At 60.4% G+C, this 55,396-nt stretch carries 56 protein-coding genes and 1 pseudogene (2 of these 57 only partly in view); 28 read left to right on the forward strand and 29 right to left on the reverse strand.

The window, feature by feature from the left end:
- Together lipA and QZR30_RS17030 are read left to right on the forward strand one after the other, a co-directional pair.
- A protein-coding gene (lipA, locus tag QZR30_RS17025; RefSeq protein ID WP_057444888.1) for a lipoyl synthase crosses the window boundary here: on the forward strand, positions 1 to 409 show its 3' end. The gene continues 593 nt to the left of window position 1, outside the view; the window shows 409 of its 1,002 coding nt (coding positions 594-1,002); the start codon falls outside the window, past its left edge; it ends in the stop codon at positions 407 to 409.
- Between the two features lie 150 nt (positions 410 to 559).
- On the forward strand, positions 560 to 1,480 hold the full coding sequence (locus tag QZR30_RS17030) for a S66 peptidase family protein (protein WP_046069684.1): 921 nt from the start codon (positions 560 to 562) through the stop codon (positions 1,478 to 1,480).
- 114 nt (positions 1,481 to 1,594) lie between these two features.
- Here QZR30_RS17030 and QZR30_RS17035 read toward each other — a convergent pair whose 3' ends face one another.
- The 5 genes from QZR30_RS17035 to leuS all read right to left on the reverse strand — a co-directional run bounded on the left by QZR30_RS17035 (position 1,595) and on the right by leuS (position 7,732).
- Positions 1,595 to 2,920, reverse strand: coding sequence for a lytic murein transglycosylase (locus QZR30_RS17035; RefSeq protein ID WP_046069683.1), 1,326 nt, complete (start codon positions 2,918 to 2,920; stop codon positions 1,595 to 1,597).
- A 62-nt stretch (positions 2,921 to 2,982) separates the two neighbouring features.
- A complete protein-coding gene (gene arfA, locus QZR30_RS17040) occupies positions 2,983 to 3,147 on the reverse strand; it encodes an alternative ribosome rescue factor ArfA (protein WP_003176285.1) in 165 nt (54 codons plus the stop codon).
- A 206-nt stretch (positions 3,148 to 3,353) separates the two neighbouring features.
- Positions 3,354 to 4,391, reverse strand: coding sequence for a DNA polymerase III subunit delta (gene holA, locus QZR30_RS17045; RefSeq protein WP_046069681.1), 1,038 nt, complete (start codon positions 4,389 to 4,391; stop codon positions 3,354 to 3,356).
- A gap of 39 nt (positions 4,392 to 4,430) precedes the next feature.
- Complete coding sequence (locus tag QZR30_RS17050) at positions 4,431 to 5,036, reverse strand: LPS-assembly lipoprotein LptE (RefSeq protein ID WP_046069680.1); 606 nt, start codon at positions 5,034 to 5,036, stop codon at positions 4,431 to 4,433.
- Positions 5,037 to 5,125: 89 nt separating this feature from the next.
- Entirely contained in the window at positions 5,126 to 7,732 is a 2,607-nt protein-coding gene (gene leuS / locus QZR30_RS17055; RefSeq protein WP_311903722.1) for a leucine--tRNA ligase, read from the reverse strand.
- 261 nt (positions 7,733 to 7,993) lie between these two features.
- Here leuS and QZR30_RS17060 point away from each other — a divergent pair, with 261 nt between their 5' ends.
- Both QZR30_RS17060 and QZR30_RS17065 read left to right on the forward strand, forming a co-directional pair.
- Positions 7,994 to 8,311, forward strand: a complete 318-nt coding sequence (locus QZR30_RS17060) for a hypothetical protein (protein ID WP_311903723.1) — start codon at positions 7,994 to 7,996, stop codon at positions 8,309 to 8,311.
- Between the two features lie 97 nt (positions 8,312 to 8,408).
- Positions 8,409 to 9,170: a YdcF family protein gene (locus tag QZR30_RS17065; protein WP_311903724.1), complete on the forward strand. Its 762-nt coding sequence runs from the start codon at positions 8,409 to 8,411 to the stop codon at positions 9,168 to 9,170.
- Positions 9,171 to 9,306: 136 nt separating this feature from the next.
- Here the strand turns inward: QZR30_RS17065 and lnt are convergent, their stop codons facing one another.
- The 5 genes from lnt to miaB form a co-directional block, all read right to left on the reverse strand.
- Complete coding sequence (gene lnt / locus QZR30_RS17070) at positions 9,307 to 10,830, reverse strand: apolipoprotein N-acyltransferase (RefSeq protein WP_046069676.1); 1,524 nt, start codon at positions 10,828 to 10,830, stop codon at positions 9,307 to 9,309.
- An 8-nt stretch (positions 10,831 to 10,838) separates the two neighbouring features.
- Positions 10,839 to 11,678, reverse strand: coding sequence for an HlyC/CorC family transporter (locus tag QZR30_RS17075; protein ID WP_005791724.1), 840 nt, complete (start codon positions 11,676 to 11,678; stop codon positions 10,839 to 10,841).
- Positions 11,679 to 11,720: 42 nt separating this feature from the next.
- Complete coding sequence (ybeY, locus tag QZR30_RS17080; RefSeq protein WP_056846383.1) at positions 11,721 to 12,179, reverse strand: rRNA maturation RNase YbeY; 459 nt, start codon at positions 12,177 to 12,179, stop codon at positions 11,721 to 11,723.
- Positions 12,172 to 13,176, reverse strand: a complete 1,005-nt coding sequence (locus QZR30_RS17085) for a PhoH family protein (RefSeq protein WP_046069674.1) — start codon at positions 13,174 to 13,176, stop codon at positions 12,172 to 12,174. The genes ybeY and QZR30_RS17085 overlap by 8 nt, the downstream gene beginning before the upstream one ends.
- Before the next feature lie 127 nt (positions 13,177 to 13,303).
- Positions 13,304 to 14,629: a tRNA (N6-isopentenyl adenosine(37)-C2)-methylthiotransferase MiaB gene (gene miaB, locus QZR30_RS17090; RefSeq protein WP_311903725.1), complete on the reverse strand. Its 1,326-nt coding sequence runs from the start codon at positions 14,627 to 14,629 to the stop codon at positions 13,304 to 13,306.
- A gap of 130 nt (positions 14,630 to 14,759) precedes the next feature.
- Between miaB and QZR30_RS17095 the strand changes: the two genes are divergently transcribed.
- Complete coding sequence (locus tag QZR30_RS17095; protein WP_003194436.1) at positions 14,760 to 15,086, forward strand: DUF1820 family protein; 327 nt, start codon at positions 14,760 to 14,762, stop codon at positions 15,084 to 15,086.
- Positions 15,087 to 15,127: 41 nt separating this feature from the next.
- On the opposite strand, the gene QZR30_RS17100 is transcribed toward QZR30_RS17095, so the two are convergent.
- The 4 genes from QZR30_RS17100 to QZR30_RS17115 all read right to left on the reverse strand — a co-directional run bounded on the left by QZR30_RS17100 (position 15,128) and on the right by QZR30_RS17115 (position 18,663).
- Positions 15,128 to 15,682, reverse strand: a complete 555-nt coding sequence (locus QZR30_RS17100) for a tetratricopeptide repeat protein (protein WP_046069672.1) — start codon at positions 15,680 to 15,682, stop codon at positions 15,128 to 15,130.
- 226 nt (positions 15,683 to 15,908) lie between these two features.
- On the reverse strand, positions 15,909 to 17,192 hold the full coding sequence (gene hemL / locus QZR30_RS17105) for a glutamate-1-semialdehyde 2,1-aminomutase (RefSeq protein WP_311903726.1): 1,284 nt from the start codon (positions 17,190 to 17,192) through the stop codon (positions 15,909 to 15,911).
- Positions 17,193 to 17,203: 11 nt separating this feature from the next.
- Positions 17,204 to 17,833 (reverse strand): thiamine phosphate synthase, encoded by a 630-nt coding sequence (gene thiE, locus QZR30_RS17110; protein WP_124413120.1) that lies wholly within the window; start codon positions 17,831 to 17,833, stop codon positions 17,204 to 17,206.
- 32 nt (positions 17,834 to 17,865) lie between these two features.
- Positions 17,866 to 18,663 (reverse strand): hydroxymethylpyrimidine/phosphomethylpyrimidine kinase, encoded by a 798-nt coding sequence (locus tag QZR30_RS17115; RefSeq protein ID WP_046069670.1) that lies wholly within the window; start codon positions 18,661 to 18,663, stop codon positions 17,866 to 17,868.
- Positions 18,664 to 18,938: 275 nt separating this feature from the next.
- Here QZR30_RS17115 and QZR30_RS17120 point away from each other — a divergent pair, with 275 nt between their 5' ends.
- The 4 genes from QZR30_RS17120 (at position 18,939) to QZR30_RS17135 (ending at position 25,518) form a co-directional block, all read left to right on the forward strand.
- Positions 18,939 to 21,338, forward strand: coding sequence for a hybrid sensor histidine kinase/response regulator (locus tag QZR30_RS17120; RefSeq protein ID WP_311903727.1), 2,400 nt, complete (start codon positions 18,939 to 18,941; stop codon positions 21,336 to 21,338).
- A gap of 124 nt (positions 21,339 to 21,462) precedes the next feature.
- Entirely contained in the window at positions 21,463 to 23,115 is a 1,653-nt protein-coding gene (locus tag QZR30_RS17125) for an acyl-CoA dehydrogenase family protein (protein ID WP_311903728.1), read from the forward strand.
- 222 nt (positions 23,116 to 23,337) lie between these two features.
- Complete coding sequence (amn, locus tag QZR30_RS17130) at positions 23,338 to 24,810, forward strand: AMP nucleosidase (protein ID WP_162252751.1); 1,473 nt, start codon at positions 23,338 to 23,340, stop codon at positions 24,808 to 24,810.
- Positions 24,811 to 24,882: 72 nt separating this feature from the next.
- Positions 24,883 to 25,518, forward strand: coding sequence for a pseudouridine synthase (locus QZR30_RS17135; protein WP_046069667.1), 636 nt, complete (start codon positions 24,883 to 24,885; stop codon positions 25,516 to 25,518).
- Here QZR30_RS17135 and QZR30_RS17140 read toward each other — a convergent pair.
- Both QZR30_RS17140 and QZR30_RS17145 read right to left on the reverse strand, forming a co-directional pair.
- Positions 25,513 to 25,722, reverse strand: coding sequence for a DUF2788 domain-containing protein (locus tag QZR30_RS17140; RefSeq protein WP_025999909.1), 210 nt, complete (start codon positions 25,720 to 25,722; stop codon positions 25,513 to 25,515). The genes QZR30_RS17135 and QZR30_RS17140 overlap by 6 nt on opposite strands.
- A gap of 261 nt (positions 25,723 to 25,983) precedes the next feature.
- On the reverse strand, positions 25,984 to 26,463 hold the full coding sequence (locus tag QZR30_RS17145; protein ID WP_003194418.1) for an Lrp/AsnC family transcriptional regulator: 480 nt from the start codon (positions 26,461 to 26,463) through the stop codon (positions 25,984 to 25,986).
- Positions 26,464 to 26,880: 417 nt separating this feature from the next.
- On the opposite strand from QZR30_RS17145, the gene QZR30_RS17150 reads away from it, so the two are divergent.
- The gene (locus QZR30_RS17150; RefSeq protein ID WP_059397670.1) at positions 26,881 to 27,840 is read left to right on the forward strand and encodes a DUF6515 family protein; all 960 of its coding nucleotides are present in this window, start codon (positions 26,881 to 26,883) and stop codon (positions 27,838 to 27,840) included.
- Here QZR30_RS17150 and QZR30_RS17155 read toward each other — a convergent pair.
- The gene (locus QZR30_RS17155; protein WP_046069665.1) at positions 27,837 to 28,730 is read right to left on the reverse strand and encodes a cation diffusion facilitator family transporter; all 894 of its coding nucleotides are present in this window, start codon (positions 28,728 to 28,730) and stop codon (positions 27,837 to 27,839) included. The genes QZR30_RS17150 and QZR30_RS17155 overlap by 4 nt on opposite strands.
- Positions 28,731 to 28,739: 9 nt before the next feature.
- On the reverse strand, positions 28,740 to 29,159 hold the full coding sequence (locus tag QZR30_RS17160; protein WP_056845804.1) for a hypothetical protein: 420 nt from the start codon (positions 29,157 to 29,159) through the stop codon (positions 28,740 to 28,742).
- Between the two features lie 148 nt (positions 29,160 to 29,307).
- On the opposite strand from QZR30_RS17160, the gene hrpB reads away from it, so the two are divergent.
- Together hrpB and QZR30_RS17170 are read left to right on the forward strand one after the other, a co-directional pair.
- Entirely contained in the window at positions 29,308 to 31,830 is a 2,523-nt protein-coding gene (gene hrpB / locus QZR30_RS17165) for an ATP-dependent helicase HrpB (RefSeq protein WP_311903729.1), read from the forward strand.
- A gap of 95 nt (positions 31,831 to 31,925) precedes the next feature.
- A complete protein-coding gene (locus tag QZR30_RS17170) occupies positions 31,926 to 32,981 on the forward strand; it encodes a GNAT family N-acetyltransferase (protein ID WP_108240733.1) in 1,056 nt (351 codons plus the stop codon).
- Positions 32,982 to 32,990: 9 nt separating this feature from the next.
- On the opposite strand, the gene QZR30_RS17175 is transcribed toward QZR30_RS17170, so the two are convergent.
- A complete protein-coding gene (locus QZR30_RS17175) occupies positions 32,991 to 34,079 on the reverse strand; it encodes an endonuclease/exonuclease/phosphatase family protein (protein WP_046069641.1) in 1,089 nt (362 codons plus the stop codon).
- Between the two features lie 41 nt (positions 34,080 to 34,120).
- Positions 34,121 to 34,780 (reverse strand): YciC family protein, encoded by a 660-nt coding sequence (locus tag QZR30_RS17180; protein ID WP_005791669.1) that lies wholly within the window; start codon positions 34,778 to 34,780, stop codon positions 34,121 to 34,123.
- A 182-nt stretch (positions 34,781 to 34,962) separates the two neighbouring features.
- On the opposite strand from QZR30_RS17180, the gene QZR30_RS17185 reads away from it, so the two are divergent.
- The 3 genes from QZR30_RS17185 (at position 34,963) to QZR30_RS17195 (ending at position 36,941) form a co-directional block, all read left to right on the forward strand.
- Positions 34,963 to 35,691 (forward strand): DUF2076 domain-containing protein, encoded by a 729-nt coding sequence (locus QZR30_RS17185; protein ID WP_311903730.1) that lies wholly within the window; start codon positions 34,963 to 34,965, stop codon positions 35,689 to 35,691.
- Positions 35,692 to 35,827: 136 nt separating this feature from the next.
- Positions 35,828 to 36,304, forward strand: a complete 477-nt coding sequence (locus QZR30_RS17190) for a LabA-like NYN domain-containing protein (RefSeq protein WP_057024475.1) — start codon at positions 35,828 to 35,830, stop codon at positions 36,302 to 36,304.
- 25 nt (positions 36,305 to 36,329) lie between these two features.
- On the forward strand, positions 36,330 to 36,941 hold the full coding sequence (locus tag QZR30_RS17195; RefSeq protein WP_043050666.1) for a 3'-5' exonuclease: 612 nt from the start codon (positions 36,330 to 36,332) through the stop codon (positions 36,939 to 36,941).
- 139 nt (positions 36,942 to 37,080) lie between these two features.
- Here QZR30_RS17195 and QZR30_RS17200 read toward each other — a convergent pair whose 3' ends face one another.
- Positions 37,081 to 37,392, reverse strand: a complete 312-nt coding sequence (locus QZR30_RS17200; RefSeq protein ID WP_059397675.1) for a DUF6124 family protein — start codon at positions 37,390 to 37,392, stop codon at positions 37,081 to 37,083.
- Positions 37,393 to 37,866: 474 nt separating this feature from the next.
- Here QZR30_RS17200 and QZR30_RS17205 point away from each other — a divergent pair, with 474 nt between their 5' ends.
- Positions 37,867 to 38,118 carry a hypothetical protein gene (locus tag QZR30_RS17205; protein ID WP_046069638.1) on the forward strand — a complete coding sequence of 84 codons (252 nt, stop codon included), beginning with the start codon at positions 37,867 to 37,869 and terminating at the stop codon, positions 38,116 to 38,118.
- Between the two features lie 107 nt (positions 38,119 to 38,225).
- On the opposite strand, the gene QZR30_RS17215 is transcribed toward QZR30_RS17205, so the two are convergent.
- Entirely contained in the window at positions 38,226 to 38,687 is a 462-nt protein-coding gene (locus QZR30_RS17215; protein WP_005791661.1) for an Lrp/AsnC family transcriptional regulator, read from the reverse strand.
- 160 nt (positions 38,688 to 38,847) lie between these two features.
- Here QZR30_RS17215 and yedA point away from each other — a divergent pair, with 160 nt between their 5' ends.
- From yedA to QZR30_RS17235, 4 genes are all read left to right on the forward strand, one after another.
- Complete coding sequence (yedA, locus tag QZR30_RS17220) at positions 38,848 to 39,744, forward strand: drug/metabolite exporter YedA (RefSeq protein WP_046069637.1); 897 nt, start codon at positions 38,848 to 38,850, stop codon at positions 39,742 to 39,744.
- A gap of 48 nt (positions 39,745 to 39,792) precedes the next feature.
- Positions 39,793 to 41,127 carry a DEAD/DEAH box helicase gene (locus tag QZR30_RS17225; protein WP_046069636.1) on the forward strand — a complete coding sequence of 445 codons (1,335 nt, stop codon included), beginning with the start codon at positions 39,793 to 39,795 and terminating at the stop codon, positions 41,125 to 41,127.
- A 176-nt stretch (positions 41,128 to 41,303) separates the two neighbouring features.
- Complete coding sequence (locus tag QZR30_RS17230; RefSeq protein ID WP_046069635.1) at positions 41,304 to 41,804, forward strand: hypothetical protein; 501 nt, start codon at positions 41,304 to 41,306, stop codon at positions 41,802 to 41,804.
- A gap of 144 nt (positions 41,805 to 41,948) precedes the next feature.
- Entirely contained in the window at positions 41,949 to 42,221 is a 273-nt protein-coding gene (locus tag QZR30_RS17235; RefSeq protein ID WP_311903731.1) for a hypothetical protein, read from the forward strand.
- 85 nt (positions 42,222 to 42,306) lie between these two features.
- Here QZR30_RS17235 and QZR30_RS17240 read toward each other — a convergent pair.
- A pseudogene (locus QZR30_RS17240) lies at positions 42,307 to 42,455 on the reverse strand (NAD(P)/FAD-dependent oxidoreductase); the annotation flags it as partial.
- A gap of 157 nt (positions 42,456 to 42,612) precedes the next feature.
- Between QZR30_RS17240 and QZR30_RS17245 the strand changes: the two are divergent.
- The gene (locus QZR30_RS17245; RefSeq protein WP_046069633.1) at positions 42,613 to 43,125 is read left to right on the forward strand and encodes a hypothetical protein; all 513 of its coding nucleotides are present in this window, start codon (positions 42,613 to 42,615) and stop codon (positions 43,123 to 43,125) included.
- Positions 43,126 to 43,161: 36 nt separating this feature from the next.
- Entirely contained in the window at positions 43,162 to 43,431 is a 270-nt protein-coding gene (locus QZR30_RS17250) for a hypothetical protein (RefSeq protein ID WP_046069632.1), read from the forward strand.
- Between the two features lie 44 nt (positions 43,432 to 43,475).
- Here QZR30_RS17250 and QZR30_RS17255 read toward each other — a convergent pair whose 3' ends face one another.
- Together QZR30_RS17255 and QZR30_RS17260 are read right to left on the reverse strand one after the other, a co-directional pair.
- On the reverse strand, positions 43,476 to 44,723 hold the full coding sequence (locus tag QZR30_RS17255) for a TIGR03862 family flavoprotein (RefSeq protein WP_046069631.1): 1,248 nt from the start codon (positions 44,721 to 44,723) through the stop codon (positions 43,476 to 43,478).
- Between the two features lie 170 nt (positions 44,724 to 44,893).
- Positions 44,894 to 45,814: a histone deacetylase family protein gene (locus QZR30_RS17260; protein ID WP_046069630.1), complete on the reverse strand. Its 921-nt coding sequence runs from the start codon at positions 45,812 to 45,814 to the stop codon at positions 44,894 to 44,896.
- Between the two features lie 76 nt (positions 45,815 to 45,890).
- Between QZR30_RS17260 and QZR30_RS17265 the strand changes: the two genes are divergently transcribed.
- From QZR30_RS17265 to QZR30_RS17275, 3 genes are read left to right on the forward strand one after another with little or no spacing between them, the layout of a single operon-like run.
- A complete protein-coding gene (locus QZR30_RS17265; RefSeq protein ID WP_046069629.1) occupies positions 45,891 to 46,460 on the forward strand; it encodes a GNAT family N-acetyltransferase in 570 nt (189 codons plus the stop codon).
- 38 nt (positions 46,461 to 46,498) lie between these two features.
- On the forward strand, positions 46,499 to 47,368 hold the full coding sequence (gene tesB / locus QZR30_RS17270; protein ID WP_046069628.1) for an acyl-CoA thioesterase II: 870 nt from the start codon (positions 46,499 to 46,501) through the stop codon (positions 47,366 to 47,368).
- The gene (locus tag QZR30_RS17275) at positions 47,365 to 47,964 is read left to right on the forward strand and encodes an HAD family hydrolase (protein WP_046069627.1); all 600 of its coding nucleotides are present in this window, start codon (positions 47,365 to 47,367) and stop codon (positions 47,962 to 47,964) included. Before tesB ends, QZR30_RS17275 begins: the two co-directional genes overlap by 4 nt.
- Positions 47,965 to 47,990: 26 nt before the next feature.
- Here the strand turns inward: QZR30_RS17275 and QZR30_RS17280 are convergent, their stop codons facing one another.
- Genes QZR30_RS17280 through QZR30_RS17290 form a run of 3 tightly spaced genes read right to left on the reverse strand, consistent with a single transcriptional unit; the run spans position 47,991 to position 50,321 of the window.
- Positions 47,991 to 48,977 (reverse strand): alpha/beta hydrolase, encoded by a 987-nt coding sequence (locus QZR30_RS17280; protein ID WP_311903732.1) that lies wholly within the window; start codon positions 48,975 to 48,977, stop codon positions 47,991 to 47,993.
- A complete protein-coding gene (gene ypfJ, locus QZR30_RS17285) occupies positions 48,978 to 49,865 on the reverse strand; it encodes a KPN_02809 family neutral zinc metallopeptidase (protein WP_034117778.1) in 888 nt (295 codons plus the stop codon). It abuts the gene before it with no gap.
- Between the two features lie 45 nt (positions 49,866 to 49,910).
- A complete protein-coding gene (locus QZR30_RS17290; protein WP_046069625.1) occupies positions 49,911 to 50,321 on the reverse strand; it encodes a membrane lipoprotein lipid attachment site-containing protein in 411 nt (136 codons plus the stop codon).
- 185 nt (positions 50,322 to 50,506) lie between these two features.
- Here QZR30_RS17290 and QZR30_RS17295 point away from each other — a divergent pair, with 185 nt between their 5' ends.
- The gene (locus QZR30_RS17295; protein WP_046069624.1) at positions 50,507 to 51,385 is read left to right on the forward strand and encodes a DMT family transporter; all 879 of its coding nucleotides are present in this window, start codon (positions 50,507 to 50,509) and stop codon (positions 51,383 to 51,385) included.
- On the opposite strand, the gene QZR30_RS17300 is transcribed toward QZR30_RS17295, so the two are convergent.
- Positions 51,386 to 52,720 (reverse strand): MFS transporter, encoded by a 1,335-nt coding sequence (locus QZR30_RS17300; protein ID WP_046069623.1) that lies wholly within the window; start codon positions 52,718 to 52,720, stop codon positions 51,386 to 51,388.
- Positions 52,721 to 52,944: 224 nt separating this feature from the next.
- Between QZR30_RS17300 and quiC the strand changes: the two genes are divergently transcribed.
- Positions 52,945 to 54,846: a 3-dehydroshikimate dehydratase QuiC gene (quiC, locus tag QZR30_RS17305; RefSeq protein WP_311903734.1), complete on the forward strand. Its 1,902-nt coding sequence runs from the start codon at positions 52,945 to 52,947 to the stop codon at positions 54,844 to 54,846.
- 77 nt (positions 54,847 to 54,923) lie between these two features.
- A protein-coding gene (locus tag QZR30_RS17310) for a TetR/AcrR family transcriptional regulator (RefSeq protein ID WP_046069621.1) crosses the window boundary here: on the forward strand, positions 54,924 to 55,396 show its 5' portion. The gene runs 193 nt beyond the window's last position; 473 of the gene's 666 nt are visible here — the first part of the coding sequence; its start codon is at positions 54,924 to 54,926; its stop codon lies off the right edge, out of view.

Genomic DNA, 55,396 nt, shown 5'->3' on the forward strand with positions numbered 1-55,396 from the left:
TGTGTTCAACCACAACCTGGAAACCGTGCCGCGCCTGTACAAGGCTGCGCGTCCGGGTTCGGACTACCAGTGGTCGCTGACCCTGCTGCAGAAATTCAAGCAGATGATGCCGCACATTCCGACCAAGTCCGGCTTGATGCTCGGCCTGGGCGAAACCGACGAAGAAGTCATCGAAGTCATGAAGCGCATGCGCGAGCATGACATCGACATGCTGACCCTTGGCCAGTACCTGCAACCGTCCCGCAGCCACTTGCCAGTGCAGCGTTTCGTGCACCCGGACACCTTCGCCTGGTTCGCCGAGGAAGGTTACAAGATGGGCTTCAAGAACGTGGCGTCCGGCCCGTTGGTGCGTTCTTCGTACCATGCCGATGAGCAGGCCAAGCTGGTCAAGGCGAGCCTGGTTTCCTGATAGAGGCCTTTGCAACACCGCAAGTCCAATGTGGGAGGGGGCTTGCCCCCGATAGCGGTGTATCAGTTCTTCATGAATTGACTGTCACACCGCCATCGGGGGCAAGCCCCCTCCCACATTTCGTTCCGCGTTGACTAGGGAGAGTTGTATATGACGCCAGCCGTTCCAGCCCTTCGTTCTGAAGGCACCATCGCCCTGATCGCCCCCGCCGGCCCTGCTGCACTGGACGTTGAAAAAGCCGGGCAATGGATGCGTGCCCGTGGCTACGACCTGCGCATTTATCCCGGTGTATACGAACGCGACGGCTACCTGGCCGGCAGCGATGCAGTGCGCCTGCGCGACCTGCACGCCGCCTTCGCCAACCCCGACATCGATGCCATCCTTTGCCTGCGCGGCGGCTACGGCACGCCGCGCTTGCTCGACGCGCTGGACTTCGACCTGCTGCGCGCCAACCCCAAGCCATTCGTGGGCTACAGCGATATCACCGCCTTGCACCTGGCAATCAACCGTTATGCCGGTTTTGTAACGTTCCACGGGCCGATGCTCAATGCCGACCTGCTTGGCGGCAAGCAACAACCCACCGAATCCTCATTGCTCAGCCTGCTGCGTGGTCAACTGGGCGCCGGCAGCGTGCTTGCGCATCCTGCGGCCTATCCATTGACCACGATCGAACCAGGCATTGCCTGTGGGCGCTTGCTGGGCGGTAATCTGTCGATGATTGCCGCAATAATGGGCACGCCGTATGAGATAGACGCCGAAGGCATCATCCTGTTTATCGAGGACGTCAACGAGCCGCTTTATCGTATCGACCGCCTGCTGATTCACCTGCGCCTGGCGGGCAAGCTGGCTCAGGTTGCCGGTGTGCTGGTAGGGGACGTGGCGGGTGTGGATAACGTCGCGCTGGAGCGGTTGCTCAAGCAGACCTTCGAACCGCTGTGCATTCCGGTGCTGGCAGGCTGGCGCAGTGGTCATTGCGACCCGAACCTGACGTTGCCGATGGGCGCTTTGGTGCGCCTGGATGCGGGGGAGCAGCAGTTGGTGCTGGAGCAGGGCGTAGTGTTCAACCACTAAGTTTTTTACAGTCTGCTAAACCGCAATCGGGGGCAAGCCCCCCCACATTTTTGGAATGCACTCCAAGTGTGGGAGGGGGCTTGCCCCCGATTACGGTAGTCGCCATAAGTCAATCTACCGGCCTTGCAGGGATTCCAGCAACTTCACCGTCGGATACCCATCCGCCGGCCAGCCCAATGCCTGCTGCGCCGCACGAATCGCCTTGCGCGTATTGGCGCCGATAATCCCGTCCGGGTTGCCCGCGTCATAACCCTTGGCGCTGAGGGCCGTCTGCAGATCCATACGCTGGGAACGACTCAGCGGCAGTTCATCCTTTGGCCAACTGCCACGAATCACACCGCCGCCGCCAAATCGCTCCGACAACAGGCCAACCGCCAGCGCATAGGATGACGAATTGTTGTACTTGAGGATCGCGCGGAAGTTATCCAGTACCAGGAATGCCGGGCCGCGGTAGCCGGCCGGCAGCAGCAACGCGGCGGACAACTGATCGACATTGGCCGGCAGGCTCACGCCTGGCGGCAGTTGGATCCCCAGTTGCAGCCATTGCGCAACAGTTTTGCGTATGCCCCCATCGGCCAGGCTGTAGTCGAAGCCCGACGGCAGTGGCTGCACCTCAACCCCCCAAGGCTGGCCTTTCTGCCAGCCGGAGCTTTGCAGGTAATGCGCAGTGGAGGCGAGGGCGTCGGACGGGCTGTTCCAGATATCACGGCGACCGTCACCGTCGAAGTCCACGGCGTGGGTGTTATAGGTGGTCGGGATAAACTGGGTTTGGCCCATTGCACCGGCCCACGAGCCTTTCATCTGGTCGGCCTGAATATCGCCATGCTGGATGATCTGCAGTGCTGCCAGCAGTTGCGCCTGGGCAAAGGCAGGGCGACGGCCTTCGTAGGCCAGAGTGGCGAGGGAGCGGATCACCGAGTTGTTGCCCTGGAACGCGCCGAAGTTGCTCTCCATGCCCCACACCGAGACCAGCGCCTGGCGGTCGACACCATAGCGCTGCTCAATGCTTTGCAGGATATCGGCGTACTTGACCAACAGCGCCTGGCCATTACGCACGCGCACCGGTGACAGGGCGCCGTCGAGGTATTCCCACACTGGGCGGGAAAACTCCGGCTGGCTGCGATCGGCGCGGATCACCGCCATATCGGGCGTGACGCCGGCAAAGGCGTTATCGAAAACGTCGGCTGTGATCCCGGCCTGCAGGGCTTGCGCACGAAAGCCCGCCTGCCATTCGGCGAAGGTCTGGGTCGGTTGGATGTCGAGGTTGTCCACTGCCAGCGGGGCAACCACGGCTGGCGCGATGGCCGGTGCGGTCTGGAGCTTGGGCAGGGGTTGCGCATCCGCGGCGGTAGGTTTTTCCGCGCAGGCGACGAGCAGAATGAGGCTGGAGGCAGCGATCAATTGGCGAAGGTGCCAACGACGAGAAAGACTAGAGGGCATGCACAGGTCCAGGGGGTTACAAATCAGGTATAGACCTTATCATGCCAGAGGGGCGCTTGCCTTCAGGCAGCCAGAAAGTAAGAAGCCTCCCAGCTATTAGACTGGAAGGCTTCGCGGCGGTAGCTGCCTTTGCCCTTGCCGGCGCGTTCCTGGCGGCTGCGGAACAAGGGCTGGGCGATGATGGATTTGGCCTTGTTGGGGCCATGCTTGGATGGCTTTTTGCTCATGATGGTTCTCTCGCTAGGGTGTGGAATGGAGCGGTGCAAATCATCTGCCGAAGTTGCCCGGCTGTAAAGCCTGACGACATGTAGGAAAGGTACGCGGTCAAATGTGGGAGGGGGCTTGCTCCCGATCGCGGTGTGTCAGCCACTGAAAATGTCGACTGATGCACTGCAATCGGGAGCAAGCCCCCTCCCACAATTGGATCGGTGGGTTATTCAGCGGGCAGGGTGAGGCGCTGGCCGGCCATCAACAGCGACAAACGGCTCAGGCTCATCCACGGTGAGCCGGTGGCCTGGCCCTTGATCTGGGCGTCGATGCGCTGGGCTTCCAGCAACAGTTGTGCCCAGCGTTGCGCCGAGTGCCGTTGCAGGGCTTTGCTCATCAGCGGTTTGCGCTTGTCCCACACCGGAGGCCTGGCCTGGCTGAAACATTTGTCCAGGGGGGTGCCCTGGCTGTATTGCAGGGCGATGTTCGCCAGTACCCGTAACTCCCGAGCCAGGGCCCAGAGAATCACGGGCGGTTCCACCCCTTCGCCACGCAGGCCTTCGAGCATACGCAGGGCGTGGGCGGGCTCGCCGTTGAGAATCGCATCCACCAGGCCGAACACATCGAAGCGAGCGCTATCGGCGACCGCGCCTTGTACGGTTTCGACAGTGATCTGCCCATCTTCGGCCATCAGCTTGAGCTTTTCGATCTCCTGGGCGGCGGCAAGCAGGTTGCCCTCGACCCGGGCGGCGATCAACTCCACGGCATCTTGTGTCGCCGCCAGACCCGACTGTGACAGGCGCTGACGAATCCACTGCGGCAACTGGTTGCTGTCCACTGGCCAGATCTGGACGAACTGGGTTTGCGGACCTTCTACCAGCGCCTTGCCCCACTTGGTCTTCTGGGCGCTGCCGTCAAGCTTGGGCAGGCTGACCAGCAAGATCGTGTCTTCGGCAGGGCGCGAGCAGTATTCCATCAATGCCGCCGCGCCTTTGTCGCCCGGCTTGCCCGAAGGCAGGCGCAGTTCCAGCAGGCGTTTTTCGGCAAACAACGACATGCTGGCGCCGGCCTGCAGCAATGTACCCCAGTCGAAACTGGCGTCGGCGCTGAAGACCTGGCGTTCGTCGAAGCCTTGCTGACGTGCGGCGGCGCGGATCGCGTCGGCCGCTTCCTGGCACAGCAGCGGGTCATCGCCGCTGACGATATAGACAGGCGCGAGTCCACCTTGCAGGTGCTTGGCGAGTTGGGCAGGGGCAAGTTTCATAGGCGGGTCGAACGGGGCGCCAGGGGCGCCCCGCCTGGCTTACTCGACTGGGACTTCAACAGGCGATTGTTTCGGCGTGTTGTCTTCATACTCTTGCGCGGCTTTCAGGGCATCGGCATCAGCCTTGGCCTTGTTGTCGGCGGTTTGCTGCAGGGCGGCGAGCTTTTCCGGGGTCAGCATTTGCAGGCGCGTCATCATGCGCTGGATCAGCTCGCGACGCATTTCCTTGCGCACCTGGAGGGTCTCGGAGTCTGAACCCACCAGGTTGTTGCCGTCGTGGCTGACAACCTTCTGCACCTGGATCTTGTCACCCATCAGCGGCAAGTTATCGCGGCCTTGTACTTCGAAGTAGAGCGCAGTGTTCAACTCGACGTCGGATGCACGGCCGGCACTGGCGTAGCTGATATTGCGCTGGGTTTCTTTTTCATCCGTCAGGATCAGTTTGTAGGTCGCGCCGTTGTACACGTGCACACCGCTGTTTTCCAGGGTCTGGCGCAGCTGGGTCACGGTGTCGCCATAGGCGTTGCGGGCGCTGACGTCGAGTTCCTTGAGCGACAGCTCATTGGTACCGGTGCCACGCAGCTGGAAGCCGCAAGCGCTCAATAGCACGGCAAGGCCCATAACCAGCAGATTGCGTTTGATCATTTTGTTGCTCCCCTTGAAACCATGTGGGCCGTATCGAGGCCCTAAAGGTTTAGTTCGGCGCAGGGCCCAAGCCCCGCGCCCGATCCGATTTAGCTGGCGACGATGTTGACCAGTTTACCGGGCACCACGATCACTTTGCGGATCGTCAGGCCTTCGGTAAAGCGCAGCACGTTTTCGTTGATGCGTGCGGCGGCTTCCACGTCCTCACGACTGGCGCTGGCCGGCATGTCGATCTGGCCGCGCAGTTTACCGTTGACCTGGATGACCAGTTGCAACGTGTCCTGTACCAGGGCGCTGTCATCCTGCACTGGCCAGGCGGCATCGATTACGGCGCCGCTGTGGCCCAGACGGCTCCACAGTTCATGGCTGATGTGCGGCGTGATCGGCGCGAGCAACAGAGTAACTGTTTCCAGACCTTCCTGGATCAGCGCGCGGTCAAGTTCTGTAGCCTGCGGGGCTTTTTCCAGCACGTTCATCAGCGTCATCACCTGGGCGATGGCGGTGTTGAACTTGTGGTTCTGCCCTACGTCCTGGCTGGCCTGGCGGATGGCCAGGTGCGTGCTGCGACGAATGGCTTTCTGCTCGTCGTTCAAGGCTGCGACGTCCAGCTTGCCCGGCAAGCCCTGGCTGACATGGGCGTGGGCCAGGCGCCAGACGCGCTTGAGGAAACGGTGCGAACCTTCGACGCCGGAGTCGGACCATTCGGCGCTCATGTCAGGCGGCGAGGCGAACATCATGAACAGGCGGCAGGTATCGGCGCCGAACTGATCGATCATCGACTGCGGGTCTACGCCGTTGTTCTTGGACTTGGCCATCTTCTCGGTGCCACCGATTTCCACCGGCAAACCGTCGGATTTCAGTTTGGCGCTGATTACCTTGGCCTTGCTGTCACGCTCGAGTTCGACATCCGCCGGGTTGAACCAGGTATAGGCACCATTGGCTTCACGGCGGTAGTACGTCTCGGCGATCACCATGCCTTGGGTCAGCAGGTTCTTGAACGGCTCATTGGAGCTCACCAAGCCTTCGTCGCGCATCAGCTTGTGGAAGAAGCGCGCATAGAGCAGGTGGAGAATGGCGTGTTCGATGCCGCCGATGTACTGGTCCACTGGCAACCAATGGTCGGCTGCGGATTTTTCCACCAGGCCGCCTTCATAGTGCGGCGAGGCGTAGCGGGCGTAATACCACGAGGACTCCACGAAGGTGTCCATGGTGTCGGTTTCACGCTTGGCCGGTGCACCGCATTTCGGGCAGCTGCACTCGTAGAATTCGGGCATGCGCGCCAGGGGCGAGCCAGCGCCATCGGGCACCACGTCTTCCGGCAGGACAACGGGCAGTTGATCTTCCGGCACCGGCACGTCACCGCAGCTTTCGCAGTGGATGATCGGGATCGGGCAGCCCCAGTAGCGTTGGCGGCTGATGCCCCAGTCACGCAGGCGGAACTGGGTGCGCGAGGCGCCGAGATTCTTCTTGATCAGCGCGACTTCGATGGCGTCGAAGGCGCCTTGGAAATCCAGGCCGTCGAACTCGCCGGAATTGATCAGGGTGCCGTGCTCGCCATAGGCGTCCTGCCACGGGGCAGGGTTGGTGTCACCGGAGCTGGTGCGTACTACCGACTTGATCGGCAGGTTGTACTTGGTGGCGAATTCGAAATCGCGCTCATCGTGGGCCGGCACCGCCATGACGGCGCCGTCGCCGTAGTGCATCAGCACGTAGTTGGCGACCCAGACCGGCAGTTTGTCGCCCGTCAGCGGGTGCTCGACGAACAATCCGGTCGGCAGGCCTTTTTTCTCCTGGGTGGCGACGTCTGCTTCGGCCACGCTGCCGCCTTTGCATTCGGCGATGAACGCCTGCAGCTCGGGGTTGTTCTGTGCTGCCTGGGTGGCCAGCGGGTGTTCGGCGGCCACTGCGACGTAGGTCGCGCCCATCAGGGTATCCGGACGAGTTGTGAAGACCTTGAGTGCACCGGCTTCGCCGATGGAATCGACGTTGTACGGGAACTGTACTTCCATGCCCTTGGATTTGCCGATCCAGTTGCGTTGCATGGTCTTGACCTGTTCAGGCCAGCCCGGCAAGTCATCGAGGCTCGACAAGAGTTCATCGGCGTAGGCGGTGATCTTGAAGTAATACATCGGGATTTCGCGCTTTTCGATCAGCGCGCCGGAGCGCCAGCCGCGACCGTCTATGACCTGCTCGTTGGCCAGTACGGTCTGGTCGATCGGGTCCCAGTTCACGGTGCCGCTCTTTTTGTAGATCACGCCTTTTTCGAACAGGCGAGTGAATAGCCATTGTTCCCAGCGGTAGTAGTCCGGCTTGCAGGTGGTCACTTCGCGGGACCAGTCCACCGCCAGGCCCAGGCTGCGCAGCTGGGTCTTCATGTAGGCGATGTTTTCGTAGGTCCACTTGGCGGGGGCCACGTTGTTTTTCATCGCGGCGTTTTCCGCCGGCATGCCGAAGGCGTCCCAACCCATGGGTTGCAGGACGTTCTTGCCGAGCATGCGCTGGTAGCGGGAAATCACGTCGCCGATGGTGTAGTTACGCACGTGCCCCATGTGTAGCTTGCCGCTGGGGTAAGGGAACATCGACAGGCAGTAGTAAGTCTCCTTGCCTGGCTGTTCACTGACTTCAAAGGACTTCTGCTCGTCCCAGAACGTTTGGGCGGCATTTTCTATTTCACGGGGCTGATATTGTTCGTGCATGGCTACTTTTGAACTGGATAGGGGTGGCCTAATCCTCTTCGGTGCACTGTCCGGGTTGTTCGACACCAAGAAGCGGCGCGTCCGTGCCCAAACCCTGCGGGAAGTGGAGTTACAGGAAGCGCCGTAGCATACATGACCCCACTCTATCGAGGGAAACCCTGATTGCGCGGCAAGGGCCGTCTGTCGCGGCAGCGGGCAGGCGCAGCAACGGGGGCTACGCTGTTTAGTGGGGAGCAAGTATTTCTTCAATGAGGTGAGGGGATGGTTGAATCGCAGCGAACTTTAACGAAACCGCAGTTGTATGAGGGATTGATCGACCGTTTGGGTCGGGCATTGGATGCCGCAAGAACCGCAGGCCGATTGCGTGATGAACGGCCTCTGGAGCTGGAGTTGCGAGGCTTGAGCCAGGCTGAACTTGAACTGATCAAGAACTACCTGGAGTTGAATCACCACCGCGCCTCTCATGGACAGGCCTCCCCGCCTATCCAAGAGCCTCCTCGTTCGGCCAAGGTTGTCTGGCTGAAGGATCTGGCGGCCGGTCGCGGGCCGGAAAAAAACCGGTCCGTGCGGCGCAAGTGAAGCACAGCGTCATGCGTTAACTTTCTCGAAACAGGCTGGTAAAGATTGTCGCTCAACCCCGTTGCATTTAGGCTTCGGGCATCTTAGGAGATGCCCGATGCCTTTTCGTTATTTCATTAAACAATTGTTGTTGCCGCCCGGTATTTTTTTACTGCTGTTGGCCTGTGCCTGGTGGTTTCGCCGTAGCCGCCCACGCCTGGCTGGCTTGTGTTTTGCCTTGGGGCTGGGTGGGATGTGGTTGATCAGCCTGCCGGTGATGGTGCAATGGGGCGCCCGTGCCCTCGAGACTGAACCGCCTTTGGCTCGCGAAGACTGGGCCACCCTGGCCCAGCGTGCCGATGCAATTGTGGTGCTGGGCTCGGGACGTGAACGTGGGGATATTGCCTGGGGCAGCGACCAGCCCACCGGCATTGGCTTGGAGCGTGAGCGTTATGCGGCGCGATTGGCGAAAGCGTCCGGGTTGCCAGTGCTGACCAGTGGCGGTTTGCACTACGGCACGCCACCCAGTGAAGCTGAACTGATGGCCGTGTCGATGCAGGATGACTTCGGTGTCAGCGTGCGCTGGAAGGAAGAGCGCAGTCGTACCACTTGGGAAAACGCCCAGATGAGCGCTGAGATTCTATTACCGCAAGGTATCAAGCGTGTGGTGGTGGTGACTCAAGCCTGGCACATGCCGCGTTCGGTGTGGAGCTTTGAGAAGGCCGGTTTCACTGTGGTGCCCGGGCCGGTGGGCTTTCTGGGCGTAGACCACGGCCGGCCGCTGGGCGGCTGGATGCCGGACGTCAAGGCGGTGTGGCAGAGCGGGCAGTTGATCAATGAAGCGGTGGGGCAGGTTGGGTATCGGTTGTTCTACCGCTGATCCTGCTGATTAAAATGCGGGTCCAAATGTGGGAGGGGGCTTGCTCCCGATAGCGGAGTGTCAGTATCAAATGTACTGACTGACACTCCGCTATCGGGAGCAAGCCCCCTCCCACATTTGTTTGGTGTTTGTCCGGTTAGACGGTTTTGGACATCCGGCCAGCCAACAGCGCCCAGCCGAACAGCAGCAAACACACAATGATCAACGGCCACGAACGCCATTGCAGGTACGGCGTGAGGTTATGCATCGGCACCACTTCGCCGTAGAGAATGCCACGCTCGAATTGCGGGATCTGTGCGGTGATCTGCCCGAACGGGTTGATCAGCCCGGTCACGCCATTGTTGGTGGCGCGGATCATCCAGCGGCCCGCTTCCAGCGCACGCATCTGTGCCATTTGCAGGTGCTGCAACGGGCCGATAGAGCGCCCGAACCAGGTGTCGTTGCTGATGGTCAGCAGCAGGTCGCTCTGGGCCGACAGGCCGGCAGCGAATTCCGGGTACACCACTTCATAGCAAATGAACGGCGCTATCTGATAACCCTTGGCCTGGAGCATGGCTTGGTCCGATGGGCCGCGGGCAAAGTCCGACATAGGAAGGTCGAAGAAGGCAATCAGCCCGCGCAGCATGTCCTGCAGCGGTACGTACTCGCCAAACGGCACCAGTTTTTGCTTCAGGTACGTGCCGTCGCCTTCACCGACTACGGTGATGCCATTGTAGTAGCGCTTCTGGTGGTGCACTTCCTGGCGAATCGGCACGCCGGTGATCAACGCGGTATTCCGATCGGCGGCAAACTTGCCCATCATGCCCAGGTAGCCCTCGACGGACTCCTTGAGTACAGGTACTGCGGTTTCCGGCCATACCAGCAGGTCGACCCGCTTGGAGCTCAGGCTCATGTCGCGGTACAGCGCCAGTTGGGCATTGAGCTGCTCGGGGTCCCACTTCATGCTTTGTTCGACGTTGCCCTGGATCGCGGCCACGCTCAACGGGGCGCCCGAAGGCGAGGTCCAGGCGTGATGCTTGAGGGCCAGGCCGATGGCCCAGGGTGCTACCAGCAACACCAGACCCGCGCCGATGAAGGCATTGCGCTTGCTCGCCAACAGGCGCGGCAGGTTACACAGCAGCGCGGCAGTCAGTGCCAGGGCGAAGGAAATCAGCCACATCCCGCCCAGCGGCGCCAGGCCGGTCAACGGGCCGTCGAGTTGACTGTAGCCGGAGTACAACCAGGGGAAACCGGTGAGGAACCAGCCTCGAAACGCTTCCTGGCCGACCCACAGTGCTGCGAACGTCAGTGCATCCGCCAATGGCGCCTCATTGCGGCGCAGCCAGCGCGCCCATAGCCAGGCGGGCAGGGCGAAGAACCAGGCAATGGCGGCGGTGAACAGCAGCATCAGGAACCCCGCCAGCAGCACCGAAGCGCCGCCGAAGTGGTGGATGCTGTAGTAGATCCAACTGGTGCCGGCACCAAACAGGCCGAAACCGAAACACCAGCCACGGCCCAGGGCCTGGCGGGGCGTCAGTTCGCGCAGGCCGATATAGAACAAACCGACCGCTACCAGCGCCAGCGGCCAGATATCGAACGGCGCCAGCGCCAGGGTAGTGATGGCGCCGGCCACCACGGCCAGCAGGTTACCGGGCCAGCCGGGGCGGTTCAGGCGCTGCATGTCATTCCTTAGCGGGCAATAGGTGTCAAACGGATCAGATGGATACGACGACTATCGGCATTCAAAATGCGGAAGCGATAGGCGCCAATCTCGGTGGTTTCGTTACGCTTGGGCAGATGCCCGAACGCACTCATCACCAGGCCGCCGACCGTGTCGAACTCGTCGTCGGAGAATTCGCTGTCGAAAAACTCGTTGAAGTTCTCGATCGGCGTCAGCGCCTTGACCAGGAAGTCACCGCTGGGCAGCGGCTTGATGTAGCTGTCTTCTTCGACGTCGTGCTCGTCTTCGATGTCGCCGACGATCTGTTCCAGTACGTCCTCGATGGTCACCAGGCCCGCCACGCCGCCGTATTCGTCGATCACAATGGCCATGTGATTGTGATTGGCGCGGAATTCACGCAGCAGCACATTCAGGCGCTTGGATTCAGGCACGAATGTGGCCGGACGCAGCAGGTCCTTGATGTTGAAGCTGTCGCCGTTTTCCTTGAGGATCAGCGGCAGCAGGTCCTTGGCTAACAGCACACCCATGACGTCGTCATGGCTTTCACCGATCACCGGGTAGCGCGAGTGCGCCGAGTCGATCACGGCCGGGAGGAATTCCCGTGGGGTCTGGGTCGCCTTGATGCTGATCATCTGCGAACGCGGGACCATGATGTCCCGTACTTGCAGGTCAGCCACCTGGATGGCGCCTTCGACGATGGCCAGCGCTTCGCTGTCCAGCAACTTGTTCTGGTGGGCCTCGCGCAGCAACTCCAGCAGCTCCTGGCGGTTTTTCGGCTCGTGGGCAAAAGCCTGGGTCAGTTTACCCAGCCATGACTTCTGCCCGTTGCTCGATCGGTCTTCGCTCATAGCGATTACTCTAAATCCTTTGATATGACAGTTGAGTGTTGATCAGCTTTCGTCGTCTGCGTACGGGTCGCGATGACCCAGTTCGGCAAGCAACGTTCGTTCCAGTGCTTCCATTTCCTCGGCTTCGTCATCGTCTATATGGTCGTAGCCCAAGAGATGCAAGCAGCCGTGGATGACTAGATGGGCCCAATGGGCCTCAAGTTCCTTGCGTTGTTCCTTCGCCTCGCGCTCGACCACTTCGACGCAGATCACCAGGTCGCCCAGCAACGGGATATCCAGCAGCTCGTCGGGTACGTCGGCAGGAAAGGACAGCACGTTGGTCGCGTAGTCTTTCTGGCGCCAGGTATGGTTCAGCTCGCGGCCTTCGGGCTCGTCCACCAGGCGAATGGTCAGTTCCGAGTCGGCGCTGCGCTGGCGCAGGGCCAGGGCGCACCACTGGCGGAACTGGGCTTCGCTGGGGGCGGGCGCTTCGGTGGCCAGCTGCAGGTCAAGCTCAAGCATCGCGGCGAACGTCCTTGGCCGGTGCGTCGTCCTTGTGGTCGAAACGCTCATAGGCTTCGACAATGCGCTGCACCAGAGGATGGCGCACCACGTCCTTGGGCATGAAGTGCGTAAAGCTGATGCCCGGCACGTCCTTGAGCACCTCGATCACCTGCGCCAGCCCGGACTTGGTGCCCTTGGGCAGGTCGACCTGGGTGACGTCACCAGTGATCACGGCGGTGGAACCGAAACCGATGCGGGTGAGGAACATTTTCATCTGCTCGACCGTGGTGTTCTGGCTTTCGTCGAGGATGATGAAGCTGTTGTTCAGCGTCCGCCCACGCATGTAGGCCAGCGGGGCGATCTCGATAACCTGGCGCTCGATCAGCTTGGCGACGTATTCAAAGCCGAGCATCTCGTAGAGTGCGTCGTAGAGCGGGCGCAGGTAAGGGTCGATTTTCTGGGCCAGGTCGCCGGGCAGGAAGCCAAGCTTTTCGCCGGCCTCGACCGCCGGGCGCACCAGCAGGATGCGTCGCACCTGCTCGCGCTCCAGGGCATCGACCGCACAGGCCACGGCCAGGTAGGTCTTGCCGGTACCGGCTGGGCCGATGCCGAAGTTGATGTCGTTGCCGAGGATTTCCTTGACGTACTTCTGCTGATTCAAGCCGCGTGGGCGAATCATGCCTTTTTTGGTACGCAGGGCCACGCTGGCTTCGGCCACCGGGTTGTTGGCCAGGTCTTCCACGGCGGACTCCTGCAGGTACAGGTGCACCGTTTCCGGCGACAGCTCACTGCCCTTGGTCTCGCGGTAGAGGCGACGCAGCAGGTTTTCTGCAGACGTGGTGTGCTGGGGTTCACCAATGAGTTCGAACTGATTGCCGCGGTTGCGGATCTCGATGCTCAGGCGTTGTTCGATCAGGCGCAGGTGCTCGTCGAACTGTCCGCACAGGTTGGCGAAACGGCGAGCCTCAAAAGGCTCGAGGAGAAAACGATGGGGTTCTGCTATGGGTGCGTTCAAGGTTGCTTTTAGCCGCCCTTTGGCTGATGAGGTGAGAGAGAGAATAACGCCAGTGGCGCGGGTACGAAAGCACTTACGTCATCGGAATGTTGCATTAGGCCCCTCCCACATTTTGATCTGCAAATTATTACACCAGAGACCCGCGCAGCGAGTGCGGTTGCGCCGCATCGATGTGCACATTGGCAAACTGGCCGATCAGGGTGGGGTCATCGCAACGGAAGTTGACGATGCGGTTGTTCTCGGTACGGCCCTGCAATTCACCCGGGTCCTTTTTCGAGTAATCCGTAACCAGGATGCGCTGGATCGAACCGACCATTTGTCGGCTGATCTCGAAACCCTGTTGGTTGAGGCGATGTTGCAGCGCGTTCAAACGCTCCTTTTTCAGCGCTTCCGGGGTTTCATCCAGTAGGTCCGCGGCCGGTGTACCTGGGCGTTGGCTGTAGACAAACGAGTAGGAGAAGTCGAAACCGACGTCCTCGATCAACTTCATGGTCTGTTGGAAATCTTTCTCGGTTTCGCCCGGGAAGCCAACGATAAAGTCCGAACTGATGCAAATGCCCGGTACTGCGGCGCGCAACTTGCGCAGCTTGGATTTGTATTCCAGCGCCGTGTGGTTGCGCTTCATCGCCGACAGGATGCGGTCCGAGCCCGATTGCACCGGCAAGTGCAGGTGCTTGACCAACTCCGGCACTTCGGCGTGGGCCTGGATCAGGCTGTCGGAAAACTCCAGCGGGTGCGAGGTGGTGTAGCGAATGCGCTCGATGCCGTCGACGGCGGCGACCACGCGGATCAGCTCCGCCAGGTCGGCCAGGCGCCCGTCGTGGGTCAGGCCACGGTAGCCGTTGACGTTCTGGCCCAGCAGGGTCACTTCACGCACGCCGTTTTCAGCCAGGTGGATGATTTCCGATAGTACGTCGTCAAACGGCCGGCTGACTTCTTCACCGCGGGTGTAGGGCACCACACAGAAGGTGCAGTACTTGCTGCAGCCTTCCATCACCGACACGTAGGCGCTCGGCCCGTCGATGCGCGGTTCGGGCAGGTGGTCGAATTTCTCGATCTCCGGGAACGACACGTCCACCTGGGGCAGCTTGGTGATGCGTGCGGCGTCGATCATGTCAGGCAGGCGGTGCAGGGTTTGCGGGCCGAAGACCACGTCGACATAGGGCGCACGATCACGGATCGCAGCGCCTTCCTGGCTGGCCACGCACCCGCCGACGGCGATCACCATGTCCGGGTTGGCCAGTTTCAATTCGCGCCAGCGGCCCAGCTGGGAGTACACACGGTCCTGGGCCCGCTCGCGGATCGAGCAGGTATTGAGCAGGATCACGTCGGCATCTTCGGCGCGGGCGGTGACTTCCAGGGCCTGGTGTTCGCCCAGCAGGTCGACCATGCGCGAGCTGTCGTACTCGTTCATCTGGCAACCGTGGGTTTCGATATAAAGCTTCTTGGCCATGGGAATCGTCAACTGGTGGTAAAGAACCGCGCATTATAGGGGGCATGCCCATCGGTTCCTAGCGCTGTGCATCGGGTGCCATGCTATAGTTCGCGCCCTCTTTTATATCCCCATGTGTTCCGCGCCCACCATGACCAAACGTGAAGCTCCAATCTACAAGGTGATTTTCCTCAACCAGGGCCAGGTGTTCGAAATGTACGCCAAGCAGATCTATCAAAGTGATCTGTGGGGCTTCCTGGAAGTGGAAGAATTCGTCTTTGGCGAGCGCACCCAGTTGGTCGTCGACCCGGGCGAAGAAAAGCTCAAGGCCCAGTTCGAAGGCGTGGTGCGCAGTTTTGTGCCGATGCATTCGATCGTACGCATCGATGAAGTCGAGCGCCTGGGCACGCCGAAGATCAGCGAGGCGCGGGGCACTAGCAATGTCATGCCGTTTCCGATGCCGATGCCTGAGAAGTAGGGCGTTAGACCGATGGCAATAGAAGAAGGGGCTAGCCGAAATCAGGGCAGGGGTGAGAAGGGCGAGCGCCCATCGGCACTCTGCAGTTCCTGCAGGTAATTGCGGAAAATCTGCCCCAGCACCTGGGTAGCCACTTCCAGCTCATCGCGCTGCATGTGCTCGGCGACTTCGTCGGCAGTATCCAGTGCGTCTTCGGCGCCGTTGACCGCGGCCATTTTCAGCACGATGTACGCCTGCACGTTATTGGCCGGCACGCCTTCGCCGCGGAAGAACATGTTACCCAGTTGGAACTGCGCCTGGGCATGACCCTGCAACGAGGCTTTCTCGAAGTAGCTCAACGCTTTGTTGAGGTCGACGGCCGGGTTCTTGCTGTCGTGGTAGTACTCGCCCAACTCGTATTGTGCCTGCGCATCCCCGTCATCAGCCTGTTTCTGGCACGCGCTCAGCGCTTCGGCCTGGCTGTCTGGCTGGGTATTGAGGGTGCAACGACCCATCGCTGGGATTAACAACGAGTTGCCGCCTGCCTGGGCATGTGCCAGCAGTGGCTGAAGGAGCAACAGGCAGCCCAGAACCAGGGTGCGGCCGGTGCGTTTCATGGGAATCGACTTACCTCTGACGGGGCACGCGGACTCTCGGGGGAGTCCAATCAGCGCGCATTATGAAATAAGCAGGCCCCTGCTTACAAAGTCTTTACTCGTTTTTCTGCTGCTTGGGCAAGTTATCTGCCGGTTTGCAGGATAATTCTCGAAAAATGTAGGGAATATCTGTAGGCAAAGTAGCAAATCTGACGCCGCCCGGGGCAACGTCAGAGAGTGCCGTTACTTATTTCAGGGCCGCGAAGGCGCGTTCGGCAGCATCGAGGGTCAGTTTCAGCTCGGCTTCGCCATGGGCGATCGAGGTGAACCCGGCTTCGAAGGCACTCGGCGCCAGGTACACGCCGCCTTCCAGCATCAGGTGGAAGAAGCGCTTGAACAGGTCGGCATCGCTGCCCATTACGTCATCAAAGGTGACGATATCGTCGGCGCCGCTGAAATACAGGCCGAACATGCCGCCAGCCTGGGTGGTGACAAACGGGATACCGGCGGCATCGGCGCGTTGTTGCAGGCCGTCGAGCAGGCGGGTGGTGTAGTCGGTCAGCTCGGCGTGGAAGCCCGGGCGGCTGATCAGGCGCAGGGTGGTCAGGCCGGCGGCCATTGCCAGCGGGTTACCCGACAAGGTGCCGGCCTGGTACACCGGGCCCAGGGGGGCGATGTGCTGCATGATTTCGCGCTTGCCGCCGAAGCAGCCCACCGGCATGCCGCCGCCGATGATCTTGCCGAAGGTGCTCAGGTCCGGCGTAACGCCGTAGTGCGCCTGGGCGCCGCCGAGGGCGACACGGAAACCGGTCATCACTTCGTCGAAGATCAGTACCACGCCGTGTTTGTCGCACTGCTCGCGCAGACCCTCAAGGAAACCCGGGGCCGGCGGTACGCAGTTCATATTGCCGGCAACCGGCTCGACGATGATGCACGCCACGTCCTGGCCGACTTCGCTGAGCATCTGCTCGACGGCGGCGATGTCGTTGAACGGCAGGGTCAGGGTGTGCTTGGCAAAGGCTGCCGGCACACCGGCAGAGTTCGGCACGCCCTGGGTCAGCGCGCCGGAGCCGGCTTTCACCAGCAGGCTGTCGGAATGGCCGTGGTAGCAGCCTTCGAACTTGATGATGTTGTCGCGGCCGGTGAAACCCCGGGCCAGGCGGATGGCGCTCATGGTGGCCTCGGTGCCGGAGCTGACCATGCGCACCATTTCCATCGACGGCACGATCGAGCAGACCAGGTCGGCCATCTCGGTTTCCATGGCGGTCGGTGCGCCGTAGGACAAGCCGTGTTGCAGCTGCTGGCGCACTGCGTCCAGTACGTCCGGGTGGCTGTGGCCGAGGATCATCGGGCCCCAGGAGCCGACGTAGTCGACATAGCGCTTGTCATCTTCGTCGGTGACATAGGCGCCTTCGGCATGCTTGAAGAACAACGGCGTGCCGCCCACGCTCTTGAACGCACGCACGGGGGAGTTCACACCGCCGGGGATGTGCTTCTGGGCATCGGCAAACAGGGTTTCGGAACGGGACATGATCGGGCTCTCTAAGCTGAATATTTAAGAAGGTCGTTGAAGGCGCGGGCGCGGCGCGTGACGTCCTGGGTGCTGTCGGCACCGAACAGGCCGTGCACCACCGCCAGCAGGTCGGCACCGTGGGCCACCAGCGGTTCGGCGTTGTCCAGGGTGACGCCGCCGATCACGCAGATCGGCAGCTGCAAGCGCCTGCGGGCCTGGGCCAGCATTTCAACGGTGGCGGCAGGCGCGCCGGGTTTGGTCGTGGAATTGAAGAAGCGACCGAAGGCGACATAACTGGCGCCTTCCTTGGCGGCCTGTTCGGCCAGTTCGATCTGGCCGTGGCACGTGGCGCCGATGATCGCCTTGGAGCCCAGCAGTGCACGGGCCGGGGTCAGTGGGCCGTCGGTCTGGCCTAAGTGCACACCAACGCCCAGGCGCGCCGCCAGCTCGGCGTCGTCGTTGATGATCAGTTGGGTCTTATAGCGGGAACACAATTCGTGCAGTTTTTCCGCTTCACGCAGGCGCCGCGCTTCGTCGCTGCTTTTGTCACGGTACTGCAACAAGGTCACGCCGCCGTCCAGTGCTGCCTCGACGTAGGCGAGGAACTTGCCGGCCAAGAGCTGGCTGTCGGTAATGGCGTAAAGGCCACGTAGTTTCATCGGGCAAGCCCCTTGCTGTGAAAGGCGATAGGTTACGAGCAGAAATCCAGCGGCAACCGACGCGGCACGTACTGGCCCTGGCCGAGTTGCTCGGCGTCACGCAGGGTGCGCCAGGTGTAGTTGAGGGCCGATTGCACGGCGCTGGCCAACGCCTCGCCCTGGGCAAGGCGACCGGCCAATGCACTGGCCAAGGTGCAGCCCGAACCGTGATAGCTGCCTGGCAAGCGCTGGCAGGTAAAGGTGCGGCGCGTGCCGTCGCGGCTGTACAGGCGGTTGTGCACTTCATGCTCGTCGCCATGGCCACCAGTGATCAGCAGGTGCTTGATGTACGGCAACAGCTTCTCGGCGCACTCGTCCGCGCTGCCGTCGGGCAACTCGGCGAGGATGCGGGCTTCCGGCAGGTTGGGCGTGGCGATCAACGACAGTGGCAACAGCCGTTCGCGCATCGCGTAGCCGACTTCGTCCTTGCCCAGGCTACCGCCGCCGCCGGCGCGCAGCACCGGGTCGCAGACCACCGGCAGATGCGGGTGCGCCTGCAGCAGTTCGACCACGGTATCGACCATCGCGGTGGAGCCGAGCATGCCCAGCTTGACTGCCGCCACTTCGGAGTCACTGAGCACGGCATTGGCCTGGGCCATGACCCACTCGCGGTCAAGCACGCGGAAGTCACTGACATTGACCGTATTCTGCACGGTCAGGGCGGTGACGGCCGCAGCGGCGTGGCAGCCCTGGGCGAGCAGGGCTTCGATATCTGCCTGCAGGCCGGCGCCACCACTGGGGTCGTGGCCGGAGAGACAGAGGACAACGGGGCGAGAGCTGTAGATATTCATGGTGCGCGAGCTTACCACCAAACGCTTTTGGCGTGGCCGTCTGGCGATGGTTGAAGTCTGCCCGCAGTTACGACGTTTTTCTGCGGCTCGAACCTGCGGTTTAAATGCTGAAAGCCTCGATCCAGAGCCTTTCAAAAAAATATTTCAATGCTGTCCAATGGCCTTTAATGGCTATGCTAAAGTGCATCCAAACAACTTACTGTATCGCCGGTGTACGTCTTCTCAAAAGGAATGGGGGGCTTTTGACACAGCCGGACAGGCCACGCTGGGGCTTTATGCGCTATTTGCTGATCTTTATCTTGTGCGGGCTGCCGATGCTTGCCGGCGCCGTCGAGTTCAACCCGGACACGCGAAGCCTGCCGCTTGGCCAGGTCATGCAAGTGCTCGAAGATCCCACCGATACCCTCACCATCGCCGATGTCAGCTCCCCCGCCTACGCCGCACAGTTCAAGACCCATGACAAAGTCACCCTCAACGCCGGCTATTCGCGCTCGGTGTTCTGGCTCAAGGTCAACCTGCATTACACCGCCAAGGATCCCCGTGCACCACGCGCCTGGTTTCTGGAGCTGGCCTACCCGCCGCTCAATCGCCTGGACCTCTACCAGAGCGACAGCGCCGGTTACTACCGGCTGACCGCCCGCACCGGCAGCGCCTTGCCGTTTTCCAGCCGTGAGGTGAGCCAGAGCAACTACTTGTTCAAGCTCAACTTCCTGCCCGACCAGCAACAGACCCTCTACTTGCGCCTGCAAAGCCAGGGCTCGATCCAGGCGCCGTTGACGTTATGGGCGGGTACGGCATACCTGGAAGAACAGCCGCTGCGCTTGTATGTGCTTGGGGCGATCTATGGTGTGTTACTGGGCATGTTGATCTACAACCTGTTCATCTATCTGAGCGTGCGCGACACCAGCTACCTTTATTACATCCTCTATATCGCATCGTTCGGTTTGTACCAGCTCTCGGTCAACGGCGTCGCGGTGCAGTACTTCTGGCCCAACAACCCGTGGTGGGCGAACGCGGCGGTGCCGTTCCTGATCGGTTCGGCGGCGTTGTTCGGCAGCCTGTTCGCCCGCAGCTTCCTGCATACCGCGCAGCACAGTCGCTGGATCAACCGGATGCTGCTGGCGCTGGCGGCCTGTGGTGGGTTGGTGATGGCGCTGGCGCTGCTGACCAGCTACGCCGTGGCCCTGCGCCTGGCCACGGGCCTGGCGCTGGTATTTACCGTGACCATTTTTGTCGCCGCCATCAAGGCCTGGTACTGCGGGCAGCGTATGGCGCGCTACTTCATCATCGCCTGGTCGGCGTTCCTGCTTGGCGGGGTGGTCAACACCCTGATGGTGCTGGGTTACCTGCCTAACGTGTTCCTGACCATGTATGCCAGCCAGATCGGCTCGGCTATTGAAGTGGCGCTGCTGTCCCTGGCCCTGGCCGACCGCATCAACGGCATGCGTGAGCAGCAGGCGCAAATCCTCCTCGACGCCAGCCAGAAGCTGGAGGCGCTCAACCAGCAACTGGCCCGCAGTAATCGCCTCAAAGATGAATTCCTCGCCACCCTGACCCACGAACTGCGCACGCCGATGAACGGTGTGATCGGTTCTCTGGAGCTGATGCAGACCGTCCCCCTGACCGATGACCTGGCGCAGTACCAACAAACCGCCGCCGGCTCGGCGCGGGACATGATGCGCATGGTCAACGGCATCCTCACCCTGACCGAATTGCAGGCCGGCCGCCTGGTGGCGCAGCCCCAAGTGTTCAGCCTGCGTGGGGCGCTTGATACTGTGCGCCAGCAGTTCACCGCCAGTGCCCAAGCCAAGGGCCTGGAGTTTTCCATCGACGTCGCGGATGAACTGCCGGACCGGGTCATCGGCGATGCGGGCAAGCTGCTCCAATGCCTGGATTGCCTGTTGGACAATGCGTTCAAATTTACCCACATCGGCGTTGTGCGCTTGCGTGTGGTCGGTGTGCCTCAAGCGGATGGCGGATTGCACCTGAGCTTTATCGTGACCGACACCGGTATCGGTTTTGCCTTTCTCGACGAGGCCACGCTGTATCAGCGCTTCTTCCAACTCGACGGCTCGACGACCCGCGAGTACGGGGGCCTGGGCATTGGCTTGGCGATTTGCCGGCAGTTGATTGAACTGCAGGGCGGGCGTTTGACCCATCATTCGGAGCCGCGCAAAGGCAGCCGCTTCCAGTTGGAAGTGGACGTCGGCCTTGCGCCTGCGCAACCCAAGCAGCGCGCGCCGGGGCACCACGCCCAACGTTTGCCCCATGAATGCAAGGTGCTGCTGGTGGACGACAACAGCGTGGGCCAGTTGGCGGTGCGTGGCATGCTGCTCAAACTGGGCTACCAGGTCAAAACCGTGGATAACGGCCCGGCCGCACTGGCAGAACTGCAAGGTGAGCGTTTTGATGCAGTACTGCTGGACGTACCTGAAGGTGGTTTCTCGTTGTGCTGTCAGATTCGTGCTTTGCCCGGCTGCGGTGAGTTGCCGGTGATTGCCCTGACTACCTCGCCCGATGGGCCGGAACGTGAGCGTTGCCACGGTATCGGCATGACTGATCGCCTGGCCAAACCCCTGCGTTTCGACGCCTTGCAGGCCGTGCTGGAGCGCCATGTGCTGTGCACGACAGAGGGCGAAAGCGCCGAACATTCGGCGGGTATGCCACTTTTTTGAGCGTGAGGTCGGTGCTTAACTGAAATAACCGGCCTCAATCGAACGGTGCCTTGTGTAGGCGCGAGCAAGCTTGCTCCTACAGACAGCCTGAAATCGATGTGGCCTTATCTCCAAGAGGCCCGTCATGAACCTGCATCAGTTTGCTGAAACCCACGACGTCACCAACCAGCCACCGTCCCTGGACGGCACCAACCTTTACCGCATCGATCTGCCCCTGCAAGAATGGTCGCGCCGCTTTGGCGCTGGCTGGGCGCAATCGCGTATCGATGCCTACGGTGCACTGGCCGGTGGGCCGTTGATGGAAGCCGGGTTCCTGGCGAACCAGAACAAACCGGTGTTCAGCAGTCATGACCGTTATGGTCATCGCATCGACCTGGTGGAATTTCACCCGGCCTATCACGAGCTGATGCGCACCGCCGTCGAGCATGGCCTACCGTCGTTGCCCTGGGCTGATCCGCAATCCGGCGCCCATGTGGCGCGTGCGGCGATGACCTACCTGCACAGCCAGGCCGAAGCCGGTACCGGTTGTCCGTTGACCATGACCTTCGCCTGCGTCCCGGCCCTGCGTTTGCAACCGGAGCTGGCGGACCTCTGGTTGCCGAAGATCCTCAATACCCAATACGACCCGCGCAATGTCGGTATCGCCCACAAGGCCGGCGCCACCATCGGCATGGCCATGACCGAGAAGCAGGGCGGCACCGACGTGCGCGCCAACACCACTCGCGCTTACCCCGTGGGCGCGAGCGGCCCCGGCCAGGCCTACGAACTGGTGGGCCACAAGTGGTTCTGCTCGGCGCCGATGTGCGATGCCTTCCTGACCCTGGCCCAGACCGACAAGGGCCTGACCTGTTTCCTGCTGCCCCGGCATCGCCCGGATGACACGCGCAATGAGTTCTATATCCAGCGTTTGAAGAACAAACTCGGCAACTGCTCCAATGCCTCCAGCGAAGTGGAGTTTCGCGGCGCCCTGGCCTGGATGGTCGGCGAAGAAGGCCGAGGCGTACCGACCATCATCGAAATGGTCGCCATGACCCGCTTCGATTGCATGGTCGGCTCCAGCGCCTTGATGCGCCAGGCGCTGACCCAGGCCAGCCATCACTGTGCCCACCGTTTAGTCGGTGGCCGCGTACTCGGCGAACAACCACTGATGCAAAACGTCTTGGCCGACCTGGCCCTGGAAAGCGAAGCGGCCCTGGCCTTGAGCCTGCGCATGGGCCGCGCGCTGGATCATCTTGATAATGAGCAGGAAGCCAAGTTCGCCCGGCTGGTCACGGCGGTGGGCAAGTATTGGATCTGCAAGCGTGCGCCCGCGATGATCAACGAAGCCGCCGAATGCATGGGCGGTGCCGGGTATGTGGAGGACAGCATCCTGCCGCGCCTGTACCGTGAGGCACCAGTGAATTCAACGTGGGAAGGCTCAGGTAACGTGCAGTGCCTGGACGTGTTGCGCGCATTGTCGAAAGAGCCGGGCGTGCTGGAGGCGCTGTTTGTCGAACTGGGCGATGGGCATGGCGACCAGCTGTTGACGCGGCATATCGAGCAACTGAAGTCGGCTTTTATGGACACCCAGGACATTCAGTACCGCGCACGGCAGCTGACTGAGGATATCGCCGTGGCGTTGCAGGCCAAGTTGTTGTTGGAGGCCGGGAATGCGGCGGTCAGCGATGGGTTTATCGCCAGCCGGTTGGGCGAATCGTCGGGGCGTGTGTACGGTACCTTGCCGCGAGGGGTGGATGTAGACGCCATAGTCGCGCGCTCAACCCCGCCATCCCCCTGAATAAACACGGTCAACTGTAGGAGCGAGCTTGCTCGCGAAAAACGTCAACGATAACGCGTACTTTCTGAATAAACGCGGCGCCTATGGGTTTCTCGCGAGCAAGCTCGCTCCTACATGGTATTAGGGCTTGTCACCTTCACATTTTAAAATGCATTCCAATCCTGGTGTTTCGGTGAAGCCTGGATACAGGCAAGATAAAGGTCTGCAAGTCCAGAACACAGGATGCTTACCGTGACCGAAGCTTTTGTTGTCGTTAAAACCGCCGAAGAGGCCGTGGACCGGCTGGCGGCCCTGCATGAGCGTGCTACCAGTGCGCTCAATCAAGCCCTCAAGCAATACCTCAAGGATCGCATCGAGCCCGACGCCGCACAACGCGCGCTGTTTCGCTACCCGGAACTGCGCCTGACCTACCACTGCCATGGCGAAGTCCCACAGACCACCCGGGCATATGCCAAGGTCCAGTTACCCGGCACCTACAGCGTCACCGTGACCCACCCGGCCGCGTTCCGTAAGTACTTGCTCGAACAATTGGTGCCGCTGATGCACGATTTCACCGTGACGGTGGAAGTGGGCGTCAGCCAGCAGAACATCCCTTACCCCTACGTGGTCGAGCAGGGCGACGAACTGGCCGGCTCCGGCGTAACTGCCGCGACCCTGGCCCGGGTCTTCCCCAGTACCGACCTGTCCGCCGCCACCGATGGCATCGCCGACGGCCTCTACGACTGGGAAAACACCGACCCGTTGCCCTTGGCGCTGTTCGATGCGGCCCGCGTGGATTTTTCCCTGCGTCGCCTGGTGCATTACACCGGCAGCGACTGGCGCCATGTACAGCCGTGGATCCTGCTGACCAACTACCACCGCTACGTTGACCAGTTCATCCTGCACGGCCTGGAGCAACTGCGCAGCGACCCACGGTTTATCCGCATGGTGTTGCCGGGCAACGTGGTGATCGACAAGAGCATGGACCACGGCGAGGCCTCGGCGATTGCCGCAGGCGTGGTCTGGCACCGCTACCAGATGCCGGCCTACCACCTGCAAGCCAGCGATGGCCACGGCGTGACGCTGGTGAATATCGGCGTCGGCCCATCCAACGCCAAGAACATCACCGACCACCTGGCGGTGCTGCGCCCGCATTGCTGGCTGATGATCGGCCACTGCGGCGGCCTGCGCCAATCCCAGACCATCGGTGACTACGTACTGGCTCACGCCTATATGCGTCGTGACGGCATTCTTGATCGTGTGGTGCCGCCGAACATCCCGATCCCGGCCCTGGCCGAGGTGCAGTTGGCCCTTCAGCAAGCCGCGGCGAATGTTACTGGCGAAAAAGGTGAAGAACTGAAAAAACGCCTGCGCACCGGCACCGTGCTGACCTACGACGATCGCAACTGGGAACTGCGCTGGGCCCAGGAACGTCCGTTGATCAACCTGTCCCGTGCCGTGGCCGTGGACATGGAAAGTGGCACCATCGCTGCCCAGGGTTACCGTCTGCGCGTGCCCTATGGCACCTTGTTATGCGTATCGGACAAACCCTTGCACAGCGAGATCAAGCTGCCGGGTTCGGCCAACGCGTTTTATGAACGTGCGGTCAGCCAGCACCTGAAAATCGGCATCGAGGCGGTCGATCTGTTGCGCACCGAACTCAACTCGTTGCACTCGCGTAAATTGCGCAGCTTCGACGAGCCGCCGTTCCGCTAAGCGGTTGGGATGGTCATTTGGCGGTCAGGCCACTAGCATTGTCGGTCCTGACCGCTGGATGTTCCTTTTGCCATGCCCCGTCCTACCCGACCTGATTCACGCCGCCCTGGCGTGAAACCTCCACATGCCGCTGCCCGTCGTGTCGCCAAGGCGCCACCGTCCGAGCCGAAGCTGATCCTGTTCAATAAACCGTTCGACGTGCTGACCCAGTTCAGCGACGAAAGTGGGCGTGCGACCCTCAAGGACTTTATCGACATTCCCGGCATTTACCCGGCGGGGCGCCTGGACCGTGACAGCGAAGGCCTGCTGTTGCTGACCAATGACGGTCAGTTGCAGGCACGTATTGCCGACCCCAAGCACAAGCTGGCGAAAACCTATTGGGTGCAGGTGGAAGGCGAGCCGACGCAAGAACAGCTGCAACGCCTGCGCGATGGCGTGGAACTCAATGACGGCATGACCTTGCCTGCCGAGGCGCGGCTACTGGATGAACCCGCGTTATGGCCGCGCAACCCGCCGGTACGCTTTCGCAAAAGTGTGCCGACCCATTGGCTGGAGCTGGTCATTCGCGAAGGGCGTAACCGCCAGGTCCGGCGCATGACCGCGGCGGTGGGCCTGCCGACGTTACGACTGGTGCGCGTGCGCATTGGTGATTGGTCTATCGATGGCCTGGATCAGGGCCAATGGAAGGCAGTACCGGCGCGTTTATAGAGCGCCGGACTCGATCAGGCCGATCACCACGCTCTTGATGATGAACGCGGCCACGCCCAGGCCCAGCACGAAGAACAGGATGAACGAACCAAAGCGCCCAGCCTTGGATTTCTTTGCCAGGTCCCAGACGATGAAGCCCATGAAAATAATGAGGATGGTGACCAGGCCGGTCATCATCCATTCTTCAAACAGGGCGGGGTCGATGTTGTTCATGGGACTCTTCCAGCAAGACAAGCGAGCAGTATACGGCAGCGTCACAGACGCAACATTGACTTGAGTCGTACGCGGTCAAAATGTGGGAGGGGGCTTGCCCTGATGCCATTGTAGGAGCGAGCTTGCTCGCGAAAAACGTTAACGATAACGCCTACTTGCTGAATGAACGCGGCGCCTGTGAGTTTTTCGCGAGCAAGCTCGCTCCTACAGAAGGCGGAGCAAGCCCCCTCCCACATTTGGCCTTCACCGACCTTAAGTGCGCAGGTGGGTCAGGGGCAGTTCGGTGCTGTTGAGCACCTGGTTGAGCACAAAGCTGGAACGCACGCTGGTCACGCCTTCAATGCGGGTGAGGTGGCCCAGCAGCAGTTTCTGATAGTGGTCCATATCCGGCACCACGACCTTTAGCTGATAGTCCGCATCCATGCCGGTCACCAGGCTGCATTCCAGCACCTGGGGCAAGGTGCGGATGGCGGCTTCAAAATTCTCGAAGCGCTCAGGTGTGTGCCGGTCCATACCGATCAATACGTAGGCCGTGAGGCTCAGGCCGAGCATCTTGCGATCCAGCAGGGCAACCTGGCGCGCAATGTAGCCGTCGTCTTCCAGCTGCTTGACCCGGCGCGAGCAGGGCGAAGGCGACAGGCCGATACGCTCGGCCAGCTCCTGGTTGGAGATCCTCGCGTCGCGCTGCAATTCCGCCAAAATACTCAGGTCGTATCGGTCAAGCTTGCTCATTGGGTTGGCCTTTGTCGTAACTATTGCGTTGAATTATCCATGAAGGGTTAAAAATTGCGCAAGCACTGTTTATTGACGCAATCTTCGCAATCATCCGTCGGGCGTTGGCGGGTATCTTTATCAACAGAATCACCGCCTGGACAACAGTCCACAGCAGCGCGCCCAATCAGGCCCGCTGCGGCCGCCGCCCCAGCAGGGTTGAGCCGGCCTCCAGGCTGCACACTGTCCACAAGACGGCGTGAGGTGAGCCAACGTCAAAAGCGTTGAGCATGGACGAAGTTCTCAAGGGGTGGCCGACGGGTCACCCCTTTTCTTTTGCCTTGAGAAAATACTGCCCGCGACTGATAACCTGCCTGAGAACCGGGTGGGGCTTTTCCAGTCTCATCTGTAAGGCCCTAATCCGCAGTGAGGAATAGCATGAAGCGCATCTGGCGTATGGCAGGTGTTGGTTTGCTGGTGGTCAGCGTCGGCACGCAGGTAATGGCCGACGAGCGCGATAACTCACCGGGCCCGGCGCAACGGCCTGAAAACAATCAACCACGCCCACAAAACCCGCATTTTGATCGCGGCGGCCAGCACGAGGGTCAATGGCAAGGTCGCCCTCAAGGTAATGAGCCAGGGCGACCGGCACCGCAGCCGCAACCCTCCAATAACCTGCCGATCCAGGGCAGGCCCGATACCGTGCGTCAGACCCAGGAGCCGCGCCAGGGGTATTACCGCGATATTCCTCGACGCAACGATGACAACCGGCATTGGGAGGCTGGCGGCCCAGGTTCGCGGCCTGGTTATGATCGTCCTGGTGATAACCGCTGGCCAGGCCGCCCCGACGGGCACGGCAACGGCTGGGGCCCAGGCCCGCAGCACCGTCCCGGCTATGTGGTGGACCGCTTCCCCGACCGTAACTATCGCGTGCCTTACCGTGGCCAGGACTACTTCTACTCCGGCGGCTATTGGTATCGCCCCCAAGGTCCGCGCTACGTGGTAGTGACGCCGCCGTATGGCATTCGTGTGCAGTACCTGCCGGACTATGCGCGTGAAGTGTGGGTAGGTGACTCACTCTTGTTCCTTGCCGCTGGCGCCTACTACGCCTATGAGCAAAGCACCCAGCAATACGTGGTGGTGCAGCCGCCGGCGCAAGTGCCATCGCCCCAGCCGGCGCCGCAAGGCAATGGCTATGATGTGGTTGCCTATCCCGCCAACGGCCAGTCGCCGGCCCAGGTGCAGCAGGACGGCTACGACTGTTATCGCTGGGCCGTGCAACAAAGTGGCTTCGACCCGCGCACCGTTACCTACGCGCCTGACCCGGCGGTGGTGCAAACCTACCGCCAGGCCCAGGGCAACTGCCTGGGCAGTCGTGGGTATCAGGTGCAGTACTAGGCCTTGTTGCCGGTGACCACTTCCAGCGGGTCGGCGTGCACCAGCACTTCGGCACGCGGGTAGGCCTGGTGAATGGCGTCGGCGGCCTGGTCGCTGATGCCATGGGCCACCGACAAGGTCAGTTCCCCCGGCAGTTCCAGGTGCAACTGCACAAACCAGTGGCTGCCGGAGATGCGCGTGCGCAAGTCATGGGCACCCAGTACCCCGGGCACGCCACGGGCCAGTTCCAGCATGTGCTGGCTGACGTCCGGCGGTAGCTCTTCATCCATCAACACCGCGAAGCTTTCCCGGGCAATCTGGATCGCACTCCACAGGATGTAGGCGGCGATGCCCAGGCCAAACCACGCATCGACCTGATGAAAGCCAAAGCCCGCCAACACCAGTGCGATGAGGATGCTGCCATTGAGCAGCAAGTCTGAGCGGTAATGCAACGAGTCGGCACGCACGGCGTTGGAGCCGGTTTCGCGCACCACGCGGTGTTGCAGCATCAGCAGGGCCACGGTCAGCGCCAGCGACAGGATAATCACGCCGATGCTCAGCCACGGTGCGCCGACCGGCTCAGGATGCTTGAGCCGTTCAAAGGCCTGGAGCGCAATCAGCACCGCACTGCCGGCAATAAACAAGGCTTGCGCCATGCCCGCCAGCGACTCCGCCTTGCCATGCCCATAACGGTGATCGTCATCGGCCGGGCGCAGGGCGTAATGCACGGCCAGCAGATTCAACAGCGAGGTCACGCCGTCGAGCAGCGAGTCGGTCAGCCCGGCGAGCATACTCACCGAGCCGCTGAGCCACCAGGCGATGGCCTTGGTGATAATCAGCACACAGGCCACGCCCACCGAGGCGCGAGTGGCCAGGCGCAGAAGCCGGGCGTGTTCGGGGCTGCTGGTCATGGGCTGTCCTTACGCGGCGGGTTGCAGGCCCAGGGACGCAAGTTGCTGCACGCTGCCCTTGAACTGGATCAGCCGTGGGTCGTCCAGCGGCAAGGTACGGCCGGTTTCCTTCTGGATGATGCTCTGCAGCTTGGCGTTGTCGACCTGGCCGTCGGCGCCGATGGCTTCGCGCAGTTTCTCGGGGGCGACCTGGGCGGTCTTGCCGGGTTCGTAGTAGATCGCACCCGTGGCGAAGTCGACCCCAAACGCGATCAAGCCGGGGATGACGTAGAACAGCAGGCCGACGGCATCGAGGACGGCAATGGCCGGGTCGATCTTGCCGTCGATCTGGCCACGGCGGTCGGGATAGAAAATCGACCCGCAGGCGGTGAGTTGGCTCAGCAGGGTGACGGCTAATGCAGCGCCGATGACACGGGAAGCGATACGCATGAAAAGTCTCCTGAACATGTTTATGGGTGACTATAAGCCAGATCTGCCGGGCGCCGATGATCGAATGTGGGAGGGGCGGGTGTTGTTGAGACCACAGCCGGCTTTCAGCAGTTCGCCGTTATACTCGCCGCTCTGCTTTGGAGCCAGTATGAATTCGTTGCCGATCGATGATGTTTTACCCGCCCTGCGTGACGCCTTGGCGCATCGCCATGAAGTGGTGCTGGAAGCGCCACCCGGCGCCGGTAAAACCACCCGTGTGCCCTTGGCCGTATTGAACGAGCCCTGGCTCGCCGGGCAGACCATCCTGATGCTCGAACCCCGGCGCCTGGCCGCGCGGGCCGCTGCTGAGCGGCTGGCCAGCGAGCTGGGCGAAAAGGTTGGTGATACCGTCGGCTACCGCATCCGCCTCGAGAGTAGAGTAGGCCCTCGCACCCGGATCGAAGTGGTCACCGAAGGGATCCTGGCGCGCCGCCTTCAGGCCGATCCGGCGTTGGACGGTGTAGGGCTGGTCATCTTCGATGAGTATCACCTGCGCAACCTGGACTCCGATCTTGCCTTGGCCCTCTGCGTGAGTGCGCGTGAACTGCTGCGTGATGAGCCGCCACTCAAGCTGCTGCTGATGTCTGCAACATTGGAAGGCGCTCGGCTCTCGAAGGTTTTGAATGACGCGCCGGTGATCACCAGTGAAGGGCGGATGTATCCGGTCTCCACCCTCTGGGGAAGCCCTTATCAGCCAGGCCAGCCTCTCGACACACGGGTCACTGACACCTGCCTGGCCGCCCTCCATGAGCAGCCGGGAAGTATCCTGGTGTTCCTTCCGGGTCAGGCAGAGATTCGGCGCGTGGCCGAGTCCCTGAAGGAGCAACTGGGCAGTCGTCCAGACGTCATGCTCTGTCCGCTGTACGGTGACCTCGATCTGAACGCACAACGTGCTGCCATTGACCCGGCACCCGCAGGCTCGCGCAAGATCGTGCTGGCAACCAACATTGCCGAGACCAGCTTGACCATCCAAGGGGTCAGGGTGGTGGTGGACAGCGGTCTTGAACGGGTGCCGAAGTTTGATCCGCGTAGTGGCATGACCCGGCTTGATACCCAGCGTATCTCCAGGGCCAGTGCGACTCAGCGGATGGGGCGAGCCGGGCGCCTGGAGCCGGGTGTCTGCTACCGACTATGGTCAGAGTCGCAACACGAGCAAATGGCGGGTTACAGCACCCCCGAAATTCTACAAGCCGATCTGGCTGGCCTCGCGCTGCAATTGGCCCGGTGGGGCATGAAGCCAGATGAAATGACCTGGCTCGACCAACCACCCTCGGCGCCTTTTGCCCAAGCCAGGGACCTGCTCAAGCGCCTGGGCGCGCTGGATGATAAGGGTCAGCTCACACCTCACGGGTCGGCCATGAGCGAGCTGCCGGCGCATCCGCGCATCGCTCATCTGCTCATCAAGGGCCACGCCATGGGCCTGGATGACCTGGCCTGCAACATCGCAGCCCTGCTGGGGGAGAAGGACATTCTGCGTGGCGCAGGTGCTGATCTTCATACCCGGCTCAGTGCATTGTCTGGCGAGCAGAACGCACGCCGTGGCAGCGGCGCCTTCCAACGCGTTAAGCAGTCTGCCCGGCAGTATCGATCCCTGCTGCGAGGATGTGCCTCCAGCCCGGTCAGCGCGCCTGATCATCCACGCTGGGTCGGTTGCCTGTTGGCATTTGCCTACCCTGATCGAATTGGCCTGCAACGGCGTGCAAGCGTAGCGGAGTATCGTCTTTCCAACGGGCGCGCGGCAGTCTTCGCCGAACCCGATGCGCTCACCAAGCATGAGTGGCTGGTAGTGGCAGATCTGGGCAGTCGGCAGGGCCAGCGTGAGGAACGGATTTACCTGGCGAGCGACCTGGACCCGGCACTGTTCGAGGATCAGCTAAGCGACCTGGTAAGGTCAGTCGATGAGATCGATTGGGATGATAGGGAAGGGGTGCTCAAGGCCGAGCGGCAATTGAGGGTGGGGCAACTGGTGCTTTCCACAACGCCGCTGCCCAACCTCGACGAGCACGCCCGTTCGCTCGCGCTGGTCAACCTCGTGAGGCGCAAGGGCATTGAACTGCTGCCCTGGAACCCTGAGTTGCGTCAGTGGCAGGCTCGAGTCGAGTTGTTGCGTCAGTTCGATATCCAGAATGGCCAGGGCACCAGTCAATGGCCCGACCTCAGCGATGCCAATCTGCTGGATACGCTCGAAGAGTGGCTCACGCCCTATCTGGGCAAGATCACCCGGCTCAGTCACTTCAGTCAGTTGGACCTGTCTTCGATCATCAGGAATCTGCTGCCCTGGCCGCTCAAGCACACATTGGACGCTCAAGCGCCCCAGTCCATCCAGGTGCCCTCGGGCTCGAGCATTCGCATTGACTATTCGCAACACCCTCCAGTGCTTGCAGTGCGGCTGCAGGAGCTTTTTGGGCTGTCAGAAACACCGACAATTGCCCAGGGAAAACAGCCACTGACCTTGCACTTGCTGTCACCGGCTCGCAGGCCGGTGCAGGTGACCCAGGATCTCGCCAATTTCTGGCGCAGTACCTATGCCGAAGTGAAGAAAGACCTTAAAGGCCGGTACCCAAAACATTATTGGCCCGAAGATCCATTGGTGGCCGAAGCGACGGCCAGGGCGAAGCCCAGGAAGCCATGAGCAGCCAACGTCACTGTATAAGGCCCACTTAAATTTATGTGGGCGCACCACGTCTTGACCTTATGGGGCTGGATAAGAGAGAGACTGTGGTGCTTATGAACGAACACACAAATCGAGTCACAAGGGTTGGCCAGATTACCGGGGCAGCAGCCCATGTCATCGTTGATCGCTCAGAAATCGCCGTGCATCTTGAGTCCGGGACTGTCTGTTTCGAATTACAGAGCGCGCACGGCGATTTTAAAATGATTGACCCCTCTTGCTCAGCCAGCAAACTGGCCATTGAGAAATCAACCTCTCCAAGTCACGTGCTCGCGGCGCTGGAGGCATGGTTTGCTGATAACCCTCTGCGCGACAGGGTCGAGGTGCTGTTGCCTGATCCATTGAGTGCCCAACTGTGCGAATTGGGCATCGCCCTCTTTCAGAACGAAAAGTGTTGGGTACTGGCCGAGATGTTTTGGCAGTTGTCATTGCCTTGGTGTTCCAAGGGCATGATCAACAGTTACCCACTTTGTTATGCAGGATCGGGTGAGCCCAGCATCCCGGTTCGCCCTCGGCAGCCTACCGGTGATGTTTATGCCCGGTATATTCCCTGGCTGGGGAAAACCCTGAGTTTCAAAGTGGCTGATATTGACAGGGACCTGGTCCAGTTCAATCGCTGGATGAATGATCCCCGGGTTTCATTTTTCTGGGAGGAGGAAGGGGACCTGGACTATCACCGGGCGTTCCTTGAAACGCAACTTGCCGACTCTCGGGTTATTCCTCTCATCGGCTTTTTTGATGCGCAGGCATTTGGCTATTTTGAGGTGTATTGGGCCAAGGAGGACAGGCTCGCGCCGTTTTGCCAGGCGACGGACTTTGATCGTGGCTTCCACCTGCTAGTGGGCGAAGAGGCCTTCAGGGGGCGCCAATGGTTGGAGGCCTGGTACCCGTCCTTGCTCCACTACATGTTTCTTGATGACGTTCGCACCCAGCGCGTTATGGCAGAGCCCCGCGCAGACAATGAACGTTTGTTGCGTTGCAGCGAAATGCTCGGCTTCGAGAAACTCAAGGAGTTTGACTTCCCGCACAAGCGAGCGGCGCTGATCAGTCTGTCCAGGGCCACCTTCTTTGGCTGTGCACAACAACTCTCGGGAAGTCGACTTTCAGATTGAGTTCGGCGTTTAAAACGTAGCGGGCAGGAGAAAACGAGCGATCACTGGCATATGGTTGGAAATACGCAATGTATCTTCCTGCCGTACTTTCGCCTCCACTCGCTTGATCCTTGGGCTGAAGAACAGGTAATCCAAGGTGCGGTCCGGGCCGTCCAGGCTCGGATCATTGGGGTAATAGGTCAACCATTGCTCACGGTTTATTCCGCTGGATTCACTGTTACTCGGGATCATCGGGTATTTGTCCCACAGCAGGTGCAGCTCACTGTCCGGCGAATACTGCCCGCGTTTTTGCGCATCCAAACGCAGGAACTGCCCCAGTGGCAATAAGTTGAAATCTCCCCCGATCAGCCATGGCGTGCCGCGGCCTTCAAACTTGTCCAGCAGCTTCACCGTGGCCTCGACTTGCTCTTGCATGGCACCGCGTCCGGGTATGCCGGCCTCTAGCCGCGTATTGAGCACCGCCAGCTGGCCACCGTCGCTCAGCGGCAGGTAGGTCAACAGCAAGGCGGGCTTGGGCTGGAACTGGCGGCTGATGAAGTTGGCGTCGGCGGACGGCAATTGCAGGCGCTCAGCATGTTCGATCTGGTAGCGGCTCAGTGTCGCCAGCTTGCGACCGACGCTGCCGAAAATGTGCAGGTTGGGCACAAAGTCGGCTTTCCAGTCGAACGCCTGGGCGCTGCAGGGGTAGAGGTCGACCAGGCGCTCTTGCAACAGCGCCAGCTGGTCCTGGTAGTGAGAGGGTTTGGCGCCCTCGTCAATCTCTTGCAGCAACAGGATATCGGGCTGTTCGTCGCGGATCACCCGTGCTACTTCGTCGAGGCTGAACGCCATGTCTTCAACGGTGGGGCGGTCATCCGGGCCGCTGCCGTCGGGGGTGTCGTACCAGAACACGTAGTTCTTGCCGGCCAGGTATTGCACGTTCCAGGTCATCACCTTGAGCGCCTGCCCCGGCAGCAGAGTCGGGGCGCGGGGCGCCACGCAACTGACGGGCAAGGTCTCTTTATCGGCGGGGCGCCAGGTCAAGCTTTGGATCAGCGCCGCCAGCAGGCCGGCGACGATCAACAGGCTCAACAGGGTGATGCGCAATAAACGGGTCATCGGCTCGGCTTATTTGCGTGTCAGAAGAGGCACGGAGCATATCACCGCGCGTCGGCGTCGCCACCGATCAACATGAATAAACGGAACAGCACCACGCTGGTGAACAATTGCAGGAAGCTGTGCGCACTGTCCATCAGCAACCCCAGCAACGGCGCGGGCTCAGGATAGGCCGCCACGCTGGCGCCCTTGAGCAGCCACAACGGGGTCATCACGCACAGCAGGCACACCAGGATTCGCCAGAAATGCCCGCGGGTCAGGCGAAAACTCTCCTTCATCGCCTCCAGGGCCGGCATACCGCGCAGCACCAGCAGGTATTCGGCAAACGCCAACACCACCATCAGCCACAAGCCCGGCAGGAAATACAGCGACAGGCCGAGCAATATCAGCAACGTGCTCATGGCCGTCAGCAAGGCGAAGCGCGGCCACAGGCTCAGAGCCATGGCCCATACATCCTTGGTGCGTGGCGACTCGCCACGGGTGCGGGCGTCGAGAAACAGGATCAGGGCGCCGGTGTACAGCGGGTACACCAATAAACCCACGACCACGCTGTAGCCGGGAAACGCATCCGGGCCCAGCGTGTGGTCCAGTATTTGTTGCAGCAGGGCTTCGAGGATCACCAACGGCAGGCACAACTGCACGATGGCGCCCAGGTTGCGCTGGGTAAAACGCAAGGAGTCGCGCAAAACGTCTAACGGATTCATCAGGATCATCACAGGCCTGGAAGCAGAGGGCGACACTTTAACCGATCGGGGTCCAAGGGGCACAAACGTAAACCTTGAGTAAAGACCATTGAAACAACTCGTAACATCCCCATAACTGGAGGGCACCCGGCCTGACCACAGGCGGGACCAGAATTTTTTATCGGCAATCTAACGAGGTCGCCATGAACAGCGAAGAGCAAACCCTGATCGATGGACTGTTTTCACGGTTGCAGCAAGCCGAAACGGACTCAGCCCCCCGCGACGCCCAGGCCGAAGCGCGGATCAAGGAGCACATGACTCGCCAACCCGCCGCCGGGTACTACATGACCCAGTCGTTACTGGTGCAGGAACACGCGCTTCAGGCTCTGGATGCGCAAAACAAGCAGCAGGCGCTACAGATCCAGCAATTGCAGGACGAACTGCAGCGGGCCAAGTCCGCGCAACCGGCGCCGGCCAGTGGTGGTGGGTTTTTGTCGAGCATCTTTGGCGGTAGCTCCCGTGAGCCACAGCCTGCGCCGAACAACTCCGGTGGCGGCTGGCGTGAGCCGGCACGGCCGTCGTTCAACCCGCCTGCACCGCAGCAGAACTATCAGCAACCGCAAGCACCGGCAGCCTCCGCGCCAGTGGGCAGCGGTTTTCTCGGCGGCGCCATGAAGACCGCCGCTGGTGTGGCTGGTGGTGTGTTGCTCGCCGAAGGCATCAGCAGCCTGTTCCATCACAACCAGCAGCCGCAGGTGGTGGAAGAAATCATTGAACAACCGGCACCGACCAGCGACCAGGGTGACTGGGGCAACGATGACCAGAAGTTTGCCGGCAATGACAGTTGGGGCAGCAACAATGCCGACGGCTTCGCTGACAGCGATTATTCCGACGATTCCTCTTCCTTTGGCGACGACGATTCTTTCGTCTGACACCTCTTGGCCCGGGGCGCCACGGCGCTCCGGTCTGATTTTTTCCCGGAAACGCTCCCTTGGCTGGCATACTGGCGCCCTTTCCGGGCGCTGGCGCCTGGCTGTCTATGAGCCTGGCTGTCTATGAGGAAGTGCGGTGAAGAAAATTGCAGTGTTCGCCGATGTACAAAACCTCTATTACACCGTGCGCCAGGCCTATGGCTGCCACTTCAACTACGCCGCCCTGTGGGCTGACATCAGCGCGCGCGGGCAGATTGTCGAGGCGTACGCGTATGCCATCGACCGTGGCGACAGCAAGCAGCAGCAATTCCAGCAGATCCTGCGTAACCTGGGCTTTACGGTAAAACTCAAACCGTATATCCAGCGCAGCGACGGTTCGGCCAAGGGCGACTGGGACGTAGGCATCACCATCGACATCATGGACGCCGCCGACCATGTCGACGAAATCGTGCTGGCCTCCGGTGATGGCGATTTCGACATGCTGCTCGACCGTGTCATTCACAAGCATGGCGTCGAAGCCGTGGCCTATGGCGTGCCCGGGCTGACGGCCAATTCATTGATCCGCGCCGCCAGCCGCTACGTGCCGATCGAAGGCGCGTTGCTGCTCAAATAAATTGTTAGACGGAGTGGGAACAGGTTTGGAACGTATAGCGGTCATCGACTTTGAAACCACCGGCATCACCCCCAGCAGCCACTGCCGGGCTACGGAGATTGGCGTCGTCATCCTCGAGCGCGGACAAATCGTGGACCGCTACCAGAGCCTGATGAACGCCGGCGTGCGCGTACCGGCTTTTATCGAACAACTCACCGGCATCAGCAACGCCATGCTGCGCAGTGCACCACCGGCTGAGCGGGTGATGAACGAAGTCAACGAATTCGTCGGTACCACGCCCTTGATGGCGCACAACGCCGCCTTCGACCAGAAGTTCTGGGACTTTGAACTGGGCCTGATCCGCCGCACCCGCCTGCAGAAATTCGCCTGCTCCCTGCTGCTGGCCCGCCGCCTGATGCCGGCTGCGCCCAACCACAAACTCGGCACCCTCAACGCCTACGCCAAACTGCCCCACACCGGCCAGGCTCACCGGGCGCTGGCGGATGCGGAAATGGCCGCCAACCTCACGGCGCACCTGGCCCAGCAACTGCGCCAGACCCACGGCCTGCGCGAACTGTCCCATGACCTGTTATGCACCTTGCAGAAAGTGCCTGCCGCCAAAATCAATGAGCACCTGAAAAAGCATCGCGGGTTCTAAACCAGCCACCCTCTCAAGCACACCAAAGATCCAAATGTGGGAGGGGGCTTGCTCCCGATAGCAGTGTGTCAGTCAGCTCATCTGTATCTGACCCACCGCCATCGGGAGCAAGCCCCCTCCCACATGGGTTATGTGTCGCCTATCGAGGCTGTGTGCACTCCAACGCCTGGTCCACTACGCCTTTCGCCATTTCCACCAAATGCATCACCGCCCGCTGTGGCGCCTTCATCACCTCACCCGAGGCATGTGCCGTCTCCACCGCGCAATGCAACAAATCCGCCGCATGGGCCAGGGCGTCTTCGAAGCTCAGGTTGTCATTCAGGATAAAGATCGGCGCATCCGGGGCGGATGCCTTGAGGTAGTAGTCGATGGCGCGACGGTGGAGCAGGGCGTCTTCGCTGAGGAAGTCGGTTTTGGATTTGGGTGGATCGGGGGTGACTTTTTTGGCCATGGTGAAACTCCTTGCTGGAAGAAGTCGACACCGTTCGCTTGCACGCGAATTAGGGTGGCAACTGTGCGTAGGTGTGCAAGACCGGGGCAAGGATCCAAACCCAGCAGGCCCGAAGGCCTCCCACGCACAGCCGCCATAACAGGCATATCGGCTGAAGGTTTATTTATGATCTTGCTTGCCATCGGACTTGCACGTCCGGTCACCGAACATTCGATGACAGGGCGAGACTAGCTACCGAATCCGACGGAAACAAGGCCGTGGGATTCTCTCGGAAACGTCCCGCAAATGAAAGGGATCGATCTTGCTTGCCACTGAAACACCGCGCGGTTGATGGCGTTTTTATGTGTCGTCGGAACAGTCAGTAGGTTAAGTCCTGCGTTGCTGTCGGAGCGTTCCGGTTTTCCTTTTGCTCAAGAGGATTTCTCAACAGACCTTTAATCTCCGGCTCTCGTGACCATAAGGAAAATGAGTTTGATGCGAGTCGAAATCAGCGAAAAAGTCATCCAGCTATTCGTCGATATCATCGGTTTTATCGACCGAAGCGAAGTGACGGAGCAAACCGATTTCATCCATGACTACGACATCATTGATGACGACCTGACCTGCTTTGTCATGCAGATCAAGTGGCAGTTCAAGCTGCAAGCGACGCAGGAGGATTGGGATCGCATTACGACCATCGAGCAGATCGTTGATTTGATCGTCCAGCGCAGATCAAGCCCTTTGTAGGAGCGAGCTTGCTCGCGAAGAACGTCAACGGTGACGCTGGCGTCCTGAATGCACGCGGCGCTCTCAGGTCCTTCGCGAGCAAGCTCGCTCCTACAGTGCGCGGTAGGTCAGCCACCATTTTTCCCGTTGGCTTCCAACTGCCCCAACGGCACCCGCCGCTCTATGGCGCTGGACAAAATAATCGAGGTCTTGCTGAACCCGAACTTCGCTACCCGATTAATCAGGTCTTCCAGCTGCGGCATGGTGCCTACCGCCGCTTGCATGATCACGCACGGGTCGCCCGTGACCCGGTGGCATTCGGTCAGTTCGGGAATTTGCGCCAGGGCGTCGTACACCTTCTGGCTGCCGTGATTGGTCAGCCGCAGTTCAATTACGCACTGAATCGGCAAGCCGACTTTGGACAAATCCACCTTGGCCTGGTAGCCGGTGATCACGCCACTGGCTTCCAGTTTGGCGACCCGCTCGGCCACGGCGGGGGCGGAGAGGTTCACGGTGCGCGCCAGTTGCGCGTAGGAGGCGCGGCCGTCTTCGAGCAGAGCGCTGAGGAGCATGCGGTCGTATTTGTCCATGGTAAGGCTCCAGTTGCGTGTGGCTTTCGAAAGCACGGGTTATAGCCTTCATAACCATGTTTTGAAAAGTGTATGGGCGGTTTAAACAGGTTTTGTAACTTATGTTTAGCCACCTGCCTTTCTAGAATAAGCCTCCCATCTCCTGCCATAGAGCCGCCCAATGCCTGGCCCACGTCGCTTTCCCTTACCGTTGATCGCCGCCTTTTTTGCGTTGTATGTGATCTGGGGTTCTACTTACCTGGTGATCCGTATCGGCGTGGAGTACTGGCCGCCGTTGTTGCTGGCGGGCATTCGGTTTTGCACGGCAGGCGTGTTGATGTATGGCTTCCTCCGGTGGCGCGGGGTGCCGGCGCCGACATGGCCGCAGTGGAAGGCGGCCGGGATGATCGGCATCTTGTTGCTTACCGTGGGCAATGGCGGCGTCAGTGTGGCCGAACACATGGGCGTGTCGTCCGGCGTGGCCGCGCTGGCGGTGGCGACGGTGCCGCTGTTCACCTTGCTGTGTGGGTTTTTCTGGGGCGCGCGTAATACGCGGCTGGAGTGGGCCGGGGTGATCCTGGGCATCATCGGTATCGCCATGCTCAATATGGGCAGTACCCTGCAATCAAGCCCATTGGGGGCGGTCTTGCTGTTGGTGGCGGCGGCCTCCTGGGCCTTCGGTTCGGTGTGGAGCCGACACTTGCCGCTGCCCCAAGGCGCCATGGCCAGTGCCGCGGAAATGCTCGTGGCCGGCGTGGCGCTGTTGATCGTCAGCGCGCTCTCCGGTGAGCACCTGCAGGCCATGCCACCGCTGGAAGGCTGGCTCGCCCTGGCCTATCTGACGGTGTTCGGCTCGATTATCGCCTTCAACGCCTATATGTATCTGCTCAAGCACGTGCGCCCGGCGGCGGCGACCAGCTATGCCTACGTGAACCCGGCGGTGGCGGTGTTGCTGGGGATTGTGTTCGTTGGCGAGACCATTGGCCTGGAAGAAGCCCTGGCGATGCTGGTGATCATCAGCGCCGTGCTATTGATCAGCCTGCCCCAGTGGCGCAAGCCCAAGGCGGAAATAAGGTAAACTGCCGCGCATTACGCCTTTGCGCTGAATTTTTCCTACGGTAAACACATGACTTTCGCCACCCTTGGCCTGATCGAACCCTTGCTGCGCGCCCTTGAGACGCTTGGCTACCAGACCCCGACGCCGGTGCAGGCGCAAGCCATTCCGGCGGTGCTGGCTGGACGCGACCTGATGGCTGCGGCCCAGACCGGCACCGGCAAGACCGCAGGCTTCGCCTTGCCGCTGCTGCAATTGCTGACCATGGAAGGGCCGAAAGTCGCCGCCAACTCGGCGCGTGCGCTGATCCTGTGCCCGACCCGCGAACTGGCCGAGCAGGTTCACGCCAGCGTCGCCGAGTACGCCCAGCATCTGCCGCTGACCACTTACGCGGTGTACGGCGGCGTGAGCATCAACCCGCAGATGATGAAGCTGCGCAAGGGCGTCGACATCCTGGTTGCCACCCCTGGCCGCCTGATCGACCTATTCCGCCAGAACGCGCTGAAACTCAACCAGCTGCAAACCCTGGTGCTCGACGAAGCCGACCGCATGCTCGACCTGGGCTTCTCCGAAGAGCTTGCCAACATTTATCGCATGCTGCCGAAAAAGCGCCAGACCTTGCTGTTTTCCGCGACCTTCTCCGATGACATCCGCCTGCTGGCCGGGCAGATGCTCAACGACCCGCTGAGCATCGAAGTGAGCCCGCGCAACGTCGCCGCCAACACCGTCAAGCAGTGGGTGGTGCCGGTGGACAAGAAGCGCAAGGCCGAGTTGTTTGTGCACCTGATGCGCAAAGGCCGCTGGAAGCAGGTGCTGGTATTCGCCAAGACCCGCAACGGCGTGGACGCACTGGTGGATAAGTTGCAGGGACTGGGCATCAACGCCGATGGTATCCATGGCGACAAACCTCAGGCGACCCGCCAGCGCGCACTGGACCGTTTCAAGGCCAGCGAGGTGCAGATCCTGGTCGCCACCGACGTGGCAGCCCGTGGCCTGGATATCGAAGATCTGCCGCTGGTGGTCAACTTTGATCTGCCAATCGTGGCCGAGGACTACATCCACCGTATCGGTCGTACCGGTCGTGCGGGCAACACCGGTGAGGCGATTTCCCTGGTGTGTGCCGACGAGGTCAACATGCTCTCGGCCATCGAGATGCTGACCCGCCAGACCTTGAGCCGCAAGATGGAACCGGACTTCGAACCCGAGCACCGCGTGCCCGACACCGATGCCAGTGGGCAAGTGGTCAAGAAACCGAAAAAACCGAAGAAGCCTAAAACGTCCGGTAGTGGCGGCAAGCGCAACCTGGGTAAGTGGGTGGACAGTGGTGATGTGGCGCCGGCTGAGCCGTCGATCAAGCCGGTGCGCAAGGTGCCAGTGTTCAATACCGGGCCGCGCAAGAAGAAGTAAAGGTTTTATAAGGGTTGGCGCACAGAGTGGGCGGGGCAATCCCGTCCACTGCGGATGGAATCTTCTTGTAATTTTTTTCCGCGTGGTAAAACTGAACTCAAAACGCTCGATCACCACTCAGGTAGGCGTCAGGAAACTGACCGTTAATCAGCAGCCTTTGAGTGGAGGTAATTGATATGGAATTTGCGGCTTCTTTTGCATCGCTATCCTTCAGGCCGGGAGAGGAAACCTTCGGGCAGTACATGAGGCGCGCAGCACAAACGCATAGAGACACTGCTGCCGCGTCAGAGAGGAGTCATGAGGCGCGTATCAGCGCGCTGGAGAAAGAGCTGACCGATATTAAGAAAACCCAACCAGAGGCTTATGCGCACCAAATCAGGTTGTATAAAGAATTGGCTTCTTTGCAGCAGCATCATGTCGGCGTAAATTCTCACGAAACCTTGCCGCTGAATCAGGTTATCAAAGAGGTTGAATATAAGAGCCAGGACAAGGGGCTAGCTCTCAGTCGCGGCTTCAAAGTTGAGCAGGAGAGTTTGAAAGATCAACCCGTGGCGCTTGAAGCTGCGCACCGCACTTATATAGACGCACTGTCGGTAGCCCTGCCAGAAGGTGACGAATTTTTACGAAGGGAACTGGAAGGGTTTGAGCAGAAGTACCCCGATTCCCAAGCTATTTAAGTGCAGCAAATTAAAACTATAGAGAAATGCTTCAACGTAAATTGCGCGGCTCTAAAATATGGTTGAGCTACTAATTAAAGATTTTTCATAGAAGGCTGTCAGAGTTTTCGGCGTTTTAGACATATCTGCCAAGGGGGGAAGTACGTGTTGGAGAATATCCGTAGAACTTATGGTGTACTGCAAGAGTTGCCCAGTGAGCTCGAAGTGCCTGAGCTCGACAGCAAAGCGAAGGACGACAATACCTCATGCCGCGTTTCAAATAAGAAAGTTGTAGAGCGACTTTCAGCGCAGGAGCAACTCACCACCTCCTTGCTAGCCTTGCAACGCGCCGCGCAGTCGATAGAAAATGATCTGTCCAGGCGACAGACCAGTTATCAGCGCCATATTCATGGCAGGCTGAGAAGCCAGTTTTTATAAGCATTAAGGCAGGTGGCTGAAGGACGAGCCTTCAACTCAAGTTAATACAGGTTCAGCCACCTGACGCCTCCAGCCATGCCAGTATTCACTGTCCGCTCATGTACCCACTGGCAAAGCACCCCGTTAACAAATACCCACCGGTCGGCGCTTCCCAATCGAGCATTTCCCCGCACAAAACACGCCAGGCACTTGCTTGAGCATCAGTCGTTCATCCAATGCTTCAAAGGGCACGCCGCGCCCTTTCGTTGAGGCTGAGACATTTTTTTTATGATTTGCCCGGAAACTTTTCGTAATGAGTAATTTCTTCTTTCTTGGAACTGCCTTTCGCTGGTTCCCACATATAAAAGGCAAAAAGGCTGTATGAAAATAAACTTCTAATTAGGTGGTGAATATGGCATTTCCAGTACTTCCGGTTGTATTTGCAGCGCTAGTGGCAACGGGGCTTGTAGTTGATACTCTCAATGTAGAATCAGCAAAGTCCGACGCCGAAAAAGAAGCAAATGCCAAAGCGAATCAAGAGAAAATTGATGAATTGACGTCAAAGGTAATGGAGCACGCTGAAGCAGGGCGGCTTTTTCCTGCTCATAGGGCCAATAGGGATTATGTGAACTATGTGAAGGATAATTACAATTTATCGCCAGAGCTCGAGCAGCAGCTTGATGCTGTTCTTGACGATAGCTTGAAAGCCGCTCAGGCTAAATATCAAGAATTGAAGGCTGAGTATCAGGAACGGTCAAAAGAGCTTGAGTTTGATGATGACGGTCATAATCTTTTTAAGCTTCAAGAGGAGATGCTTGGCAAGTTTGAGGGGTTGTTAGGTGCAGGCGCGCCGCAACTTAAAGTTATTGAGGAGTCCTTTGGCGTGAACTACTCGTTTCACAAGTATGGGTGGGCAACTAATTAAGGTTTTTGATGTGTGTGCAAGGGGAAGGATGACGTATTGAAGAAGGTCCCTAAAATGTACCATGTGCGACAAGAGCTTCCTGATGAGCTTGATGTTCCTGAGCCCGAGAGTATAGCGAAGGACTATGGTGCATCGTTTCGCGTTTCAAATAAGAGTGCCGAAGAGCGGCTTCCGGTTGATGAGCATCTCCTCAACTCCCTGCGCGTCTTGCAACGGTCTGTGCAGCCGGTAGCAGTCGATTTATCCAAGCGCCAGAGCCGGTATCAGCGTTACGTTCATGGCGGGCTGAGAAGGCAGTTTTTATAAGTATCAAAGCAGGTGGCTCAAGGAGGAGCATCCTTCAACTCAAGTTAAAAACAGATTCGGTTACCTGAAGCATTCAGCCATGCCAATATTCCTTGCCCGCTCATATGCCCACTGGCAAAACACCCCGTTAATAAATACCCACCGGTCGGCGCTTCCCAATCGAGCATTTCCCCCGCACAAAACACGCCAGGCACTTGCTTGAGCATCAGTCGTTCATCCAATGCTTCAAAGGGCACGCCGCCAGCGGTGCTGATCGCTTCATCCATTGGTCGCGTCTTCACTAACGTCAGCGGCAGCGCCTTGATATCCACAGCCAATTGCGCCGGATCATTGAAATGTTCAGTCGGCGCCAACTCGCGCAACAGCGCCGCCTTGACCCCGTCCAAGCCCAACTGACTGTGCAAATGCTTGCTCATCGACCGCGAGCCCCGTGGCTTGGCCAATGCCGCCTGCACCTTGTCCAGCGGCTTGCTCGGCAGCAGGTCGATATGCACCGTGGCCGAACCGTTGCGGTTGATCGCTTCACGAATGGGCGCCGACAACGCGTAAATCAAACTGCCTTCGATGCCGGTGGCGGTGATCACGCATTCACCCAGCCGAGGCGGGTCATCGGCCAGGCCAATGGCGACGTTTTTCAACGGCGCACCAGCAAATTTGCTGACCAGCAGCTCACTCCAGGTCGACACGTCGAAACCGCAGTTGCTCGGTTGCAAGCGCACATAGGGCACGCCTTTATCTTCCAGCAGCTTGAGCCAGGCACCATCAGAACCTAGACGCGACCAACTGCCTCCGCCCAGGGCCAGCAACACCGCATCGCTGTGGACAACTTTGTCGCCGTCCGGGCTGTGGATAAGTAAACCGCCTTCGGCATTCCAGCCTAGCCAACGATGGCGCGTGTGGATAACCACGCCTTGATCGCGCAGGCGTTTAAGCCACGCTCGCAGAAGGGGAGCGGCTTTCATGTCGGTAGGAAACACACGCCCGGAAGTGCCGATAAAAGTTTCGATGCCCAGGCCATGAATCCATTCGCACAACGCTTGGGCCCCGAACGCCCGCAGCAACGGCGCCATATGCGGCGCGCGTTCGGCGTAGCGGGAGACAAACGCCGGATAGTCCTCGGAGTGGGTAATGTTCATCCCGCCCACGCCCGCCAGCAGGAATTTGCGCCCCACCGAGGGCATGCCGTCGTACAGATCCACACCCACGCCTGCCTGGCTCAAGACTTCGGCGGCCATCAGCCCGGCAGGGCCACCGCCGATAATGGTGACATGTTGAGAAGAGGTCTTGGGCATGGCAGGGCTACGGTCGCTTGAATAGGCCAAGCATTCTACCCGACGACGGCGCAGCTGCCTGATCAAAAAACGTACACTTTCCTACAGGCTATACGGCTACTAGCTTGCAGGTGCTTACGCTCAAGTTATCCACAGGCCATTCCACAGCCATTGTGGGTAACGCTCACGGTTCAGTGACAACCTGATGACGTCCATACCCGCTGGGCGCTGTGATGCAGGATGCCGTGGCGGCGAGCCAGGGCTGGGCGGTCCTTGCTATAGCCGCCGCCGATTACGCCCATCACTGGAATGTCACGGCCCAGACAGTGGCGCATCACGCTTTCATCGCGGGCGGCGACACCTTCATCCGTCAGCTTGAGGTACCCGAGGGCGTCATCCTTGTGCACATCCACGCCAGCGTCGTATAGCACCAGGTCGGGCTGGTAGAGCGGCAGCAGGTAGTTGAGCGTATCGTCCACCACTTTGAGGTAGTCGGCATCGCCCATGCCCATAGGCAACGGGATGTCCCAGTCGCTCTGGGCCTTGCGCGCCGGGAAGTTCTTTTCGCAGTGCAGCGATACGGTGATGGCGTCCGGCGTGTCGTGGAGGATGCGTGCGGTGCCGTCGCCCTGGTGCACGTCGCAATCGAAGATCAGCACGCGATTGACCCGACCGCTGGCCAGCAGGTAATGGCTGATCACTGCCAGGTCATTGAAGATGCAGAAGCCCGCAGGGTAATCGTAGTGGGCGTGATGGGTGCCGCCGGCCAAATGGCAGGCCAGGCCATGTTCAAGGGCCTGCTCTGCAGCCAATATCGAGCCGCCAACCGCACGCACGGTGCGCCGCGCGAGGGCTTCGCTCCAGGGCAGGCCGAGGCGGCGTTGATCTTCGCGGGCCAATTGGCCGCTCATGTAGCGTTCGATATACCCAGGTTCATGGGCCAGCGCGAGGATGTCCGCTGGGCAAAGCTGCGGGCGTAGAAGATGGCTGTCCTCAGTAAGGCCAGTATCCACCAGGTGGTCGCGCAGCAGGCGAAACTTGTCCATGGGGAACCGGTGGTCTGCCGGGAACTCAGGGCTGTAGTCTTCGTGGTAGATCAATGGCAAAGGCATGGGATTTTCTGACGGGAACCTGCGAAGGATCTTAACAGCGCTGTACACTCACGCACATGGCAAGGGAGGGGGACCCATGGAGCCGATATTGCAATTGGAAAGTGCACGCCTGTTGATGCGCCAGTGGCGCGACAGCGACCTGCCGGACTTTGCGCGCATGTGCGCCGACCCGCAAGTGATGCGCTATTTTCCGGCCAGGTTGAGCCATTTGGAAAGCGCCGCATTGATCGGCCGCATTCGCGGGCATTTTGCGGAATACGGCTTCGGTTTTTGGGCGTTGCAGCGCAAGGATACGGGTGAATTTATCGGCCTGACAGGCCTGCAAAATGTCAGCTTCGAAGCCGGCTTTACCCCCGCGGTGGAAATCGGCTGGCGCCTGGCCCGCGAACACTGGGGCCTGGGCTACGCCAGTGAAGCTGCATGGACCGCGTTGCGTTGCGGCTTTGACCGCTTGCAACTGGATGAGATTGTGGCCTTCACCACGCAAGCCAATCTGCCCTCACAAAAAGTCATGCAGGCCATCGGTATGCATTACGATCCGCAGGCAGATTTTGAACACCCCAAGGTCGCAGCCGATGACCCGCTGCGCCCTCATGTTTTGTACCGCATCACCCGCGCCCAATGGTTGGACACGCTGCATGGATAAGCAGCCCGGAATGCCCTATTGATTGCAGGAGTTGCTCTATGAGCCAAGTATTGGAAGATCTGGTGGACTTGCTGACCCTGGAGCCGATCGAGGAAAACCTCTTTCGCGGTCGCAGCCAGGACCTGGGCTTTCGCCAGTTGTTCGGCGGCCAGGTGCTCGGCCAGTCGTTGTCGGCGGCCAGCCAGACGGTAGAAGAGGCGCGGCATGTGCATTCCCTGCACGGTTATTTCCTGCGCCCTGGCGATGCAGCCTTGCCAGTGGTGTATTCGGTGGACCGCGTACGCGACGGCGGCAGTTTCAGCACTCGGCGGGTAACGGCGATCCAGAAGGGCAACCCGATCTTTACGTGCACCACCTCGTTCCAGTACGACGAACAAGGCTTCGATCACCAGACCACCATGCCGGTGGTGGTCGGCCCGGAAAACCTGCCCTCGGAGCTGGAGCTGACCAAGCAACGTGCGCACCTGATCCCCGAGCATATGCGCGACAAGTTGCTGTGCCCCAAGCCCATCGAAGTGCGCCCGGTCACCGAAAAAGACCCGTTCAACCCGCAGCCGTCCGACCCGGTCAAGTACGTGTGGTTTCGTGCCGACGGCGCCCTGGCGGACTCGCCGGCGCTGCACAAGTACCTGCTGGCCTACGCCTCGGACTTCGGCCTGTTGACCACCTCGTTGCTGCCCCATGGCAAGACTGTGTGGCAGAAAGACATGCAGGTCGCCAGTCTCGACCACGCGCTGTGGTTTCACGCTGACCTGCGCGCCGATGACTGGTTGCTGTATGCCATGGATAGCCCGTGGGCCGGCAACTCCCGGGGCTTTTCCCGTGGCAGCGTGTACAACCGCGCTGGGCAACTGGTGGCCTCGGTAACCCAGGAAGGTTTGATCCGTCATCGCAAGGACTGGGCATGAGCCTGTCGGACGTTAAGCACTGGGTGTTCGACATGGACGGCACCCTCACGGTGGCCGTGCATGATTTTGCTGCCATTCGCGTGGCGTTGGATATTCCGCCTGAGGACGACATCCTCACGCACCTGGCGACCTTGCCGGCGCCGGTCGCTTCGGCCAAGCATGCCTGGTTACTGGAGCACGAGCGCGAGCTGGCACTCGGTTCGGTCGCGGCACAAGGCGCTGTGGAACTTGTGCGTGAGTTGGCCGGACGCGGTTATCGACTGGGTATCCTGACCCGCAATGCGCGCGAGCTGGCCCATATCACCTTGGAAGCCATCGGCCTGGCGGACTGCTTTGCCATCGAGGATGTGCTGGGGCGTGATGATGCGCCGCACAAACCTGATCCGGATGGTTTGTTGAAGTTGGCAGCGGCGTGGAAGGTAGCGCCGAGCGAGATGGTGATGGTCGGGGATTATCGTTTTGACCTGGACTGTGGCCGAGCAGCGGGGACGAAGACCGTGTTGGTGAACCTGCCGGAGAACCCATGGCCGGAGTTGGCGGATTGGCATGCCAAGGATTGCTCGGTATTACTCCAGATGTTGCAATCCAGAAAATAGAGATCAAATGTGGGTTTATTCAGTGATTATTGGGAAAACAACACCTTCTCTCCCTCTGGCGAGGTAAACATCTTATCCCCGTCATGCCCCACCCCCGGCACTTCCACCAGCTTGTGAGTCAGTTGCGGATGACGCTGCCTGAGGTAGTCAAAGTAGTTATGCCCACGAATCAGTCGGTACGCGCCCTGGGTCTCGGCCTCGCAGCCTTTATCCAACGCCGGGTGGTTGGGGTCGGTGTCTTGTTGGCCCAGCAGGTAGGTGATATCGCGTGAGACGTAGGCTCGTTCCAATTGCTGTGCGCCTTGCTGACCGACGTAGGCCGGCAGGTTTTGCATGCCGTATTTCCAGTCGTTGAAACCTGGGCAGCGGGTGACATCGAACGTCACCGGCCGCTGCGGGCTGAAGTAGGCGTAGGAGGAGGGGTTGGCCACCACATACCGCAGGCTGATGCCTTCGGTTTGCAGCAACGGGTGGTCATGGCCGGTGAGGGCGAAGCGCTGTACCACCTGGCCACCGCCGGAATGGCCGGCGACCACGATCTCTTTCAACGCCGGGAACAACTTGCGATTGCCCAGGTGCTTGATGATCTGGTCGAGGGCGCCATAGGCGCTGAGATGGCCAGGGCCGGTGGAAGGTTCTCCAGCCATCCAGTCGTTGCCCTGCCAGCGCAGTACCTGGTTATTCAGGTGGTTGCCCTTCACATCCGACTGGTTGAGAAATTGCGGCGCAATCACCAACGTGCTTGCACCAACCCCGGCATGTGCGGCGGCACTTTCGCCACTGTGCAGATAGGTCTGCGCATTGCGCAGGCGCCCATGCACGATGATCAGCGCGCGCGTTATCTTGGGCAACGGCTGGCGCCAGTCCTGGCTCACGCCGACACTGAGGTCGCCGGCCTCCAGGTGAAAACGATCAGGGCTGACCACCTTGACGCCATGGGCTTTTTCGACAGCCCAAGTGGCGGTGGACCAGCTGGCCAGCAACCCCAGCACTAACCCAAATCGCCTATTCATTCAGAGGCTCTTGGCGGTAAAGGTGTCGCATTGAGAGATCTGGCCCTGGGCGAAGCCGGTCTTGAACCAGCGCACGCGCTGGGCCGAGGTGCCGTGGGTAAACGAGTCCGGCACTACGCGCCCTTGGCCCTGTTGCTGCAAACGGTCATCGCCAATGGCGTTGGCCGCGTTCAGTGCCGCTTCGATATCACCCGGTTCCAGCCAGTTAAGCCGTTTCTGTGCGCGGTTGGCCCACACCCCGGCAAAGCAGTCGGCTTGCAGTTCCTGGCGGACCAGCAGGCCGCCATCGCCTTGCATCTGTCGACCTTGCTGGCGTGCGGCCTGGATCTTGGATGAGATACCCAGCAACGTTTGCACGTGATGCCCGACTTCGTGGGCGATCACATAAGCCTGGGCGAACTCGCCGGAGGCCTGAAAGCGCTGGGACATTTCCCGGAAGAAATCCAGGTCCAGGTACACCTGTTGGTCAGCCGGGCAATAGAACGGGCCGCTGGCGGAGGTGGCGCCACCGCAAGCGGAGTTCACCCGGCCACGGAACAGGATCAGCTTCGGGTTCTTGTAGGCCAGGCCGTTTTCCTGGAACACCTGGCCCCAGGTGTCTTCGGTGTCGCCCAGCACGGCCCGCACGAAATCGGCCTGCTGGTCATTGGCAGGCGGCGCCTGGCGCGGCTGGGTGCTGACCGACGGCGCCTGTTCCATCTGGCCGCTCAACTGGCCGAGGATCTGCATCGGGTCCTGGCCGGTCAACCAGCCAATGCCTACGATCAGCACGATGGCCGTCAGGCTCAGGCCCTTGCCGCCGCCAAAGCGCATGCCGCCACCGCCACCACCACTGTCATCGCGGGCATCCACCACGTTGTCGCTGCGTCGGCCTTTTTTCCATAGCATGGGAGCAATCCTCTGTGTGCTAACCGTGAGTGATTATGGTCGGTATTAACGGCAATAGCCTTCACCGGTGGCGACGATCAGGCAGTCTTTTTTATCCGCCAGCCATTTCAGGCCGGTGGCAGCACCGTCGCCAGCGCGCAACAGGTGTGGGCCGTCGGGGCGGGTGAAGGCGATACCGTCTTCGGCGGCTTCACCTTTGAAGGTGCCGGAGGCATCGGCATCGAGGCCGTATTGCATGGTGAGCAGGTAGTGACCGCGGCCAACGCTGTCGTCCTTGGCAATGGTCAGGTTCAAGCCTTCGACGCCGATCCACTTGCCGACCCATTGATCGGTCGGGGGCGTTTCCGGCACCAGGGTCGCCTGTACAGAGGGTGGCGCAGGTTTGGGCGCTTCCTTGGCTTTATCGCAGGCGGTAAGCAGGGCGACAGCAGACAGAACAAAGAAGATTTTTTTCATAGCGGCAAGGCCTTGATTAAAAAGTGTGCAACGCCGGGGCGCGCGTGCAGGGTTGGACTCGATTGCGGTGATTTAGTGCGCTGTTCGCCCACTGTTTGGTTATGCTCTTGGGGCAGACCCATGCCCGGCTGCTAGATTACTCGGTTGAGTGCTACCGCGTTGAACTCGCCACGCAAGAGAATTCCATGACTGTCAGTACCCCGCTTTCCGGCGTCAACCATCCCTTCAAAGGCATTCTGCTGATTGTGCTGGCGACGTTTCTGTTCTCCAGCCATGACGCCTTGTCCAAATACCTGGCCGGGTTCTACCCCATCGTGATGGTGGTGTGGGCGCGCTACCTGGTGCACACCTTGCTGATGGCCGGGATCTTCCTGCCGCAGTCGGGCTTGCGCGTACTGCGCAGCAAGCGGCCGGGCATGCAGGTGGTGCGTGCCTTGTGCCTGTTGGGCACCAGCTTGTTTTTCACCGCGGCGCTGCACTACATCCCGTTGGCGGAAGCCACGGCGGTCAACTTTCTCGCGCCGATCCTGGTGACGGCGCTGTCGGTGCCGCTGCTCGGCGAGCACGTGACGCGCGGCCAATGGCTGGCAGTGATCTGCGGGTTCGTCGGGGTGCTGGTGATCATCCACCCGGGCGGCGAACTGTTCACACCAGCGGTGCTGTTGCCCTTGTGTTCGGCGATGTTCTTCTGCTTCTACCAACTGCTTACGCGCATCCTCAGTAAGTTCGACACGCCCACCACCAGCAACTTCTTCGCCGGGCTGTGCAACACCTTGGTGATGAGTGCCATGGTGCCGTTCTTCTGGCAGGTGCCGAGCCTGTGGCATGCTGTATTGATGCTGGCGCTGGGGACCTGCGGGATGACGGCGCACCTGATGCTGACCCAGGCCTTCCGCTTCGCGGCACCGGCCTTGCTGGCGCCGTTCGGCTATTGCCAGATCGTGTTCGCGGGGTTGTTGGGCTGGCTGGTGTTCAGTCATACCCCCGATACGACCACGGTGGTCGGCATCGGGGTGATCTGCATGAGCGGGTTGGCCGCTGCCTGGCAGCAGCGGCGGCGTTGATCAGACGTCTACCGTCGGAATCTTGCGCGGCGCCATGAAGTACATCCACACCAGCGCGATGAAGTACATCGCCGGGATCAGGGTGAACAGCACGGTGTAGTTGTTATTGGTCACCGTGAGGATGTGACCGACGATCTGGGTCATGAACATGCCGCCAATGGCCGCGCACATCCCACCGAAACCGAACACCGTGCTCATCATGTGCTTGGGCGTGTAGTCCATCACCAGGCTCCAGATGTTGGCGGTCCAGGCCTGGTGCGCGCCGATGGCCAGGGAGATGGCGAACACCGCCACCCACAGCTGGCTGGAACCGGCCGCCATGACCACGCCGACAATGCAGCAGGCAAACAGCAGCATCGACAGCAGGCGGGCCTTGATCGAGTTCATTCCTCGGCCGATCAGGAATGACGATAGGATCCCACCCCCCACGCTACCGAAGTCGGCAGTCAGATAGATGATGATCAGGGGTATGCCCATCTGCGTCACGTTGATGCCCAGGTTGTATTGCTGGTTCAAGAACGGCGGCAGCCAGTACAGGTAGAACCAGAACACTGGTGCGGTCAGCGAGTAGGCAAGAGCGAAGGCCCAGGTACCACGCATGCGCAGGATGCGGCTGAACGGCACGCGCGGCTGTTCTGGCTCGACTTCCTGTTGCACGTAGTCCAATTCGGATTGTTTTACGGTGGGGTGGTCTTCCGGGTTGTAGTATTTCAAACCCCAGAACAACAGCCAGATGCCTCCGAGCGCCGCCATGCACAAGAACGCCGCCTGCCAGCCCCACACGTGCAGGATCAGCGGCAGCAGCATTGGCGTCATCATTGCGCCGACATTGGTGCCAGCGTTGAAGATACCGGTGGCAACCGCACGCTCGCCGGCGGGGAACCACAGGCGGGTGGTCTTGACGCAGGCCGGATAGTTGGCGGCTTCGGTCAGCCCGAGGATAAAGCGGCAGACCATAAAGCCCACCGCCGAGGTGGCCAGGCCGTGGGCGCCCGTGGCCAGGCTCCACAACAGCACGGCGCAGAAGAACACGCGCTTGACGCCGACCCGGTCGATCAAGCGGCCTTGCAGCACAAAGCCGATGGCGTAGCCGACCTGGAACCAGAAGTTGATGTTGGCGTAGTCCATCGCCGTCCAGCTCATTTCCTTGGCGAGGATCGGCTGCATGACGCCGAGGGCGGCGCGGTCGATGTAGTTCAGAGTAGTGGCGAAGAACACCAGGGCCAACATGCCCCAGCGCGTTTTACCTACGGCCAGGGCGCCGCGGATCTTGTCGCCGATGCCGGCGTGCGGGTTACCCGGGCGTGCGGCCAGGGTTGGGTTTTGCAGAGGCATGAGGTCGTACCCGTTTTTTGAAATTTTTATGGTGTGTTCTGGGTCTTGTTACTTGAACGAGTTGCCCGGTCGATGGTGCGCAGTGGTTAAAAAGTCGTCAATTCGCCAAAGGGGCATAGTGTTCGATAATCGCACCAAAAACTAACCGGTTCGTACATTTTAATTGCTGGGTGTAGGCTGGGGGCGAATAATTTGCCACAAATAACAACTGCCGGGAGTCATCCATGCAACGTTCCATCGCCACTGTTTCCTTGAGCGGCACCTTGCCGGAAAAGCTCGAAGCCATTGCCGCCGCCGGGTTTGATGGGGTGGAAATCTTTGAGAACGATTTGTTGTATTACGACGGCAGCCCCCGCGAAGTTAGGCAGATGTGTGCAGACCTCGGCATCGCCATCACCCTGTTCCAGCCGTTCCGCGATTTTGAAGGCTGCCGCCGCGACCGCCTGGCGCGCAACCTGGAGCGCGCCGAGCGCAAGTTTGACCTGATGCAGGAACTGGGCACCGACCTGGTGCTGGTGTGCAGTAATGCTTCGGCCGATTGCGTGGGCGACGAAAATATTATGCTCGATGACCTGGGCCTGCTGGCCGAACACGCCGGCAAGCGTGGCCTGCGCATCGGCTATGAAGCGTTGGCCTGGGGCAGGCATGTGAACACCTGGCAGCAGGTATGGAACCTGGTGCGCCAGGTCGACCACCCAAGCCTTGGTGTGTTGCTCGATAGTTTTCACACCCTGTCGCTCAAGGGTGACCCGAGCGGCATCGCCCAGATCCCGGGCGACAAGATCTTTTTTGTGCAAATGGCTGACGCGCCGATCCTGGCCATGGATGTGCTGGAGTGGAGCCGGCACTTCCGTTGCTTCCCGGGCCAGGGCGAATTTGACCTGGCCGGTTTTCTGGCACCGATTATCCAGAGCGGCTACACCGGGCCATTGTCCCTGGAGATTTTCAACGATGGCTTCCGCGCCGCGCCGACCCGGGCGAATGCGGCGGATGGCTTGCGTTCACTGTTATACCTGGAAGAAAAAACCCGCCAACGCCTGGCTGAACAAGGCCCCGCTGCGCCCGTGGACATCCTGTTTGAAACCCCGGCGGCCAGCGAATACGACGGTATCGAGTTTCTTGAATTTGCCGTGGATGAAAGCCTCGGCGCCAAACTGACTCACTGGCTGGAGCGCCTGGGTTTCGCCAAGGCCGGTCAGCATCGCTCGAAGAACGTGAGCCTGTTGCGCCAGGGTGATATCAACCTGATCCTCAACTGCGAACCCTATTCTTTCGCCCACAACTTTTTCGAGGCCCATGGCCCATCGCTGTGCGCCACCGCGATTCGGGTCAAGGACAGCGCCAAGGCCCTGGAGCGGGCGGTGGCCTACAAGGGCCAGCCGTATCGCGGCCTGGTCGGGCCCAATGAGCTCGAGCTGGCGGCGGTACGTGCGCCGGATGGCAGCCTGATTTACCTGGTCGACCCCAGTGAAGGCGGGCTGTACGACACTGATTTCAACCTGCAACCGGCCTCTGTCGCCAGCGGCGGCTTGCTGCGCATCGACCATATGGCCATGGCCTTGCCGGCCGACAGCCTCGACAGTTGGGTGCTGTTCTACAAGAGCCTGCTGGATTTCGAAGCCGATGACGAAGTGGTGTTGCCCGACCCGTACGGCCTGGTGAAAAGCCGTGCGTTGCGCAGCCGTTGCAGCTCAATCCGCCTGCCGTTGAATATTTCCGAAAACCGCAACACCGCGATTTCCCACGCACTCTCCAGCTATCGTGGTTCGGGGGTGCATCACATCGCCTTTGATTGCGCGGATATTTTCGCCGAGGTGCGTCGGGCGAAGGAGGCCGGGGTGCCGTTGCTGGACATTCCGCTCAACTATTATGACGACTTGGCAGCACGCTTCGATTTTGACGATGAGTTTCTTAGCGAGTTGGCGTACTACAACGTGCTGTACGACCGTGACGCACAGGGCGGTGAGTTGTTTCACGTGTACACCGAACCGTTCGAAGGGCGGTTTTTCTTCGAGATCATCCAGCGCAAGAACGGCTATGCCGGCTATGGCGCAGCCAACGTGGCAGTGCGTTTGGCGGCGATGGCCAAGTCACGCAGCGGTGCGGTGCGTCAGGCGCGTTTATAACTGCCGGCCGAGTGCTTCCTTCGGCGAGCGCCGCGGCCCATAATCAGCGCCTGCACAACAATGGCTGTGAGCGCCCCATGACCTCGAGTCCCGATCTTCCCGCGGTGTCAGACGCACCGCGCAAGAGTCGTAAGAACAACCCGGAAAAGACCCGCGAGAATATTCTCCAGGAAGCCATTGTCGAGTTTGTTCAGCAGGGTCTGGCCGGCGCCCGGGTGGACGCCATCGCCGAGCGTATCCATACCTCCAAGCGCATGATCTATTACTACTTCGGCAGCAAGGAGCAGTTGTACGTCGAGGTGCTGGAGAAGCTCTACGGCGATATCCGCAACACCGAGACCCGCATGAACCTCACCGCCCTGGAACCGCGTGAGGCGATTCGCCGGCTGGTGGAATTCACCTTCGATCACCACGACCAGAACGTAGATTTCGTGCGCATCGTCAGCATCGAAAATATCCACAACGCCGAGTACGTCAAACGCACCAACACCATCAAGGCGATGAACAGCAAGATCCTTGAGGGGCTGGGTGAGACCTTGCGCCGTGGCGC

It is taken from the genome of Pseudomonas sp. rhizo25, from assembly GCF_031931935.1.
Lineage (GTDB): Bacteria > Pseudomonadota > Gammaproteobacteria > Pseudomonadales > Pseudomonadaceae > Aquipseudomonas > Aquipseudomonas synxantha.

Excerpts from the sequence above, each read along its gene's own strand:
- ybeY (WP_056846383.1), bottom strand. The coding sequence starts at position 12,179 with ATGCTTGAGCTTGACCTGCAGCTGGCCACCGAAGCGCCCGCCCCCAGC.
- arfA (WP_003176285.1), bottom strand. The coding sequence starts at position 3,147 with ATGAGCAAAAAGCCATCCAAGCATGGCCCCAACAAGGCCAAATCCATC.
- QZR30_RS17125 (WP_311903728.1), top strand. The coding sequence starts at position 21,463 with ATGAACCTGCATCAGTTTGCTGAAACCCACGACGTCACCAACCAGCCA.
- QZR30_RS17100 (WP_046069672.1), bottom strand. The coding sequence starts at position 15,682 with ATGAAACGCACCGGCCGCACCCTGGTTCTGGGCTGCCTGTTGCTCCTT.
- QZR30_RS17200 (WP_059397675.1), bottom strand. The coding sequence starts at position 37,392 with ATGGCCAAAAAAGTCACCCCCGATCCACCCAAATCCAAAACCGACTTC.
- hemL (WP_311903726.1), bottom strand. The coding sequence starts at position 17,192 with ATGTCCCGTTCCGAAACCCTGTTTGCCGATGCCCAGAAGCACATCCCC.
- QZR30_RS17280 (WP_311903732.1), bottom strand. The coding sequence starts at position 48,977 with ATGAATAGGCGATTTGGGTTAGTGCTGGGGTTGCTGGCCAGCTGGTCC.
- QZR30_RS17275 (WP_046069627.1), top strand. The coding sequence starts at position 47,365 with ATGAGCCTGTCGGACGTTAAGCACTGGGTGTTCGACATGGACGGCACC.
- QZR30_RS17035 (WP_046069683.1), bottom strand. The coding sequence starts at position 2,920 with ATGCCCTCTAGTCTTTCTCGTCGTTGGCACCTTCGCCAATTGATCGCT.
- QZR30_RS17050 (WP_046069680.1), bottom strand. The coding sequence starts at position 5,036 with ATGATCAAACGCAATCTGCTGGTTATGGGCCTTGCCGTGCTATTGAGC.
- QZR30_RS17160 (WP_056845804.1), bottom strand. The coding sequence starts at position 29,159 with ATGCGTATCGCTTCCCGTGTCATCGGCGCTGCATTAGCCGTCACCCTG.
- yedA (WP_046069637.1), top strand. The coding sequence starts at position 38,848 with ATGCCTGGCCCACGTCGCTTTCCCTTACCGTTGATCGCCGCCTTTTTT.
- QZR30_RS17030 (WP_046069684.1), top strand. The coding sequence starts at position 560 with ATGACGCCAGCCGTTCCAGCCCTTCGTTCTGAAGGCACCATCGCCCTG.
- QZR30_RS17120 (WP_311903727.1), top strand. The coding sequence starts at position 18,939 with ATGCGCTATTTGCTGATCTTTATCTTGTGCGGGCTGCCGATGCTTGCC.
- QZR30_RS17245 (WP_046069633.1), top strand. The coding sequence starts at position 42,613 with ATGGCATTTCCAGTACTTCCGGTTGTATTTGCAGCGCTAGTGGCAACG.
- QZR30_RS17075 (WP_005791724.1), bottom strand. The coding sequence starts at position 11,678 with ATGAGCGAAGACCGATCGAGCAACGGGCAGAAGTCATGGCTGGGTAAA.
- quiC (WP_311903734.1), top strand. The coding sequence starts at position 52,945 with ATGCAACGTTCCATCGCCACTGTTTCCTTGAGCGGCACCTTGCCGGAA.
- amn (WP_162252751.1), top strand. The coding sequence starts at position 23,338 with ATGCTTACCGTGACCGAAGCTTTTGTTGTCGTTAAAACCGCCGAAGAG.
- QZR30_RS17215 (WP_005791661.1), bottom strand. The coding sequence starts at position 38,687 with ATGGACAAATACGACCGCATGCTCCTCAGCGCTCTGCTCGAAGACGGC.
- QZR30_RS17150 (WP_059397670.1), top strand. The coding sequence starts at position 26,881 with ATGAAGCGCATCTGGCGTATGGCAGGTGTTGGTTTGCTGGTGGTCAGC.
- miaB (WP_311903725.1), bottom strand. The coding sequence starts at position 14,629 with ATGGCCAAGAAGCTTTATATCGAAACCCACGGTTGCCAGATGAACGAG.
- QZR30_RS17300 (WP_046069623.1), bottom strand. The coding sequence starts at position 52,720 with ATGCCTCTGCAAAACCCAACCCTGGCCGCACGCCCGGGTAACCCGCAC.
- thiE (WP_124413120.1), bottom strand. The coding sequence starts at position 17,833 with ATGAAACTACGTGGCCTTTACGCCATTACCGACAGCCAGCTCTTGGCC.
- QZR30_RS17145 (WP_003194418.1), bottom strand. The coding sequence starts at position 26,463 with ATGAGCAAGCTTGACCGATACGACCTGAGTATTTTGGCGGAATTGCAG.
- QZR30_RS17185 (WP_311903730.1), top strand. The coding sequence starts at position 34,963 with ATGAACAGCGAAGAGCAAACCCTGATCGATGGACTGTTTTCACGGTTG.
- QZR30_RS17205 (WP_046069638.1), top strand. The coding sequence starts at position 37,867 with ATGCGAGTCGAAATCAGCGAAAAAGTCATCCAGCTATTCGTCGATATC.
- QZR30_RS17265 (WP_046069629.1), top strand. The coding sequence starts at position 45,891 with ATGGAGCCGATATTGCAATTGGAAAGTGCACGCCTGTTGATGCGCCAG.
- holA (WP_046069681.1), bottom strand. The coding sequence starts at position 4,391 with ATGAAACTTGCCCCTGCCCAACTCGCCAAGCACCTGCAAGGTGGACTC.
- QZR30_RS17095 (WP_003194436.1), top strand. The coding sequence starts at position 14,760 with ATGACCAAACGTGAAGCTCCAATCTACAAGGTGATTTTCCTCAACCAG.
- QZR30_RS17170 (WP_108240733.1), top strand. The coding sequence starts at position 31,926 with ATGAACGAACACACAAATCGAGTCACAAGGGTTGGCCAGATTACCGGG.
- leuS (WP_311903722.1), bottom strand. The coding sequence starts at position 7,732 with ATGCACGAACAATATCAGCCCCGTGAAATAGAAAATGCCGCCCAAACG.
- QZR30_RS17060 (WP_311903723.1), top strand. The coding sequence starts at position 7,994 with ATGGTTGAATCGCAGCGAACTTTAACGAAACCGCAGTTGTATGAGGGA.
- QZR30_RS17180 (WP_005791669.1), bottom strand. The coding sequence starts at position 34,780 with ATGAATCCGTTAGACGTTTTGCGCGACTCCTTGCGTTTTACCCAGCGC.
- QZR30_RS17155 (WP_046069665.1), bottom strand. The coding sequence starts at position 28,730 with ATGACCAGCAGCCCCGAACACGCCCGGCTTCTGCGCCTGGCCACTCGC.
- QZR30_RS17065 (WP_311903724.1), top strand. The coding sequence starts at position 8,409 with ATGCCTTTTCGTTATTTCATTAAACAATTGTTGTTGCCGCCCGGTATT.
- lnt (WP_046069676.1), bottom strand. The coding sequence starts at position 10,830 with ATGCAGCGCCTGAACCGCCCCGGCTGGCCCGGTAACCTGCTGGCCGTG.
- QZR30_RS17225 (WP_046069636.1), top strand. The coding sequence starts at position 39,793 with ATGACTTTCGCCACCCTTGGCCTGATCGAACCCTTGCTGCGCGCCCTT.
- QZR30_RS17255 (WP_046069631.1), bottom strand. The coding sequence starts at position 44,723 with ATGCCCAAGACCTCTTCTCAACATGTCACCATTATCGGCGGTGGCCCT.
- QZR30_RS17115 (WP_046069670.1), bottom strand. The coding sequence starts at position 18,663 with ATGAATATCTACAGCTCTCGCCCCGTTGTCCTCTGTCTCTCCGGCCAC.
- QZR30_RS17230 (WP_046069635.1), top strand. The coding sequence starts at position 41,304 with ATGGAATTTGCGGCTTCTTTTGCATCGCTATCCTTCAGGCCGGGAGAG.
- hrpB (WP_311903729.1), top strand. The coding sequence starts at position 29,308 with ATGAATTCGTTGCCGATCGATGATGTTTTACCCGCCCTGCGTGACGCC.
- ypfJ (WP_034117778.1), bottom strand. The coding sequence starts at position 49,865 with ATGCTATGGAAAAAAGGCCGACGCAGCGACAACGTGGTGGATGCCCGC.
- QZR30_RS17295 (WP_046069624.1), top strand. The coding sequence starts at position 50,507 with ATGACTGTCAGTACCCCGCTTTCCGGCGTCAACCATCCCTTCAAAGGC.
- QZR30_RS17135 (WP_046069667.1), top strand. The coding sequence starts at position 24,883 with ATGCCCCGTCCTACCCGACCTGATTCACGCCGCCCTGGCGTGAAACCT.
- QZR30_RS17260 (WP_046069630.1), bottom strand. The coding sequence starts at position 45,814 with ATGCCTTTGCCATTGATCTACCACGAAGACTACAGCCCTGAGTTCCCG.
- QZR30_RS17175 (WP_046069641.1), bottom strand. The coding sequence starts at position 34,079 with ATGACCCGTTTATTGCGCATCACCCTGTTGAGCCTGTTGATCGTCGCC.
- QZR30_RS17290 (WP_046069625.1), bottom strand. The coding sequence starts at position 50,321 with ATGAAAAAAATCTTCTTTGTTCTGTCTGCTGTCGCCCTGCTTACCGCC.
- tesB (WP_046069628.1), top strand. The coding sequence starts at position 46,499 with ATGAGCCAAGTATTGGAAGATCTGGTGGACTTGCTGACCCTGGAGCCG.